Below are 55,186 nucleotides of genomic sequence, written 5' to 3'. Positions count from 1 at the left end.
GTGGCCGTGATGGGCGATTACCTCAGGAGGTGGACTGCTTCGGCGGCCCAGTAGGTGAGGATGGTGTCGGCGCCGGCTCGGCGGATGGAGGTGAGGGTTTCGAGGATGGCGCGGTCGCGGTCGATCCAGCCGTTGGCGGCGGCGGCCTCGACCATCGCGTACTCGCCGGAGATGTTGTACGCGGCAACCGGGACGTCCACGTGGTCGCGGACCTGGCGGATGATGTCCAGGTAGGCGAGGGCCGGCTTCACCATCACGATGTCGGCGCCTTCGGCCACGTCGAGGTCGACCTCGCGGAGGGCCTCGCGGGCGTTCGCGTTGTCCTGCTGGTACGTCTTGCGGTCGCCCTGGAGCGACGAGCCGACGGCCTCACGGAACGGACCGAAGAAGGCCGACGCGTACTTCACGGCGTACGCCAGGATCACCGTGTCCTGGAAGCCGGCCGCGTCCAGCGCCGTACGGACCACCCCGACCTGCCCGTCCATCATCCCGGACGGCCCCACCACATGCGCGCCGGCGGAGGCCTGGGCGACGCCCATGTCGGCGTAGATCGCGAGCGTCGCGTCGTTGTCGACGCGACCGGACGAGTCCAGTACGCCGCAGTGCCCGTGCGAGGTGAACTCGTCCAGGCACAGGTCCGACATCACGAGCAGCGCGTCGCCGACCTCGCTGACCGCGTCCCGGATCGCGACGTTGAGGATGCCGTCCGGGTCCAGCGCGCCGGAGCCGGTCTCATCCTTCGACGTCGGTACGCCGAACAGCATGACGCCACCGAGTCCGAGCTGGGCCGCCTCGGCGACCGCCTTGCGGGCGGTGTCGCGGGTGTGCTGGTACACGCCCGGCATCGACTTGATCGCGATCGGCTCGCGGGCGTCTTCCCGGATGAACATCGGCAGGATCAGCTGCCGCGGTTCCAGGGTGGTCTCCGCGACCAGCCTGCGCATCGCCGCCGACGACCGAAGCCGCCGCGGCCTGACCTCCGGGAAACCAGGCACTGATCAGCTCTTCCTGCGGGAGCCCGAGCGGCGCTCGGACGGGCGGGTGACCGGTTCACCGGCCTCGATCATGGTGTCACGGCGGTCGGCGCCGAAGCGAGCGAGGGCGTCGGCCAGTTCCTCGGCGGACGGGGTGTCGGCCATCGCGTCGACCCGCAGGCCGTGCTCCTCGGCGGTCTTCAGGGTGGCCGGGCCGATCACCGCGATCACCGTGGACGCGTGCGGCTTGCCGGCGATGCCGACCAGGTTGCGCACCGTCGAGGACGAGGTGAACACGACCGCGTCGAACTTGCCGGACTTGATCGCCTCGCGGGTCGGCGCGGGCGGCGGGGCGGCCCGGACGGTCCGGTACGCCGTCACGTCGTCGACCTCCCAGCCGAGGTCGGTCAGGCCGGCGACCAGGGTCTCGGTGGCGATGTCGGCCCGCGGCAGGAACACCCGGTTGATCGGGTCCAGCACCTCGTCGAACGGCGGCCAGTCCTCGACCAGGCCGGCCGCGGACTGCTCACCGGACGGGACCAGGTCCGGGCGGATGCCCCAGGCGCCGATCGCCTCGGCGGTCTTGTCGCCGACCGCGGCGATCTTCAGCCCGGAGAACGCCCGCGCGTCCAGGCCGTACTCGTCGAACTTCTCCCGGACCGCCTTGACCGCGTTGACCGAGGTGAACGCGACCCACTCGTAGCGGCCCTCGACCAGGCCGCGGATCGCCTTGTCCATCTGCTGCGGGTTGCGCGGCGGCTCGACCGAGATGGTCGGGACCTCTTCCGGCATCGCGCCGTACCGCCGGAGCCGGTCCATCAGCGGGCCGGCCTGGTCCTTGGTGCGCGGCACCAGGATCCGCCAGCCGAACAGCGGCTTGGTCTCGAACCAGGACAGCGCCTCGCGCTGCTCGACCACGGCGCCGACCACGACGACGGCCTCGCCGGTCACCTTGGCTGCGCGCAGGTCGGCGACGATCGTCTCGAGGGTGCCGACCACGCTGGTCTGCAGGGTCGTCGTACCGCCGACGGTCACCGCGACCGGCGTGCCGGCGTCGAAGCCCGCCTCGATCAGCGCGGCGACGGTCTCCTTGAGTACGTCGGTCGCGTTCAGCAGCACGAGCGTCTGCTTGGGGTGCAGCCGGCTGAGGTCGAGCTTGGCCTCGGCCAAGTCGAGGACGGTGACCTCACGGTCGCCCTTCATGGTCAGCGGGATCCCGGCGTACGTCGGGACGGCGCTGACCTCGCTGACACCCGGGATGATGTTGAACCCGATGCCCGCCTTCCGGCACGCGGCCGCCTCCTCGGCGCCGCTGGAGAAGGTGAACGGGTCACCGGTCAGCAGGCGTACGACGTTCGCCGCGGACTTGGCCGTCTTCACCACCAGTCGTGCCCGGGCGGCGACCTTCAGCGCCCGGCTGCCCTCTGCGCCGGACCCGTCGACCACCTCGACACCCGGCCTGCAGAAGGCCAGGAAGGCGTCGTGCTCGGGGCCCTCGACCACGACGGCGTCGGCGTTCGCCAGGACGTCGCGGCCGGCCAGCGTCAGCAGGGCGGGGTCGCCCGGCCCGACACCGACGAACGTGACATGGCCGAGTGGTCTGGTCTGCTTGACCGTGCTGGTGGCGGCAGCCTTCGCCGGCACTTTCTGAGGCGTCCTGGATGCCGCGGTGGCTGCTGTCTTCGCGCTGCTCACGTCTGCCTTCGCCCTCGTCCTCGTCCTGCTGCTCGTCTTGTGCGCCGTGTCATGCGACGCCCTCGTCGTCGTGCCCCGTGCCGGTGTCATGTCTGCTCCAGCAACTCGTTCGCCAGCGCCTTGCCCAGTGACACCGGGTCGTCCACCGGCCCGTTGGCCGACAACCGCCGTACGCCGTCCTCCTGGCCGAGCGCCCCCCGCAGCCACAGCTCCGGGCCGTCCTCGCCTTCGACCACTTCGGCGAGGGCGCCGACCGGAGCCGTGCACCCTGCCTCGAGAGTGGCAAGCATCTGCCGCTCCGCCGTCACCGCCGCCCGGGTGCCCGGGTCCTCCAGCGGCGCCAGCGCGGCCAGCACCTCGGTGTCGTCCGCCCGGCACTCGATGCCCAGGGCACCTTGTCCCGGAGCCGGCAGGACCTGGATCGGATCCAGCGTCTCGGTCACCTCGGCGAGCCGTCCCAACCGGGACAACCCTGCCCTTGCCAGCACCACCGCGTCCAATTTGCCATCGGCCACCATCCCGATCCGGGTGTCCACGTTGCCGCGGATCCCGGTGCACTCGAGGCCGAGGCCGAGCGCGTCGAGCTGGGCGACCCGGCGGGGTGAGCCGGTGCCGACGAGGGCGCCCTGCTGCAGCTCGCCGAGGGTCAGCCCGTCGCGGGCGACCAGCACGTCGCGCGGGTCCTCACGGACGGGTACGGCGCCGATCGCGAGACCCTCGACCGGTGCGGTCGGCAGGTCCTTCAGCGAGTGCACGGCGATGTCGATCTCGTTGGACAGCAAGGCGTCGCGCAGCGCGCTGACGAAGACGCCGGTGCCGCCGATCTGCTCCAGCGGCGCCCTGTTCACGTCGCCGGCGGTGACGATCGGGACCAGGTCGACCTCGTGCCCGAGCGCTCGCAGCTGGTCGGCCACCCAGGTCGCCTGCGCGGTCGCGAGGGCGGACCGCCGCGTGCCGAGCCGGATCATGCGCGGTCACCTCCGGTCGCGTCGGCGCGGGTGTTGCTGGTCTCTTCCGGGATCTTCGCGGCCGTGACCGCGTCGACGGTGGCCGGATCGAGCGCGAACAGCTCGCGGAGTGCTTCGGCGTACGTCGGTCCGCCTGGATCGGCCGCCAGCTCTTTCACCCGCACGGTCGGCGTGTGCAGCACCTTGTCGACCACCCGGCGAATGGTCCGGGCGACCTCCTGCCGCTGCGCGTCGTCCAGCCCGGGCAGCTTGCGCTCCAGCCGGGCCAGCTCGGAATCGACCAGCTCGGTCGCCATCGCCCGCAGCGCGACCACGGTCGGCGCGACCGATGCGGCCCGCCGGGTGGCCTCGAACGATCCCGTCTCCTCCGAGACGATCCGCCGTACGCCGTCGATGTCGTCCTCACTGCCGCCTGCCGTCCCGGCGAGGTCGGCCAGCGTGACGAGCGTGACCCCGGGGATCCGGGCCGCCTCGGGCGCAACGTCCCGTGGCAGCGCGACGTCCAGCACCCCGAACGGCCGCCCGTCAGTCGCGTTCCGGATCATTTCTTCGGTCAGTACAACGCCGCGCGCGCCGGTGCACGACACGACGAGGTCGGCCTCGGCCAGCGCCTCGGGGACGTTGGCCAGCTGGACCGCCGTCCCGCCGACCCGCTTGGCCAGCGCAACCGCGCGGTCGTAGTTGCGGTTGGCAATCGTCACGCTCGCGGCGCCGCCGTTGAGCAAGGTCTGCGCGGCCAGCGAGGCCATCGAGCCGGCGCCGACGATCAGCGCGCGACGGCCCTCGAAGCCGCCGACCGCGTCGAGGCCGGCCGAGACGACGGAGCGCCCGGCGGCGTCGATCCCGGTCTCGGTGCGGGCCCGCTTGCCGACCCGCAACGCGTGCTGGAGTACGGCGTTGAGCTCGGTGCCGACCGTCTCCAGGTCCTGGCCGACGCGCAGCGTGTCCTTCACCTGGCCGAGGATCTGGCTCTCGCCGACGATCATCGAGTCGAGGCCCACCGAGACCTGGAACAGGTGCGCGACGGCGCCTTCCTCGAAGTGCACGTAGAGGTGCTCGGCCAGGTCCAGCAGCGGTACGCCGGTGACGTCGGACAGGATCGCGGTCACCTCGTCCATGCCGGCGTGGAACCGGTCGACGGTCGCGTAGACCTCGGTCCGGTTGCAGGTGGCGAGGACCGCGGACTCGGAGACCGCCGGGGTGTGCTTGACGGCCAGGGCCAGCTTGGTCGCCGCGTCCGGGTCGAGCGCCACTCGCTCGAGGACGTTGATGTCAGCTGAGCGGTGGCTGATACCGACGACCAGGTAACTCATGCGCCGACACCTCCGCCCACACTCGGCAGATCGGTCAGACCGTTCATCGCTGGTAGCTCGGGCACCTCGGGGAGCGCCGCCTCTCCGGACTTTCGTTGTTCGTGGTACGCCAGGATCTGCAACTCGATCGAGAGGTCCACCTTGCGGATGTCGACGCCGTCGGGCACGGACAGCACGACGGGCGCGAAGTTCAGGATGCTGGTCACCCCGGCGGCGACCAGCCGGTCGCACACCTCCTGGGCGGGACCGGCAGGCGTGGTGATGACCCCGATCGAGACCCGGTCGGCCTTCACGATGTCCTCGATCTGGGCGAAGTCGCGGACCTCCATGTCGCCGACCCGCTCCCCGATCAGGTTCGGGTCGGCGTCCAGCAGCGCCACGATCCGGAACCCGCGGGTGCCGAACCCGGAGTAGTTGGCCAGCGCGTGCCCCAGGTTTCCGATCCCGACGATGACGACGGCCCAGTCCTGGGTGACGCCGATCTCGCGGGCGATCTGGTAGCGCAGGTACTCCACGTCGTACCCGACGCCGCGGGTGCCGTAGGAGCCCAGGTAGGACAGGTCCTTGCGGAGCTTGGCCGAGTTCACGCCGGCCGCGGTCGCCAGATCCTCGCTCGACGCGGTGGCGATCCCGCTGTCGGACAGCGCAGTGAGAGCCCGCAGGTAGACCGGCAAGCGCGCGACAGTCGCCTCGGGAATGCCGCGTTCGGTTCTCGTCGGCGGGCCGGGGCGACGGCTGCTGGCACGCGTCACAATTCTCCTGGGAACGGTTCTCCACGGCCGCGGTCTTGACGGCCGGCGGCTCTTCTTACTCTAGGAGCTTGTGAACGTGAGAACAAAATCGGCGAAGGCCGAGGTGACGGACAGCACTAAGAGGTGAGGGCCTTCCGGAGCCTGGCTGGGTCGACGCGCCAGAAGTCGTGCTGCTTGCCGTCGACGAACGTCACCGGGATCTGCTCGCCGTACTCCGTGAGCAACCGGTCATCCTGCGTGATGTCGATCTCGGACCAGTCGACGCCGAGCTCGGCGCAGACCGCCTGGACGATCGTCCGGGCGTCGTCACAGAGGTGACAGCCGGGCTTGCCGTAGAGCGTGACCCGGGTCATTTCCGCAGCCGGCCCTTCGCGACCTTGCCGGTGACCGAGTGCGGCAGGTGGTCGACCACCTCGATCTCGACCGGGCACTTGAACCGGGCCAGCCGGGTCTCGGCGTACTCCCGCACCGCGGCCGTGTCCACGCTCGCGCCGGTCTCCGGTACGACGAACGCCTTCACCGCCTCCCCGGTCTCCTCGGACGCTACGCCGATCACGGCGGCCTCGCGGACGCCGGAAGCGCCGACCAGGACCTCCTCGACCTCGCTCGGGAAGACGTTGAACCCGGACACGATGATCAGCTCACGCAACCGGTCCACCAGGAAGAGGTCGCCGTCGGCGTCCAGGTAGCCGACGTCGCCGGTGCGGTACCAGCCTTCCTCGTCCGGTCCGTCGACACCGTCCGGCCAGTAGCCGGAGAACAGGTTGGCGCCTCGGATCAGGATCTCGCCGGGATCGTCGCCCTCGACGTCCTCACCTTGTTCGTCGGCGATCCGAAGCTCGATGTTCGGCAGTGCGCGGCCGACCGAACCGGGCTTCGGGTCCTCCTCGCCAAGGGTCGTGGTGACCCCCGGGGAGGCCTCGGTCAGGCCGTACCCCTGGTGGACGAACTTGCCGGTCTCCTGCTCGAAGCGGTCGGCCAGCGCGCGGTCGAGAGTCGACGCGCCGGTGAGGACGACCTTGACCGTCTGCAGGGCGTCGTGGAGACCTGGCTGAGCCAGCAAGGCGTGCAGGGCCGGCGGGGCGAGTGGCAGCCGCGTCACGCCGTACCTGCTGATCAGGTCGAGGGTGTGGACCGAGTCGAAGCGCGGTTCGACGACGAGCGCCGCGCCGGTCGCGACGGCCCAGCCGAGAACGGCGTTCAGGCCGAAGGCGTGGAACATCGGCAGCACGCCGAGTACGACGTCGTCCGGGCCCATCCGGTCCTCGCCGAGGCCGGAAAGATTCTTCACGTTCGCGGCCAGCGCGCGGTGCGACAACATCGCCGCCCGCGGGTCACCACTCGTCCCGGACGTGTAGAGCAGGACCGCGAGGGTCTCCGGGTCGAGCTGCGGAAGTAACGGAGCGTCACCCTGGAGATCGCCGGCCCGGACCGTCCGGAGGCCCTGGACCTTGTCCGCGAGGTCTCCGTCGGCGATCGCCAGCCGGGCGCCGGAGTGCTCCACGACACCGCTGATCTCGGCCGCCGTCAACCCCGTGTTCAGCGGTACGGCGACCAGGCCTGCGCGGAGAATCCCCAGGTAGGACGTGACAAAGTCGATGCTGTTGGCCTGCAGCAGGATGACTCGGTACCCCGGCACCAGGCCGGCTGCGGCGAACCCCTGGGCAGCCCTGTCGACGGCGGCGTCGACCTCGCCCCAGGTCAGCCGCCGGTCGCCGTCGACCAGTGCGAGACGTTCGCCGTGACGTTGCGCTGTGTCACGAAGAACGTCCGCGAAGTTGAAGTTCACCAGGCGAGTCTGCCACGTTCACCCGGGCATGTTGCGCTCCCCCGGGCACAGTTCGAGACGGTGACGCGCAGTAGGCGACAGGCGAGGGTTCCGTGCCCTAAGGTCCTGCTTCATGGGTGGGGGTACGTCACGTGACCTCCGAGCCAGATCGATTCTGGCTGGGGAGGCCAGCGCGGCCGCGGCCGAGCTGGAAGCGGCACTGGAAACGCCGCAGGTTCCCGACGCGGCTGCGTTCTTCGATGTGGACAACACGATGCTGCAGGGCGCGTCGATGTTCCATCTGGCCCGCGGGCTGTACCGCCGTAAGTTCTTCACGACCGGCGAGATCGCGCAGAAATCCTTTGCACAGTTGAGGTTCCGGCTCCAGGGCGAGACTCCGGACTCGGTCGCGAACGCGCGGGCCGCGGCGCTGTCGTTCATTGCCGGCCACCGGGTGGCCGAGGTGCAGATCCTGGTCGAGGAGATCTTCGACGAGATCATGGCCGACCGGATCTGGCCGGGCACGCTCGCGCTGGCGCAGCAGCACCTCGACGCCGGCGAGCGGGTCTGGCTGGTGACAGCGGCTCCGGTCGAGGTCGCGAGACTGCTCGCCAGGCGGCTGGGACTGACCGGCGCGCTCGGAACGGTTGCAGCAGAGCGTGACGGGATATATACAGGTGAACTCGTGGGCGACATCCTCCATGGCCCGGCCAAGGCGGAGGCCGTCCGCGCGCTTGCGGCGCGCGAAGGGCTGAACCTGGCCTCCTGCGCGGCGTACTCGGACTCGGTGAACGACCTGCCGATGCTCGAGCTGGTGGGGAATCCATGCGCGATCAACCCCGACAGCAGGCTGCGCCGCCACGCGGAAGTCGCCGGCTGGCGCATTCGTGACTATCGGACCGGACGGAAGGCGGCACGCCTCGGACTGTTGACAGCGGGTGCTTCAGGCGTAACGCTCGGTGCTGTCTCAGCCGCTGTGGCCATCCGCGGATGTGTCAGAAGACGTGTCAGTTGAACGGGGAGAAATCTTGACGACGCCGGAGCCAAGCCCGGACGGGATGAGACGTGCAGAGCTCGTCGATCGCGCCCAGGCCGGGGACGTCGGTGCCTTCGGTGAGCTGTACGACGAGTACTCGCTCACCGTCTACCGCTACATCTACGCGCGGGTGTCGTCGTCGGCACTCGCCGAGGACCTGACCAGCGAGACGTTCGTCCGGGCGCTGCGCGCGCTGGACTCGTTCCGCTGGCAGGGCCGGGACTTCGGAGCCTGGCTGGTGACGATCGCCCGGAACCTCATCACCGACCACTACAAGTCCGGCCGGGTCCGGCTCGAGGTGGTCACGGACGAGATCGAGACGCACGACCGGCAGACCGAGGGGCCGGAGATCGACGTACTCGCCGCCGCCACCGCCGAGGTGCTGCGGGACGCGGTCGCGGCCTTGCCCGACGAGCAACGCGACTGCCTGACGATGCGATTCTTCGCCGGATTGTCGATCGCGGAAACGGCCAAGGCGCTGGAGAAGTCCGAAGGCGCCGTCAAGCAACTGCAACTGAGGGCCGTACGGCACTTGGCGAAGGTTATCCCCAAGGACTTGAGGTGAGGCGGATGACAACGAATGTCTTTCGTAACCCGTCAGGGAGTTTCCTCGTTTGCCTGATGAGGACCTGTCGGTGACCCCGACTGGCCATTGAGGAGAACGAGAACTCATGAGTGACCTACACAGGGCTCGAGCGCGCGCGGAGGCATTCGCGCACGCCGTCGATCACGGGCCCCGTCACTCTTCGCGACTGAGCGATGACCCCGAGCTGATGGAAGCTGTGGAACTGGTCGGACGGCTGAGGACCGCCGGCGCAGTGGCACCGCGACCGGAGTTCAGTGCCGAGCTGCGGCACCGCCTGATGGAGCAGGCGGCGGCCCGCGCGGCAACGACGACTCCGACGATGGTGCGCAGCTCTCCGGACGACTCGGACGACCCGCCGGGCAGCGAGGACGTGGACGCGTCCGTGACAGCTATCCGCCATCGTCACGGCCGGCGCATCCGGCTCGTGGCCAGTACCGCCGCGCTGGTCCTGCTCGGAGGCGGCATCGGTTCTGCCGCCGCCGCTCAGCAGGCGATGCCCGGTGACACCTTGTACGGGATGAAGCGCAGCATCGAGAACGTCTCCACCAACGTCAGCGTCGGGGACGACTCCCGGGGCCGGCGCGATCTCGAGCACGCGATGACCCGACTGTCCGAAGTTCGCGCGCTGGCCGAGAACGGCGGCGACGTGGGCACGATCAACGCCACCCTCGACGACTTCTCGGCACAGTCCCGCAAGGGAGTGTCCCGGCTGGTCGCGTCGTACCAGCAGGACGGGGACGCCGGTTCGATCACGGCGGTCACGCAGTTCATCACCAGCGCCCGCCAGGCTCTTGTCGAACTCGCACCGAAACTGCCGCCGGAATCGCTGAAGTCCGCCGTCGAGGCACTCGCCACCATCGAGCAGCTGGCCGGGCACACCACGGCCGCCTGCCCGAAGTGCGAGGCGCCGAAGCCGGCCAAGGGCGGCAACCAGCCGGCCGCACCCAACACCGGAACCGTCACCGAGCCGAACGACCCCGGCAACGGCGGGGCGAGCAGCAAGGCGTCCACCAAGCCGTCGACGGGTGCGAGCACCGCGCCGAGCGCGACGCCGAGCCAGCAGCTGCCGAACACGACGATCGTCCAGGAGTCCAACACTCCGCCGACGAGCCTGAAGACCCCGCCGAACCCGTCGGCGTCCTCCACTCCGACGTCGACGCCGACCGTCGTACCGACCATCCCCACCCCGGGCGCAACCCAGTGGCCCTGGCCGTTCCCGACGCTGCTCCCATCCACCCCGATCATCAACATCCCCGGCGTCATCGAGACCCTCTTCCCCCCGTGGAAGTAGGTCCCTGACCCCAGCAGAAGCCCGGCGCACCCGCGCCGGGCTTCTCGCTTCCCACCTCACGCGGACTCCTCGCTTCCCACCGCACCGCGCCGCCCCGGCCGCGTTCGCAGCCCACGCGGCCGCGTCCGAGGGGATATCCGGCTCTCCTGTCTGATGTGTGAGTCGGCTGCGTGCCCCCAGTTCGCCACCCAGGGCGGTCGAGCGCACCGCACCCCATGCCACCCCGACCACCCGCGAACGGATCCCGATGCCGCGGACCGCCAGGCCATCACAATCACCACCCACCGCCCGGCACCCCGCCTGGCACCGCCGACACCAGCCGAATGTGATGGCCCGGCGGTCCGCCCCTCGACGCGCACAAACCCAACAACCCAGCGATGCGCGCCCGCCCCCCACCGCCCCCCCCGGCCCACACATCCGTCACAAGAGCCGGATATCCGCTCGAAGTTGGGGTTCTCTGCTCGTGTAACAGGGGAGAACCCAGCACGGCATGGGATATCCCCTCGAACGCCGTGGGGTCGGCGGGGCGCCGGGGTCGCCGCGGGGGCGGTGGGTGTGGCGGGGGATGGGTGTGGCCGGGGGGGCGATGGGGTCGGCCGGTGGGCGGTGGGTGCGGCGCGGGGGCGATGGGTCGGCGCGGGGGCGGTGGGATCGTCGGGGGCCGCAGGGTGGCGGGGGCCGCAGGGTGGCGGAGGGCTGTGGGGTTGGCAGGGATCGGCGGGGGCGCCGCGGGGCGGTGAGGTCGGCCGGGGGGATGGGGGCGGCGGGCCGGGCGCGTTAGAAGAAGACGCTGCGGCGTTGCATTAGGAGGGTGTAGAGGGTCTGCTGGATGGTTTCGCGGACCTGGTCGGTGACGTTGAAGACCAGCATCGGGTCGTCGGCGGCGCCGTCGGGGAAGTCGTCGGTGCGGATCGGCTCGCCGAACTCGATCAGCCACTTGGACGGCAGCGGGATCAGCCCGAGCGGCCCGAGCAGCGGGAAGAACGGCGTGATCGGGATGTACGGAACGCCCAGCAGCCGCGCCAGCGACGCGATGTTGCCGACCAGCGGATAGATCTCCTCGGCGCCGACGATCGAGCACGGCACGATCGGCACCCCGGTCCGCATCGCCGCGCTGACGAACCCGCCCCGGCCGAACCGCTGCAGCTTGTACCGCTCGCTGAACGGCTTCCCGATCCCCTTGAACCCTTCCGGCCACACGCCGACCAGGTCGCCGCGCCCGAGCAACCGCTCGGCGTCGTCGTTGCTCGCCAGCGTGGCCCCGCCCTTGCGGGCCAGCTCACCGACGAACGGCGTCTGGAACACGAGGTCCGCGGCCAGTGTCCGCAGCGGCCGGTGCGCGTGGTCCGCGACGATCAGCTGGGTGACGAGCCCGTCCAGTGGCATCGTCCCGGAGTGGTTCGCCACGATCAGCGCGCCGCCCTCGGACGGGATGTTCTCCACCCCGCGCACGTCGACCCGGAACCACTTCTCCGCCATCGGCCGCAGCAGCGGCAGCAGCACCTGGTCGGTCAGGTCGGCGTCGTACCCGAACTCGTCGACCTCGTAGGTCCCGCTCAGCCGCCGGCGCAGGAACGCCAGCCACTCCGCGACCCGGCGCTCGCCTTCGTCGCCGAACAACTCGCGCACCACTCGCTCGAGCCCGGCGAAGTCCAACGCCGCCGGGGCTTCGAGCACCGGGATGTCCTCGGCGTCCGGCACGACACCGACCGGCTCGGGCGGCGCCTCCGGAGCCTTGGCGCGGGCGGGCTTCCTCCTCCGCTTCGAGGACGAGCCGGCGAGCGCGCGGGCTGCCGCGGAGGGCGTCGTACGGCGGCCACTGCCGCGGCCCGGTCGCCCGCCGGTACCGATCGGGATCACCTCGGCGTCAGCCACGCAGCGCTCCCAACCCGGCGCCGAGAAGGTGGGCCGCCTGCGACACCGCGCCCGGCCGCAGCGAAGCGCGGAAGTCGTCGAAGGCCCCGGCCGTCGTGTAGGCGGGCTCGAACCCGAACTCGGTCCGCATCCGCGTCGTGTCCACGGCCCGGCCGTAGGTCAGGAAGGTGATCTGGTCGGGCGAGAAGTCCGCGAGCCGCGCGCGCCGTACGGCGGCCGCCGTGCTGGACGCGGTGAACGAGGGCAGCCGCAGGGCCGGCCGGCCGAGTCGCCGGATCGCCTGGGACAGCGCGAGGATCCCGTCGCCGGCCAGGTTGAAGGTGCCGGGCAGGTCGTTGACGGTGGCGTGATGGATCGCCGCGACACCGTCGTCCTCGTGCAGGAACTGGAGGCGTGCGTCGTACCCGAAAACCGTCGGCACCACGGGCATCGAGAAGTACCGGGTGATCGGGGAGTCGGTCCTGGGACCGATCCAGTTCGCCATCCGGAGCGTGGAGACGCAGACGTCGGGGCGGCGCCGGGCGAACCCGCGCACGTACCCCTCGACCTCGACCGCGTCCTTGCTGAGGCCGGTCTGGTGGATCGCCCGCGGCGCCATCTCCTCGGTGAACATGGCGGGGTCGCGTGGACCCGCGCCGTACACCGTGGTGGACGACTTCACCACCAGCTTGGCCACGCCGGGCGCCTTCTGGCAGGCGGCGAGCAGCTGCATGGTGCCGATGACGTTGATCTCCTTCATCGACGACCGGCCGCCGGCGCTGCCCGGGGTGGCCACGACGCCGGTGTGGACGACCGTGTCGACGTCCTCGGCGGCGATCACCTTGGCGATCACGGGGTTGCGGATGTCGGCCCGGACGAACCGGACCCGGCCCAGCTCGGCCCGTGGCGGCACCACATCCACGCCGAGCACCGTGCCGATCGACGGGTCGTCGGCCAGCCTGCGGGCACAGCGAGCGCCGGCGTCTCGCGAGACGCCGGTCACCATCACCACCTGTGCCACGAGAGACCCCCAGCCAGACAGCAACCCCACACTGCACCGCGCCGCCGGGTGCCGGCGCGGTAGGAACTGCTTACTTGCCGAGCTTGCGGCGCTGAACCCGCGTCTTCTTCAGCAGCTTGCGGTGCTTCTTCTTCGCCATCCGCTTACGGCGCTTCTTGATAACCGAACCCACAGTGGACCTTCCAAACCTAAAGAGAACGTCGGCAAAGCTTACCCGTAGGTCGTCTGCTCAACCTAAAGCAGGGAGCTGGGTAGGCTGAAAGCTCGACCTGGGGAGGCTGGAATGAGGGCTCGGTACGACGGCCTGGCCGACTGGTACGAGGAGCGTTTCGTCGCCGGCGCGGAGACCCACCAACCGGGTCTGCTCGACCTCCTCGGCCCTGGATCCGGGCCCTGCCTGGACATCGGATGCGGCACCGGGCGCAACTTCGAGACCATCCGCGCGACTGGCCGGGAGGTCGTCGGGGTGGATTTCTCGACCGACCAGCTCCGGATGGCCCGGACCCGCACCGACGGCCCGCTGATCGTCGCCGACGACGGCAGCCGGCTGGTTCACCCGAGCTACCGCACGCCCGGGTGGGCGTAGGAGTCGCCCTGGTGGGCCGAGGACGGCATCCGCCGCCGGGTCGGGATGCGCCACATCCCGCTCGCCGAGTATCTCAACGCGTTCCTCGGCACCGGCCTCGTCCTCGAGCACTTCGAGGAACCCGGCGGCTTCGAGGTCCCGCACGCGTTGGCGGTTCGCGCGCGGCGGGGTTAGGCGGCTTTGCGGACCGGGAGCTGGATCGGGTCGGTGAGGACGGCCAGGTGTGGGCCGATGGCGGTGCGGGTGGTCGCGGTGGTCCGGTCGGACGTGGTGCTCGCGTAGGCGGCCGGGGTGAAGGCGACGGCGGCGAGGCCCAGGCTGACAATGGTGCCGGCGGCAACGGTCTTGACGATCTTGGTGCGCATCGGGTGCTCCTGGAAGGTCCGGGGCCGGGACTCGTTCCCGGCGATGACTAAATCCTGGTCGCCCGTACTGCAACGGCCCTGTGAGCATCCTGGGAGCTTCCTGGGAACGACGGTACGCTCGACGACATGGCCTATCTGGTGTTCGTCGGCGGGCTGGCCGTCGTACTGGCCGGCCTGACCTGGTTCGCGAAATGGGCCAAGCGCAGTGGTCACGGCTCGGGGGTTGCAGGCGCGTTGGCCGCGCACGACGAGGCCTACCGGACCACAGCACACCAGTCCCACCACGAGCTGCGCGTCGCCGCCGAGCGCAAGTCCGAGACAGGCTCGCCAGACGACTACAGGTAGTCCGCGATCGGGCCGAGGGTGAGGAGGCCTGAGCCGGCGGACAGCTCTGCGGCTGCTGGGGTCAGGGCGGCGCGGGCTCGGGCCAGCAGTTGTACGTCGTCGCGCTCTCGGGCAGCGTGGACGGTCAGGCACCACAGGGTCTCGAGCAGCAGGCCTGGTGGCGACTCGGGGATGTCATGGGTCGGGCGGACCCACGGGCTGTAAGGGCCGTAGTCGAGGTCGGGGACGGGCAGGCCGTGGCGCAGGTGATGGCATGCGAGGGCTAGGGGTAGCAGGCCTTGCTGGAGGCCAGGCATGCCGGCGCCGTCGAGCAGGTCTGCTGCCTTGCGGTAGGCGGGCTCCGTGTCCTCGCGCATGGCGCGGTACCAGGTGGTGAAGACGCCGACCAGTGGAAGCTCGTGCCTGGCCGCCAAGGCGTCGGCGGCTGCTGCATGGTGGTCGGCTGACGGGAAGTCGTCGAGGGCGCTACGTGACTGCAGGCGGATCAGATGGCCGAGGACCTCATACATGAACAGCCCGTGCCGCGCCGACAAGTCCACCAGCTCCACACCGATGGCATCACGTTGAGGTGCAAGGCCAGCGCGATGGCAGGTCTGCATCCAGACAGCGTTGAGTACAAAGGCGAGTAGCGCCGGATCGTCAAGCCCGCGGGCGATTTCCTCGGCCTCACGCGCCGCGTCCGCTGCACGTGGTGCACGCGATCCACGCGACTCCAGCGCGATCGTCGCAAGGAGGCGTGCTCGCGCAGCCGGGTGTTCCTGCGTCCGCAGGGCTCGCTCCGCCGCGGCAACGATCGCGGCCGCCTGGGCCTCGTCGTCCGACCGCGTCCAGATCGCAGGTACGTCGTACGCGCCGATGACGCTCGCGGTCAGGTCGGGATCGCCGAGCTCCTCGGCTGCAGTGACGGCGGCGAGCCGGTGGCGGCGGGCGGCCTCTAGTCCGCCGCCTCCGGTGACTGCCAGGTTGCGCAGCAATCCCACCGTCGACTCCAGCCGCACCCGTGCGCCCGCTCCCACAGTGCGGTCGTACGCCGCGGCCGCCTCCTCCCACACCCGCCCTGCCGACGCAGGCGCCAAGTGGTCGGCCTGGTTGAGGATGTCGGTCTCCAAGCGGTTCAACGCCGTACCTGGATCGACACCGAGCTGGTCGACCAGCATCGAGCGAGCGCGCCGCAGTACGGCGAGAGCATCGCCCTGACGACCAGTGCGGTAGAGCGCGAGCGCCAGCAGCCGCCATGCCTCTTCGCGCCACGGGTGCTCGGTCACATGAGCGTCCAAATCGGGCACTGCCTCGGCGGCAAGGCCGAGCGCTAGCTGCAACTCCGCCTGCCGTTCGACGGCTCGCAGTCGCAGCTCAGTGAGCCGCGCGCGCTCTGCCTGTGCCCAGTCCTCGTCCGCGAAGTCGGCGTACGCCGGACCGCGCCACAACGCCAACGCCTGCTGCAGTTCGGGCAGTGTGCCGCCTGCCGCCTTCTCGAAGCGCCACGCGTCGACAGCGTCCGTTCGCAACGCATAGCCAGGCCCTTCGGTCACCAGCAGGCGTGCCGGCGTACGTGGCGCTCTGTCCGGTTCAAGCGCACGACGCAGCGAGGCGACAAAGGTCCGTACTGCGCTCAGCGCGCCGTCAGGCGGGTCGAGCCACAGATCGTCCACCAGACGAGTCGCCGGTACGACGCGGCCGCGGGCAACGATCAGTCGGGCCAGCACCGCCCGGTGCCGCGGGCCTTTCAGGTCGACCGGCTGCCCGTCGTCGTCCCAGGCCATCACCGCCCCGAGCACCCCGAACTCCACCCGCCCACGGTACTCATCCAACACTCATCTGCGTCCAGGAGGCTGACCGTCATGAAGATCAAAGGATTCGACTACCACCGCGTCCCGGCCGCCGACGGGGTTGCGCTGAACGTCGCGGTCGGCGGCTCCGGTACGCCGATCGTGCTGCTGCACGGGTTCCCGCAGACCCATCTGATGTGGCGTCACGTGGCCGCCGACCTGGCCGCGGATCACACCGTCATCTGCCCGGACCTGCGGGGGTACGGCGCCAGCGACAAGCCGGCCGACGACTACGCCAAGCGGACGATGGCGGCCGACATCGTCGCGGTGGCACGCGAACTCGGGCACTTAACGTTCGCCCTGGCTGGTCACGACCGAGGCGCGCTGGTCGCGTTCCGGGCCGGTCTCGACCATCCGGACGTCATCACGCACCTGATGTGCCTCGACGTACTGCCGACCCTAGACATGTGGGACGTCATGCGCGGGACCAGCGCCGCCGTTGGCTTTCACCTGTACTTGATGGCGCAACCGCCCGGCCTGGCCGAGACGATGATCGCCGCCAGCGCGGACGCGTTCTTCGGCCACTTCCTGACGCTCTGGGCGAAGGACGACTCCGCGATCCCCGCCGACGTCCGTGCGGCGTACCTGGCTGCGTGTCGCGCCGCCGTCCCGTCGATCGTGGCCGACTATCGCGCCTCGGCGACCGTCGATGTCGACCACGACCAGGCTGATCTTGCCGCTGGCAACAAGTTGCGGATGCCACTGACCGTGATCCAGCAGGACTGGGGCGCGGCGCTGGGCTTCGATGCCGCCGGCCGGTGGCGAGCCTGGTCGGACGACCTAGACCACCAGACGACGTCAGCCGGCCATTTCATGGCCGAGGAGTCCCCAGCCGAAATCACCACTGCAATCCGAGCACTCCTGAAACGCTGACGTAGCGAGGCGGCCGGTCCCTAAGGATCCGGCCGCCTCGCGTCTCGTGGTTATCCGGCTTGAAAGTAGGCGCCTTTGAGGTAGTCGTGCACGGCGTCCTCCGACACCCGGAACGAACGACCCACCCGCACCGCGGGCAGCTCACCGGAGTGCACCAACCGGTACACCGTCATCTTGGACACGCGCATGGCCGTGGCGACTTCCGCCACGGTCAGGAACTTCACCTCGGCGAGCGGCTGCTCACCACCGGACTTCTTTGATGCCATTGCGCACCGCACTTCCAGCACGGATCGTGCGCCGGCTTCCCCTCCGGCACCTCCGTCCGTGCATGCAACGAGCGTAGTGGCTGTTGGTACGAATGGGAAAGAGGGGGACTCCTGTGACTCGACCGGGGCGGTCGGGCGGGGAAGGTTTTTCAGTAGGTGGGATCCAGACCGAGCAACGGGAAGCTGATGTCGCGGGTCGCCTTGATCGAGCGATCCAGCCAGGTGTCCGGGTTGTAACCGGTCGACCAGTCGGAGTACGCCGCGTCCCGGCCGTCCGTCATCCGCAGCGGCGCGACTCGCGCGAACCGCGCCTGGATGTCCTCCCGCCATGACTCCGGCACCGGCGTCGACGGGTCGATCGGGTTGCCCGCGACGATCGCGAGCAGGTGGCTCCAGGCCCGCGGCACGACGTCGAAGATCGCGTACCCGCCACCGCCAGTGGCGACCCACTTGCCGCCCGCGACCTCATGCGCGAGGTCATGCAGCGCCAGGTACGCCGCCCGCTGGCCGTCGACCGTCTTGGTCAAGTGGGCCAGCGGGTCCTCCACGTGGGAGTCGCACCCGTGCTGCGTCACCAGCACCGACGGCTGGAACGTACGCACCACCTGCGGCACGATCGCGTGGAACGCCCGCAACCAGCCGGCATCCCCGGTCCCCGGTGGCAGTGGGATGTTGACCGACGTACCCTCCGCGTTCGGCCCGCCCGTCTCCGCTGCACTCCCGGTGCCAGGGAACAGCGTGGTGGGCGACTCGTGCAGGCTCACCGTCAGCACGCGCGGGTCGTCGTAGAACACGGTCTGTACGCCGTCCCCGTGGTGTACGTCGACATCGACGTACGCGACCCGCTCGGCGCCGTGGTCGAGCAGCCACTGGATCGCGATGGCAGGGTCGTTGTAGACGCAGAAGCCGCTCGCAGCGGCAGGCATTGCGTGGTGCAGGCCGCCGGAGATGTTGGCGGCGTGCAGTACGTCGCCCTCCCAGACAGCCCGGGCCGCCTCGACGGACGCGCCGACCACGTGCGCGGACGCGTCGTGCATGTCGGCGAAGCAGTACGTGTCCTCGGTGCCGAGGCCGTGGTCCGGATCGGGCTCGTCCGGGTCCTCGCCCGCGCGTTTGACCGCGGCGATGTACTCGGCGGTGTGCACGGTCCCGATCAGCGCATCGTCGGCGACCGGCGCCGGTACGACCTTCAGTTGGTCGAGGACGCCGAGCGCGCGGGCCAGGCGGACCGTCAGGTCCACCCGGATCGGACTCATCGGGTGACCATGGCCGAAGTCGTACGCCGTCAAACCGTCGTCGAAGACCAGCATCGCCTCACCACTCATGTCCCCGACCTTAGCCGTCAGCGCTGTGGTACGGGTTTCCCGAACCTGGCGTTGAGCCGGTAAGCGCCACCGCGGGCATGGAAGACCGACATCGCCAGCACACCGGCCAGGGCGGCGACCAGGGCCGTCGCCAGGTGCTCGCCGGGATGCGCCCACCAGGCCAGCAGTCCGGCGATGACGAACGCTCCCACGCCGCCGACCGCGTTGCGGACCGGCGAATTGCCGGTCAGGTTCGGGTACTCCCGGGCGGTGATGCCGAGGACGAAGTGCGGAATCCCGTTCGTCCCCATCAGCCCGGCCAGGAAGCTCAGCACGAGTGCCTGCGTCATGGTCCACCTCATTTCGGTCTACGTGTGTTGACTGAAATCTAGGCGGCGATCGGCGACTGAGTCAACATGCGTAGACTGAACGGCGTGACGACTCGGGCCGCGCAGCGGCGGCAGACGGAGGAGCGGATCCTGGCGGCGGCCCGCCGGTTGTTCGGCGAGCACGGGTACGAACGGACCACGATCCGCGGGATCGCCGAGGCGGCGGGCAGTGACGCCGGGCTGGTGATGCGGTACTTCGGGTCCAAGGAGAAGCTGTTCGCCCAGGCCGCGTCGATCCCCCCGGACGGGCCGATCGAGGGCGCGCCGGACGAGATCGCCGGGCAACTCGCGGCCGGGTTGGCGGCGAAGCTGGCCGAGGAGCCGGCGGCCGCGCTGGCGGCGATGCGGGCGATGTTCAGCCACCCCGAGGCCGCGGCCGAGGTGCGGGCGGCAATGACGGCCCAGCAGCGTCAGGTCGCCGATCAGTTGCCAGGCGAGGACGCCGTACTGCGCTCCGGAGTCATCGGCGCGCTGATCCTCGGCCTGGTGATCGGTCGCCACCTGGTCAAACTCGAAGGCCTCGACGCCACGCCCGAAGCCCTCCTCGAGCTCGCCACCCCGCTCCTGACCCAACTAGCCGAAGGCTGAGCCACAGCAGCCGCACCTCGCGAGGGTTGCCCGGTCGGCCTCGGCCAGCCGGCGTACCTCCACGGTCTTGCGACCGTCCTCACCCGCCGGCTGCGGCGGCTCGAACCGTTCTCCGCGGCGGCGCGGTGCGGAAGCAGGCGGCGCGGCACCCCTCCAAGGTCGCGCCGGCCACTTCCGCAGGGATCGGTCCAGGCGAACGGTCTATCGCTGCCGGACTGCAAGGTGTTACAGGATTTGCAGGATGCTGCAAATCACGCTCTGTTGCGGTTGCAGAGGGCTACGACGGGCGGTCTAGTCCTGTATTCTGCTCACTTTGCCCAGGCGGCTGCAAGTTGTTGCAACGTTTGAGCATCGGACTTGCGCTGAGTAGCCGTGAGGCCGCACAGTTCCGTCCCGTGAGGAAGTCCGTGAGCTCGATGAGACCCAATCGACGGCAAATCTTCACGGCGGGGGCTGCAGTGGCTGCCTCGACCGTGGCCGTCTCCACAGTGACCGCTACCGAGGCGTCCGCAGTCGACAGCGGGCCGTACGGCTCCGGCGTACTCGGGTCCTGGGCCGGGTCGACCAAAGCCATCTCGACGGCGACGCAGATCCAGCGCACCCGCGAGACCAACGGGGTCTACATGTTCGGCGACAGCATCTCCGTCCAGGACGGGAAGTCGCTGGCAATCCGGCTGCTGGGCCGGGACGGCAGCCAGCTGGCCGTGCACAACTGGTCCAGCCGGCCCACGTCCGGCGCGGTCGACGCGTTGCAGCAGTGGGCGGCGACGTACGGACTGCCGCGCCGGATCCTGATGGCGAGCGGGTCGAACGACATCTTCGACCCGCCGAAGTTCGCGGCGCAGGTCGACCGGGCGATGAGCATCGTCGGCTCGACCCGCACGCTGTACTGGGTCAACATGCAGGTCGTGCGCAAGTCGGTCACCGCGACGATGCAGCTCGCCGACCAGCGCAACAGCTCGTGGCTCAACATGCAGCTGTACGACGCCCAGGAGAAGTACCCGAACCTGCACATCATCCGCTGGGCCGAGTGGCTCTGGGTGAAGCCGTACCGGCTGCTCAACTACCTCCGCGACGGTGTCCACCCGACGGTCCCGCTCGGCCAGGACGCCCGCAACGAGCTGATCGTCCAGGCGCTCACGCAGCGTTGAATTCCTTCCCCCACCGCCCCGGTCGATGAGCTACCCTGATGCTGTGAACACGAACTTGCAGCTGTGGTGGGCCGCCTAGGGCGGTCACCCAAGCGTGTGTTCACACGCATCCATGAGGCCGCCTCGCCGAGGCGGCCTCTTTCATGTCCTCGGTGGGGCCCACACACCGAAGGGCACGACAATGACATCGCTATCCGGCATCACCCCGTCCGGCCGCCTGACGCTGGGCAACCACCTCGGCGCCCTGCGCCGGTTCACCGACCCCGACGGGTTCTACTTCGTCGCGAACCTGCACGCAATGACGACCAAGCACGATCCCCGAAGACTCGCCGCGCTGACGCGGGAGTTCGCCACCCTGATGCTCGCGGCGGGCGTCCCCGACGGCACCGTGTTCGTCCAGTCCGACGTACCCGCGCACGCGCAACTCGCCTACCTGCTGGAATGCACGTCGTACGTCGGCGAGCTGTCCCGGATGATCCAGTACAAGGAGAAGGGCAAGGGCCGGCCGATGACCCGCGCCTCGCTGTTCACCTATCCGTGCCTGATGGCGGCCGACATCCTGCTGTACGGCACGAAGCAGGTCCCGGTCGGCGGTGACCAGGACCAGCACGTCGAGCTCGCCCGGGACGTCGCGATCCGCTTCAACCGCGAGTACGGCGAGACGTTCGTCGTACCGCAGCTGGCCAAGGCGGTCCTGGCGACCCGGGTCAAGGACCTGGCGAACCCGACCACCAAGATGAGCAAGTCCGACAGCGACGACGCGATCGGCACGATCCGGCTGCTCGACCCGCCGGACGTGATCCGGCGGCAGATCATGCGAGCGGTGACGGACTCCGAGAACGAGGTCCGGCACGACGAGGCGGCCAAGCCGGGTGTCACCAACCTGCTCGAGATCCTGGCTGCCTGCACCGACGGCGATCCGGTCGCGCTGGCGGCGTCGTACTCGTCGTACGGCGCCCTCAAGCAGGACGTCGCGGACGCCGTGCTGGCCGTCATCGAGCCGCTGCAGAAGGAGTACGCGCGGCTGGCGACCGATCCGGGGGCGATCGACCACCTGCTCGCTCAGGGCTGCGATCGGGCGATCGAGGCGAGCACCCCGCGACTCCAGGCGGCGGTGCGTGCGATGGGGCTGACCGGGGCGGCCCCGGCGGAGGCGGGTTTGGCAGGATCGGCGCCATGAAGATTCGCGCCGCCACCTTCAACATCCGCAACTCGTCCGCCCCGGACGGCGACAACGCCTGGCCGGTACGGCGGGATGCGGCAGTGGCGGCGATCGAGCAGCTGGACGCGGACGTGGTCGGGTTGCAGGAAGTGCTGCCGGACCAGCTCGAGTACCTGCGCTGGCGGTTCTCGCGGTACGAGATCGTCGGCGTGGGCCGGGACGACGGGATGAGCGCCGGCGAGCACTCCGTCGTCCTGGTCCGGCCGGGTGACTGGCGTGTGGAGAAGCACGAGACCCGGTGGCTGTCCGACGACCCGGGGACGCCGGGTTCGGTCGGCTGGGACGCGGACCTGACCCGGATCGCGACGCTGGTCTGGTTGCGGCACCGGAACGGCACCACGATCGGTGTCGCGAACACGCACTACGACCACGCCGGCGAGGTCGCGCAACTGCAGTCGTCGCGGCTGATCGCCCGTTGGGTCGCCGGTTCGCTGCCGTGGATCGTGATGGGCGACCTGAACGCGACCCCGGACTCGCCGCCGCTCAAGGCGTTGACGAGCGCCGGGCTGCGGAACGCCGTACCGATCGAGGCCGGTGGGAGCTGGCACGACTTCACCGGCGCCGAGGACGGCGACCGCATCGACCACATCCTCGTCACCGGGAGCTGGAAGGTGGTCGACGCGACCGTGTCCCACGTCCGCCCGGGCGGCCGGCTGCCGAGCGATCACTGGCCGGTCGTCGCGACGCTAGAGCTTGGCTAGCACCTCTTCCCGCAGACGCTCGAGGGCTTCGAAGCGACGGTTGCCGGTGCCGAGGAAGGAGTCCGGGACGAGCAGTTCGTCGATCCCGGCGGCCGGGTACTGCGCGACCGTGTCGAGCACCTCCTGCGCCGACCCCATGATCACGTGGCCGCCCCGGCTCTCGAGTCGCTCCTTGCGCTCGATCGCCTCGGTGTCCCCCCGGTACGACGACCTCCAGCATCGTCTGCGCGGACCGCCGTACCGACTTCGGATCGCGGCCGATCTTCTCGCAGTGCCTGGCGAACACCTCGCCCTTGTGCGCGGCCAGCTTGGGGTTGCCCCAGTGGTTCACGATCCCCGCCAGCAACGCCAGGCACTCGTTGACGGGAACCGACAGGTCGTCCCCGTTCTGCATGAAATGATCCGCTACCCAAACACCGTGCCACCCGGTCCGCTCGGCGTACTCAGCTCCTTCGAGCACTTCCCCCCAAGTCCTGGACGCCGCAGGCCACAAAGAAAAGTCCATGCGGCGACCCTACGGTCAGACGATGTGCCAGCGGATGAGGAATGCGCCTACGGACAGGGTCAGGTAGGTGAGGACGAGGAGGGTGCCGATGCCGGGGCGGGGACGGTGGCGGCGGGGCGGATGGTTGGCCGCTTCGGCGCGAATGGCTTCGATGACTGCGCCGACGTACGCGGTGCGGTCCTTGGGGATGCCGTTGATCTCGCTCTCGTCCGGGCCGCGGACCAGGACGACGTTGTCGTCGCCGACCTCGATACGGTCGACGTCCTGCCAGGAGACGCTGCGGATCAGCATGCTGGTGCGCGCCTTCAGGCCGGTCGGGGTCAGCATCACCCGGTACAGCACCACACCGCCGGCCACCCGGACGACGGAGGCGCCGATAATCGTGAGCAGGCCGACCGCGAGCATGTCGCGGGCGCCCATCCACAGCCAGGAGTTCAGCGCCGGCACAGCGATGAACGGCGTGACGAACAACGCCCACGCCCACCAAGGAGCCGGGTCCAGCGGCACCCGCCACGGCAGCTCCGGCACGCGTACGGCGCCTTGCTCTGGGGCTCGCTCCGGGGCTTGCTCGGAGGCGACCTGCTCCGGGGCGACCGGCGTGGGGGCAGCGCTGAGGTGCTCGGGGCTCTCCTGCTCCGAACGATTACTCATGGGCGGGACCATAGTCGACTCATCCCTTGAACACGGCAGGAAACTGCGGCGCCAACAATAACGCCAGCTGTACCGCAGGTGTTATTCGGCGGCGAGCGCGCGGGAGCGGTTGCGGGCTGCCTCGATCGCGGAGAGGAACGCCGCGCGGACCTTGTGGTCCTCCAGTTCGCGTACGGCGGCTGCCGTCGTACCACCCGGGGACGTCACGCGCTCGCGGAGCACGGTCGGGTGCTCACCGGTCTCCCGCAGCAGCTTCGCGGAACCGACCACGGTCTGTACGACGAGCTCGGTCGCGGTGCCGCGCGGCAGGCCCATGTGGACGCCGGCCTCGATCATCGCCTCGACCACGAAGAACAGGTACGCCGGACCCGACCCGGAGATCGCGGTCACCGCGTCCTGCTGCTTCTCCGGCACCCGCAGAACCCGGCCGGTCGCGGCCAGCAGGCTCTCCGCCAGCTCCAGGTGGCTCTCGTCGCAGTGCGCGCCGCGGGAGATCGCCGCCATCCCCTCGTCGACCAGCGCCGGCGTGTTCGGCATCACCCGGACCACGGCGACACCCTCCGGCAGCCGCGACTCGATGAACCCGGTGGTGACACCGGCCGCCATCGACACCACGGTCTGCGACGCGTCGACCGCCGGGGCGATCTCGCTGAGCAGGTCCGACATGTCCTGCGGCTTCACCACCAGCACCAGCGTCTCCGCCTTGGCGGCCGCGTCCACGTTGGACACGACGTCCACGCCGTACCGCTCCCGCAACTCGGCGGCCCGCTCCTCCCGGCGCTCGGTGATCAGGAGCTCCTCCGGTCGCCGCCCAGCCCGAATCAGCCCGGACAGCAACGTCTCCCCCATCACCCCGGCCCCAAGAATGGCCACCTTGCTAGTCATACCCTCAGCCTACTTATCCCCGCCGTCGGAGCCCCGAGCCCCGCCCACCAGCCGGACGAGCTCCCCCACGCGCCCACTACGCGCGCTCCTACGTCGCGCGCTCCCACCCACCCTCTAGCGCGCGGCTACCGCCGCTCACCCGACAGCACCGTGGTCCTGCCGACCGTGATCCGTCAACGCAACCACATCGCGACGCAAGACACCACGGGTTCCGACGCACCGACGTACGTCACCTGCTACTCCGGCTGTCCCGTGTGCGCGGCTGCCGCTCCCGTCAAACGACCGTTGCCTCGGCCAACGGTCAGCACTCCCACAGACCCAGTTGGTTGATGGGTGGATGGCGGAGGGTTGGGGCTACTTCTTGCTGATGAGGGAGCGGGCGAAGAACTGGAGGTTGGCGGGGCGCTCGGCGAGACGTCGTACCAGGTAGCCGTACCAGTCCTCGCCGTACGGGATGTAGACGCGGACGGTGTGGCCCTGGGAGACCAGGCGGAGCTGCTCCTCAGGGCGGATGCCGAAGAGCATCTGGTACTCGTAGCTGCCGGGGCGGCGGTTGGCGCGGTCGGCGAGGGAGCCGGCGATCGCGATCAGGCGCGGGTCGTGCGAGGCGATCATCGGGTAGCCGGCGCCGTTCATCAGGATCTTCGTTGCCCGGACGTACGCCTTGTCCACGGCGCGCTTGTCCTGGAACGCGACCGACTCCGGCTCCTTGTACGCGCCCTTGCACAGCCGGACCCGGGAGCCCGCGTGCGCGAGGTCGCGGCAGTCGGCCTCGGTACGGCGCAAGTAGGCCTGCAGCACCGCACCCGTCTCCGGGAAGTCCTGGCGGAGCTCGCGCAGGATGCCCAGCGTGGAGTCGGTGGTGGTGTGATCCTCCATGTCCAGCGTGACCGTCGTACCGGCGTTGCGGGCCGCGAGGCAGATGTTCCGCGCGTTCTCCAGCGCGATCTTCTCGCCCTCACCGGGCAGCGCCTGCCCGACCGCGGACAGCTTGACGGAGACCTCGGCGTTCTTCGTCAGGCCGACGTCCGACAGTTGCCGGAGCAGCTCGACGTACGCCTCGACGGTCGCGGTCGCGGCAGCCAGGTCGGTGACGTCCTCACCGAGGTGGTCCAGCGTGACGTTCAGGCCGTTGCTGACCAGCTTCTCGGTGGCCAGCACGGCCTCCGGAGCGGTCTCGCCGGCCACGAACCGCGCAACGATGCCACTGGACACCGGCAGCGACGAAACGGCCTTCTTGATCTGGGGGCTGCGGGACATGCCCAGCAGTACTCGCCGAAGCACTACGTGTTCCTCCTCATCAACCCACCCGGCCCCAATTGCCAGTGGTGTCAGCAGGTTACGCGCCTGAATCCAACCCGCCCTAATCCTGTGTCCAGCACCACACCACCACCCCCACTGGTCCGATTACACCCCGTACCCACACCCCCACAAAAGCCCCCACGCCCCACGAGAGCCCCCACGCGTCCTGCTCCGCCCGCTCGTACGGCACGTGCTACGCCTGGCGCTCCCACCCACCCCCCTTCGCGCGGCTACCGCCACTCCTTCAACCGCACCGCGATCCCGCCGCCCGCAATCCGTCGACGCGCGCCGCTCCGCGTGCTCCTACGTCGCCCGCCCGCGACCCCGCTGCAATCCCCGTCAGCCGGAAGACCTATCGGACCTCCTCAATCAGGTCGACCGCTTCATCCTCCAGTACTTACCTCGCAACGTCGCAAGAAAGTCGTAGCGGACTCCCGCTCCATCTTGTGAGAAGCGACGGCTCGACGCACTTTCAGTGACCGGCGGCTTTTCGGCTCTGTTCGGCGCGTTCTTTGCGGATTCGCTTGAGCCGTTCGTTCACGGTTGCGGGGTCCTCGTCCTCGCTAAGGTCCACGGACGTGTCGGCGATTGCCTGGTACTGACGTTGGCGGCGGGCTTCGCGGTACGCCAGGAGGTCGCACAGCAGGATCTTTCGTCGGTTGCCGATTCGCTCGCAGGCGAGCTCGCCGGCGTCAATGAGGCGGATCACCGTCGGCCGGCTGACCCCGAGAAGATCGGCGGCTTGCTGGGTCGTGAGCTTCGGCATCGTCGGCGAGATCGTGACTGCCTTGCCCGCCGCCAATGCGGCCACCGCTTGCACCAGGACCTTGTGGAGCGCTTCGGGGAGCTCGATCCGGTCATGTTCCTCGGCGCCGACGAGCAGGTATCGCGCCTGGAGTCGCCCGCGCCTCATGGTTTGGTGGGCGTCCAGGAAACTGGCGACCGACGCCAGCTGCTCCTGCTCATCGGGCAGGTAGGTCTGCGACTCGAGGAACTCGGCAGTCATGGGCCCTCCGTGAGCGAACGTTGCGAACGTGGTTTCGGAACGTTCGAATATGGCTGCATGGGCTGGGGCAATCAAACAAGCTCTGCTCAACCGGTGCGGGTTCAACAAGTCCAGTTCTCATGCCGTCCGCCCGTTGCCAGATGCAACCTCCGCTGGTGGGCCGACACCAAGACCTCGAGTAGGCGACCCAACCACCTGGAAGTGGAAGGAGCGGCGGTAGTCGCGCAAGAAGGGTTGGAAGCGCCCGGCGTAGCGGACGGCGTAGGAGCGGGCGTGGCGGGGCGCGTGGGTTGGATCGGGTGGCGTGCAACCTGGTGGGTCGGGGCTTCCGTCTTGAGGGGGAGTTGGAGAGTGGAGGAACCAGATGGCGGAGCGGGACCGGGAGTTCGTCGAGTTCGTCGAGGCGGCGGGTGCGTCGTTGCGGCGGACGGCTTACCTGGTGAGCGGGGATCGGCACCGGGCGGACGACATCGTTCAGGACGCGCTCTACAAGCTGTACCTGGCTTGGCCGAAGGTGCGGCGGACGGGGAACCCGTTCGCGTACGCCCGCCGGATGGTGGTCAACGTGGCGCACGACGGGAAGCGGCGGCCGTGGCGGCGCGAGGTTTCGATCGCCGACGTACCTGACCGGGTGGAGCGGGACGACTTCGCCACCGGGTACGCCGAGCGGAACGAAGTACTCGAGGCACTGCGCGGGCTGGCGCCGCGGCAGCGGGCGTGTGTGGTGCTGCGGTACTACGAGGACCTGTCCGTCGAGCAGACCGCGGAGATCCTGGGGTGCTCGGAGGGCACGGTGAAGAGCCAGGCGGCGCGCGGCCTCGACACTCTCCGCAAGGCGATCGACCTGGCGCGGCGGACGAGCCGGGCGTTGTGAAGGAGAGCGAGATGGATGACGTACGCGAGGTCCGCGCGGAACTGCAGAGGCTGGCCGAGGCGGCGGCGCTCGAGCCGTTCGACACCGACGGGCTGCTGGCCCGGGGTCGTCGCGGGCGGCGGCGCCGTACGGTGCTGGCCGCAGGCGCGGCGATCAGTGGCGTGGCCGTGGTCGCGCTTGTCGTGAGTCTGATCCCGGGTGGCAGCGTGGCCGACAAGGAGCCGGGGTTTGCCGGCGATCAGAAGCAGAATTCCCAGTTCGAGGCGGTGCCGGGGATCGAGCGCGGGGAGGCGGCCGCCGGGCAGACGATCACGAAGGAAGAGGCGGTACGGCGCTGTGCTCTGCGCTACCCGGACCACAAGCAGGCGCTGCAGGCAGCAGGCTCGGTGAAGGCCGGGAGCACGGCGATGTACGCGTTCGAGATGGGTGCGAGGTTCGCGGCGTGCACGATCCCCGGCGGCGACAAGCCGAAGGCGGAGCTGGTCGCGGCGGCCGAGAAGGAACCGTTGCCGACGACCGCTGCCGGCCAGCTGCGGAACTGCTCGGTGCAGCTGTGGGTCGACCTGACCGGGTGGCGCGTGATGGCGGCGGATCAGTCGGCGCGACTCGGTACGACGGCGCTCGTCGCGATCTCGCCGTCCGGGAAGAAAGCGGTCGCGTGTGAACTCGCACCGCGTACGGCCGGTGAGCCCATGCCGGGGGCGACCCCGTTCCTGACGTTGAACGCGCTCGGGGACAAGGACCCGGTGCTCACGCCTGGCAAGGGCGCCAAGCACGCTGAGCTGTTCGTGGCGAGCGGCGGGGGTGGGGGGCACTGCCCCGGGACACCGTGCACGAAGCAGTACAACTACACCGGCTGGGGACGGGTGTCGTCGACGGCGACCAAGGTCCGGCTCGAACTGGGACCGGGTCCGACCCACGACGTCGAGGTCGTCGACGGGTGGTTCGCCTTCACGTGGTTGAGCCCCGGCCCGGCGACCAAGGTGTCGGCGCCGAAACTTACGGCGTACGACAAGGCGGGGAAGGTCGTGAAGGTCATCCGATGAGGGTGGAGGCCGTCATGAACAGGCCGAGGCCCAACGCAAGCACAGCCGCGCCAGCCCCCTTCGGCCGCTCACCCGGAGGGGGCCCACCCGGCCACCCCCGCCCATGCGGATCAGTCCAAACCTGCTGGTTGGGGTCGGGCGACGGGCTGTGGCTCATGAGACTCCCCACTGGATTCACAAGTAGCCCCATGAATACCAGCCCCACCGGTCCACCCGAGCCAGCTCCGGTTGCGTGGGGGATTCAAGCGGTGCGGCGGCGGAGGGTGGCGGCTCCTAGGCCTAGGGCGGCGAGGATGAAGGCTATTACCACCAGGGCGTCCGCGCCGGCGCCCGCGCCGAAGCCGTTGCCTTGGGCAACTCCGGTGACGGCGTCGACGGCGTAGGACAGCGGCAGTACGTCGCTGATCGCGTGCAAGACCGCAGGCAGTTGATCGCGCGGCACCAGCAACCCGCACAACAGGAGCTGCGGAATCATCACCGCCGGCATCATCTGCACCGCCTGAAACTCGGTCGCCGCAAACGCACTCGCAAACAACCCGAGCGCCGTACCGAGAACACCGTCGAGAACCGCAACAACACCCAACTGCCAAGCAGACCCGCGGATATCCAAATCCAGCGCATAAAGCGCAATCGAAACCACGACCACCGCCTGTACGACGGCAATCAGCGCAAACGCAACCGCATACCCCAGCAGGAAATCCAGCTTCCCCATCGGCATCGTGAAGAGTCGCGACAGCGTCCCCGTGGACCGTTCGCGCAACGTTGCGACCGACGTGACGACGAACATGATGATGGACGGGAACACCGCAAGCAGCGGCCCGCCGATTCGGTCGAACACCATCGGCGAATCGGTGAACATCCACCACATCAGGCTGACCAGCAATGCCGGCAGCACGATCAGCATGGCGACGGTGCGATGGTCGCGGCGAAGCTGCGCGAGGACCCGCGCGGCGACGGCCATGGTGACTCGGAGCGTCATCGCGCACCTGCCTTCCGTTCGATCAGGGTGAGAAACACCTGCTCGATGTCGTCGGTGCCAACCGAGTCGAGCAGCGCCTGTGGAGTGTCGTCGGCCAGCAGGTCGCCATCGCGCATCAACAGAAGGCGATCGCAGCGCGAGGCCTCGTCCATCACGTGACTCGAGACGAGCAACGTCGCTCCGTCATCCGCCAACGTGTGGAAGAGCTGCCACAGATCCCGCCGGAGCACAGGGTCCAACCCGACCGTCGGCTCGTCGAGGACCAGCAACTCGGGACTCCCCAGCAATGCCGCGGCAAGCGAGGCGCGCGACTGCTGCCCACCGGACAGCCGATCCACCCGCACATCAGCGTGCGAGCGCAGATCCACCGCATCGATCACGCGATCCACGTCATCGCTCGACACCCCGAGCACGGCGGCGTAGAAGCGCAGGTTCTCGGCGACGCTGAGATCGCCGTACACGCTGGGCTCCTGGGTCACGTACCCGATCCGCCCGCGCAGCTTGGGCGCGCCGGCAGGCTCACCGAGTACGGCGATGTCGCCGGTGACCTTGGCCTGGAGCCCGACGATGGCCCGGATCAGCGTGGTCTTGCCGCAGCCGGACGGACCGAGCAGCCCGGTCACCGTCCCGGTCCGGAGGTCGAACCCGACCCCGTGCAGGACCTCCCGGTCGCCGCGGACCACCACGACGTCCCGGCAACTCACCGCGTTTTTCATCATGTGATGAATTTAGCGCGCAACGAGACCCGGCCGCAAGGGGTCAGATCAGCGCGAACCCGGTGGCGTCGACCAGCGGCGCCAGGTCCGGGTCGCCGTACCGCTGCCGCATCGCGCCGAACGTGATGACCTTGTCCGCACCCCACCGAGCGACCACGGCCGCGTACGTGTCACCCGAGACGAACACCGGCGGAGTCCGCTTGCTGTGGAACTTGTCGGCGTACATGACGAGCTCCTCCTCCGGCGTACTGGGCACGTAGTCGCCCACCGGGATCGGCAGCCCCTGCCGCAGTACGTCGTCCCGCGTGATCCCAACGCCCGTGTGCCGGGAGCAGAAGCGACTCAGCTCATCCGGAAAGCCGAGCCCATGCAGGAGCGAGTGCCCCAGTACTGGGCGCGTGCGACCGATGCAACTCGCGGATCTCGCGATCCGACGGAATCTGCATCAGCCGGTCAGGTGCAGCTGCAGAACCGGCGCCAGCCGATCGATCAGGACGGCCAGGTCAGTGGACGCGACCGGCTCGAGACCGACCAGGTAACGAGCCATCGCGACCCCAATCAGCTGCGTGGCGACCATCGTGACGCGAAGCTGCGCGTCAGGTACGTCGAGGGCGCGCGAGACCGGCCCGATGATCATCTGGGTGATGCCCTCCCGCATGATCCGGGAGACCTCGTCGCTGGTCACCACGCTGCGGAAGATCGCCTTCATCCGCTGCTGCCCCTCGGCCGACTCCCAGACACCGAGGAACACGGTCGCGATCCGGCGACCGAGCTCCTCAGGTGGGCCGTCGAGGATCCGCGCGGCGATCTGCCGGGGGTCGACCGGGATCGCCATCGCCTCGATGAACAGCTCGTCCTTGCTGTCGAAGTAGTGGTGCACGAGCGCCGCGTCCACCCCGGCCTCGCGGGCGACGCCGCGGATCGACGTGCCGTTGAAACCCTTGTCCGCAAAGGACGCCCGGGCCGCGAGCAGGATCTCGCCACGGGTGTCCGGTCCCCCCGGCCGACGGCCCGGGCGTCCGTTGCCGGTGCCACGAGCGGCCGAAGCCTTGCCTCCGGTCGACGACCGGGTCATGTGGTGAGCTCCGAGATCTCCCCTTCCGGGGTGACGGCGAACGACGAGCGCCGGGACGTGCGGACGAAGTGCTTGCGGGTGAACTCGAGCGACTCGACCAGGTCGACCTCGCGCTCGGACCGGCTGGTCGCGCGGCGGGTGTTGATCTCGATGATGATGTGGCCGCGGAAGTCCTGGTTCGCCAGGCCGTTCAGCAGATCGGCGGCGCGCTGGGTGCCGCGACCGGGCACCAGGTGCTCGTCCTTGGCCGAGCCGGTGCCGTCGGTCAGGTGGATGTGGGTGAGGCTCTTGCCCATCGTCGCCGCGAGCTCGACGCAGTCCTGCTCGGCGGTCGACGAGTGCGACAGGTCGAGGGTGGTGTGCGCGTAGTCCTGCTCGGTCGGGTCCCAGCTCGGCGCGTACGCCTGCAGGCCCTTGCCGGGCGCACGCCACGGGTACATGTTTTCGACCGCGAAGATCACGCCGGTCTCTTCCTCGAGCCGCGCGATCCCCTCGACGAACCCGCGCGCGTAGTCGCGCTGCCAGCGGAACGGCGGGTGTACGACGACCACGTCCGAACCGAGCTCCTTCGCGGCCTCGGCGCTGCGCTCCAGCTTCCCCCACGGGTCGGTGCCCCAGACCCGCTGCGTGATCAGCAGGCAGGGCGCGTGAATCGCCAGCACCGGCAGCTGGTGATAGTCGACCAGCCGCTGGACCGCGTCGATCTGGGTGCTGAGTGGATCGATCCCGACCATCACCTCGACGCCGTCGTACCCGAGCCGGGCAGCCAGCTCGAACCCGCTCGCCGTCGACTCGGGGTAGACAGACGCGGTCGACAGGCCGATCCGGGCAGTCTTGCTGGTGCTCATCTGGTGCCTTCGCGGTGGTTCGTCAGGGGTGGTGCTTCATCGGGGTTGCAACTGGTCGAGCCGGGACAGGATGACACCCTCCCGCAGCGCCCACGGACAGACTTCGAGCGCGGGCAGGTCGAACAGGTCCATCACGGCGTCCGCGACCAGGGCCCCGGCGAGCAGCTGCGCCGACCGGCCGACCGAGACCCCGGGCAGCTCGGCCCGCTCGGCCGCCGACATCTTGGTCAGCTTCGGCATCCACTCGGCCAGGTCGTCCCGGCTCAGCGTCCGCGGCACGTACTGCCCCTCGTCCGACGGCGCCGCGCCGCAGATCCGGGCCAGCGACCGGAACGTCTTGCTGGTGGCGACCGAACGTTGCGGCTTGCCGGCCCGTAGCACGTCACCGGCCACCGCGGCCATCTCCATCCGGATCCGCTTGCGCAGCGCCCGGACCTCGTCCTTGTCCGGCGGGTCGTTGGTCAGCCCCTCGCGGGTCAGCCGGCCGGCGCCGAGCGGGGCCGACACCGCGACGGTCGGCTCCTCGTCGGACCCGGCCGCGATCTCCAGCGAGCCGCCTCCTATGTCGTACACCGCCAGGCGACCCGACGACCAGCCGAACCAGCGCCGTACGGCGAGGAACGTCAGCCGGGCCTCGTCCTCACCGGTCAGCACCTGCAGCTCGATCCCGGTCTCCTTGCGGACCCGGTCGAGCACCTTCTCGCCGTTCGGCGCCTCGCGCAGCGCCGAGGTGGCGAACGCGAGCACCGACTCGCAGCCCTTGTCCTCGGCGAGCTCGGACGCCTCCTTGACGAACGACACCAGCCCGTCGGAGCCCGAGTCGGCGATCTTGCCGTCCTTCTCCAGGTACTCGGCGAGCCGCAACTCGGTCTTGTGCGAGTACGCCGGCAGCGGCGCTGCACCACGGTGAGCGTCCACCACGAGCAGGTGGACGGTGTTGGATCCCACGTCGAGTACGCCGAGCCGCATACCCTCACGCTACTGGACCGGTGTACTTCGGGCCTTATCCGGAGTCGGCGTTCACGCTTACCCACCGAAGGCGCGTACGCTTTCCAGGTGCCTGAGGTTTCGCTCGATTTTCCCCGCGCCTGGGTCGAGTTCGTCGACCCCGAAGACCCCGACCAGGTCTTCCGCTGCGACCTGACCTGGCTGACGTCCAACTGGACCTGCATCTTCGGTGGTGGTTGCCGCGGCATCTACAAAGGCCGTCCGAACGACGGCTGCTGCACCCTCGGCGCGCACTTCTCCGACGAGGACGACGAGAAGCGGGTCAAGGGTTACGTCAAGGAGCTGACCAAGGAGGACTGGCAGTTCCGCAAGGAGGGCCGGAAGAACGGCTGGGTCGAGACCGACGACGACGGCGACCGCAAGACCCGGGTCTGGGACGGCGCCTGCATCTTCCTGAACCGGCCGGACTTCCCTGGTGGCGGCGGGTGCGCGCTGCACGGGCTGGCCCTGAAGAGGGGTGTGCACTTCGTCGAGACCAAGCCGGACGTCTGCTGGCAGCTCCCGATCCGCCGGACCTTCCGCGAGGTCGAGCGCCCGGACGGGACGTCGTACACGGAGGTCGGCATCGGTGAGTACGACCGGCGCGGCTGGGGGCCGGGCGGACACGACCTGGACTGGTACTGCACCGGAAACACCGAGGCCCACATCGGCGTCGAGGCTGTCTTCGAGTCCAGCAAGGTCGAGCTGCAGACACTGATGGGCCACAAGGCGTACGACGTGCTCGCCACCTACTGCCGTGAGTACCTGGAAGCCGGTCGGCTGCTGCCGCACCCGGCCTCTAAGTGATCTTGCCGTTCTCCACCAGCCAGCTGACGCCGGACAACGCGGCGTCCAGCGCGCTGTAGCGCGGGCGGAAGCCGAGTAGGCGCGCAGCCTTCTCCATCGAGCAGTGCGGGCTGTGCGCGATGTGGTCGTAGGTGGCCGCGGCGTCGTTCTCGGACACGGTCTGTCGCCACTCGCCCCAGGGCAGGAACGTCAGCCGCACCTCCTGACCGAACCAGGTGGCGACTCCTGCGGCGTACCCACGCAGTGTCATCGCGCCCTCCGCGACCGCGTGGAAGCTCTCGCCGACCGCGACCGAGCGGTTCCGCAGCGCGGCGAGGAACATGCCGGCCACGTCCGCGGCGTGCACGTGCTGGACTGTCTCCAGGCCGAGGTTCGGCAGCGCGAGCTCGTCGCCGTGGGCAAGCTTTTCGTACACGCCGAGGTCGAGGTTGCCCGCCGGGTTGATGGGCGTCCACCCGGGACCGCTGATGTGACCGGGGTGGATCAGCGTGGCCGGGAGCCCGTCGCGGCGCGCGCAGTCCAGCAGGTACCGCTCGATCGCCGCCTTCTGGATGCCGTAGTCGCCGAACGGCCGCCGCGGCGTGTCCTCCCGCGTCGGCACCAGCTCGCTCGGCCCATGCACCCAGACGGTGCCGCAGTGCAGCAGATGCTGGACCTTCCCACGCACAGCCTCGGCCAGCTGCCGTGCGCTGTCCTCGGTGAAGCAGATCAGGTCGATGACGACATCCGGCTGCAAGTCGGCGACACGGTCGCCGAACGTGCCAGCGGCATCCTCCGCAGCGCGGTCCACGGCGATCTGCTCGACTCGGTTCCAAGCACCGTCCGACTGGTACGGCGATCGCTCACCACGACTGAGTACGACGACCTCGTGCTCGAGCCGCACCAGCTCCGGCACGAGGTAGGTGCCGATGTGCCCGGTTCCGCCGACGACAACTGTGCGCATGGGTAGACCCTATCTGCGTGTCGCGACACCCCCAGGTCCGCGACTGTCGGTGATCGGGGCCAGAATGACTGGCATGCGTCTTGATCATCTTTCGTACGCCTGCGGGCCCGACGGGTGCGAGGCGACGCTCGAGCGGCTGTCCGCACAACTCGGCGCGGAGTTCGTCGACGGCGGGGTGCACCCGCGGTTCGGCACCGTGAACCACGTCCTCGCCTTGGAGAACGACCGCTACATCGAGGTGGTCGACGTCCTCGACCACCCGGCGTCGGACAAGGCGCCGTTCGGCCAGGCGGTGCGCGCCCGCAAGCAGTTGGGTGGCGGCTGGCTCGGCTGGGTGGTGGCGGTCCGCGACATGCAGCGGATGGAGCAGCGCCTCGGCCGGCACGCGGTGCCCGGCAACCGGCACCGGCCGGACGGGGTGAACCTGACCTGGCGGCAGATCGGCGTGAAGGGCCTGATCTCCGACCCGCAGCTGCCCTTCTTCGTGCACTGGGACGACCTGACCCAGCACCCGTCGGTCGGCGGCAAGGGCATCAAGCTGACCGCGCTGGAGATCGCCGGCGACCCGGTCCGGGTCACCGACTGGATCGGCCATCCGGCCGACCACCTGCTCGACGACCTCGAGGTCGACTGGCGTCCGAACGGTCAGCCCGGTCTCGTCTCCGCGGTCTTCGAGACTCCGAGCGGGACCGTCCGGCTGTAAAGCGCCGTACCTCTTGACCTGCCATCGTCGTTTGCCTAACGTACAACCAAATGGTTGTAGATGAGGCAGTCGTGGACCAGTTGCTGCATGCGCTGGCCGACACGACCCGGCGCGACATCGTGCGGCGCTGCCTGACCGGCGAGGCGTCGGTGTCGCGGCTGGCAGCGGCGTACCCGATGAGCTTCGCGGCCGTGCAGAAGCACGTCGCCGTACTGGAGCGCGCCGGGCTCGTCACCAAGCAACGCAGTGGCCGGGAGCAACTGGTGCGCACCGACAGGGACGCCGTACGGCGGGCTCGCGAGGCACTCGACCAGCTCGAGGCGACCTGGCGCGGCCGGGTCGACCGGATGTCCGAGCTGCTCACCGAAACAGAGGAGAACCGAGAAGATGAGCGTGACGAGCGTTGACAAGGACTTCGACGCCCTGACCCTGACCGTGGTCGCGGACTTCGACGCGCCGGCCGAGCGGGTCTGGGAGCTGTGGGCGGACCCGCGGCTGCTGGAGCGCTGGTGGGGACCGCCGACGCACCCGGCGACCGTGGTCGACCACGACCTGACCGCGGGCGGCGAGGTCGCGTACTACATGACCAGCCCCGAGGGCGAGAAGTACCGCGGCTGGTGGCGGTTCACGGCGGTGAACCCGAAGGAGTCGCTGGAGTTCCTCGACGGCTTCGCGGACGCCGACGGCAAGCCGGTCGACGACATGCCGGTCAACACGGTCCGGATGCAGCTCAGCCCGTACGGCGGTGGCACCCGGATGGAGCTGAAGTCGGTCTTCGACTCTCGCGAGCAGATGGATCAGCTGATCGGCATGGGCATGGCCGAGGGCCTGGAGCTGTCGATCGGCCAGATCGACGCACTGCTCGCTTAGTGGATGTTTTCGAGCTCTGCGAGTGAGGCCTCGAGGTGGATCAGGAGCCGCTGGAGGTGCGGGATGGTTCGGCGGCAGCCGATGAGGCCGAAGTGCAGGTGGTGGTCGTAGCTGGTCACGCTGATGTTGAGCGCCTGGCCGTTCAGCACGATCGAGGCCGGGTACATGCCGAGCAGGCGGGAGCGGTTCCAGTACAGCGGGCTCTCGGCCGGGCCGGGCACGTTGGAGATGACCAGGTTGTACGGCGGCGCCGTACGGTCGGCCACTCCCGGGAGCACGGCGGCCGGACCGGCGACGCTGAAGCCGAGGGCGCCGATCATCAGGTTCTGCAACGGAGTGAGGCCGGACAGCACGCCCTTGCCGTAGCTGGTCGACGCCATGATGCGGCGGATCCGCGCCTCCGGGTCCGCCTCGTCGGTGCCGAGGTCGGTGATCAGCGTGCTCAGCGAGTTGCCGCCGCCGGGTGCGTCGGAGCTGCCGCGCAACGACACCGGGACCATCGCGGTCAACGGCTTGTCCGGAAGGGCGTTCAGCTCGAGGAGGTAGTTGCGCAGGGCACCTGAACACATCGCCAGCATCACGTCGTTGAGCGTCGCCCCGGTGATCGCCCGCACCTTCTCCAAGCGCTCGATCGCCCACGACTGCGCCGCGAACCGCCGCGCCCCGGTGATCCCCTGGTTGAACACCGTCCGCGGCGCGGGGAAGGGGGTGGTCGCCTGCAGCAGGCTCCGCAAGCCGACCGGGGTCAGTCCGGCGAGGTCGGCCAGCAGACGGGCGGCACCACCCGCCGCATGAGCGGCGGAGCCCAGCGTCCGCCCCGGGATGCGGCCCACGGCGGCGAGCAACTCGGCGGGGCTCGGCAGTCCGGCCGAGCCGCCTCCGGCCGCAGCTTCGGCGGACAGTCCGTCGACAGCCGCCTCGGTTGAGCCGGCTCCTGCCGATCCGGCTGCCGCTCCCCGACCTACATCAGGGAGCGCGTAGGTGGCGGGCCTGCCCGTGCGGTCGGGGTCTGTGGTGAGGGTGTCCTGCATCCAGCGGAGGGCGGTGACGCCGTCGATCATCGAGTGGTGGATCTTGCTGTAGAGGGCGAAGCGGCGGCCCTCGACGTTCTCGATCAGATGCATCTCCCACAGCGGGCGGTGCCGGTCGAGGAGGGTGCCGTGCAGCCGGCTGGTGAGCTCGAACAGCTCCCGGTACCGGCCCGGCCGGGGCAGCGCCGACAGCCGCACGTGGTACTCGAGATCGATCTCGTCGTCCTGCTCCCACGACCAGTAGCCGAGGTCGAGCGGCCGGTTCCGCACCCGGCGGGCGAACAATGGGTTGACCGCCTGCGCCGCGACCATCTCGTGGTACAGCCGCGACACGTAGTCGCGCGACCCCTCCGGGAACACGTGATCCCGCCCGGCCCCCTCGGGCAGCTCGAACAGCATCAGCCCGCCGACGTGCATGGGCTGCTCACGACTCTCGCCGAGCAGGAACATCGCATCCAGCGGCCCCACCGCGGTCATGGGGCCTCCCGGCCTGGACTGAGGAACGGAGGGAGCGAAGCGACTGGAGAGACGAGGGAAGGCCGGGAGTTCCAGCCCCATGACCCGCCGCGCCGGAGGCGTGGCATCAGTACGGTCATCTGACCCTCCCGACCCTGGGTTCCTGACAACTCATCGTTGTCAGGTTGTCCCCAGGCCGTCTACCCCTGCTAACAGCGCTTACGGAGATTTGGTTATCCCCTCAGCAACTGCAGCAGCAGGTTTCAATCGAGCGGGCGGTAGTTGACGCCGAGGCGTTCGATGCGGGTGAGGTGGGGGCGGAGGCGGGTGAGGAAGTCGTCGTACGACGTCTTCGGCGAGCCCCAGGCGCGTTCGGCGAAGGCGGACAGCCGGGGCAGGAGCATGTAGCCGACCTGGTCGGGGCCTTCCATGTACTCGGTCCACACGTTGCACTGCGCGCCCACGATCCGGGCCTGCTCCTCGGCGTTGAGCCCGGCCGGGATCACCTCGAAGTCGTACACCTTCTCCAGCGGGATGAACCCACCGATCGCGAGCGGCTCCGTGGCCGCGTCACCCTGGTAGTAGTCGAAGTACACCGACTCGCACGGCGTCATCACGACCTCGTGACCCGCCTTCGCGGCCACCTCGCCGCGCTCGGCGCTGCGCCACGCCATGATCACCGCGTCCTTCGGGCAGTCGGTCTCGACCATCTCGTCCCAGCCGACCAGCCGCCGCCCCTCCTCGGCCAGCACCGACGCGACCTGCGCGGTGAACCAGCCCTGCAGCTGGCCCGCCTCGGACAGCCCCAGCTCAACCTGCCGCTTCTGCGCCGCCTCCGCCTCCCCCCACTGCACCGACGGGCACTCGTCGCCGCCCAGGTGGATGAACGGTCCCGGGAAGAGCTCCAGCACCTCCCGCAGCACGGTCCGGACGAACTCGACCGTCTCGTCGTTCACGTTCAGGACGTCGTCGCTGATCCCCCACACCTGCCGCACGCCGATCTGGTTCTCGGGGAAGTTCCCGAGCTCCGGGTACGCCGCGATCGCCGCCTGCATGTGACCCGGCAGGTCGATCTCCGGCACCACGGTGATCCCGCGGTCCGCGGCGTACGCGACGATCTCGCGCAGCTCGTCCTTGGTGTAGAACCCGCCGTGCCGCGTGCCGTCGTAGCTGAACTCGGTCTGGCCGTGCGACATCTTCCCGACTATCGTCTCCGGCCGCCAGGCACCGACCTCGGTCAGCTTCGGGTACGCCTCGATCTCGACCCGCCAGCCCTGGTCGTCGGTCAGGTGCAGGTGCAGCACGTTCAGCCGGTGCAGAGCGAGGACGTCGATGACCTTGAGCACGAACTCCTTCGGCATGAAGTGCCGCGCGACGTCCAGCATCGTGCCCCGCCACCCGAACCGCGGCGCATCCGCGACCCGCACCGCCGGCACCGCGATCTTCCCGTCCTCGACCGGTACGGCGGCATCCAGCAACTGCAGGTACGTCGTCTCCGCGTGCCGCAGCGCGTCCTCGGAGCCGGCCGACAACCGGGCGCCCTCCGCGGTCACGTCGATGCGGTACTCGGTCTCGCCGAGGTTCTCCACCACCGTCCGGACGGCTTCGGCGACCGGGTCCTCGGTGACCCATTGGCCTTCGGTGACGGTCAGCTCGCGCGGGGCAGGGACGATCGCGATGTCGGGCATCCGGACTCCAAGGGGGTGGAATTACGTCAAGAGGATCCTATAGTCGGGCTCCACCGCAGTCTATGTTCGGAAGTGCGTGCAACTCAGATACTGAGAACGCTGCCGAGCAACGGGAATCCGGCTGCCTTCCGGGTCAGGTTGATGAGAGGGTGACCTCGTGACCACCGACCAGAGACCCGCCGAGCTCCAGCGAACGACTCTGCGGGTGCTGGTGGCCAGCAACGCACTAGGCGGGGTCGCGACGGCCAGCGGGTTCGCCGTGGCCGGCCTGCTCGCGGAGAACGTCTCTGGCTCGACCTCGCTCGCCGGACTGGTCGCCACGTCGACCACACTGGGCGCTGCGCTGCTCGCCGTACCGCTGGCTCGGTTGGCTCGGTCGCGCGGGCGGCGGGTGTCACTGACGACGGGCTACTTCATCGCGTTCTCCGGTGCGGTACTCACCATCGTCGCCGCACAACTGGACTCGCTGGCGTTGCTGCTGTTCGCCGGTTGCCTGTTCGGCAGCGGCACGGCCTCCAACCTGCAGTCCCGGTACGCCGCCACGGACGCAGCGGACCCGGATCACATCGCACGTTCGCTGGCCTTGGTCGTCTGGGCCACGACGATCGGCGTGGTCGTCGGGCCCAACCTGACCGGCATCGGCGGCGAGGTCGGTACGTCGCTCGGCCTGCTGGCGCTGGCCGGTCCGTACATCTTCTCGGTGTTCGCGTTCGCCACCAGCACGCTCACGGTCTGGTTCGGCATGCGGCGACTGCAGCAGCTCACGCCGCGGCAGAAGCTGGAACGCCAGCCACTCGCGACGACCTTCCGTCAAGTCATCGCCATCCCCCACGCGCGGCTCGGCCTGCTGGCGATCGCAACCGCGCACGCGGTGATGGTCGGCGTGATGTCGATGACGTCGGTCCACCTCACGCACCACGGCGCGTCCCTGACCATCGTCGGCTTCGTGCTGAGCGGCCATGTCGCCGGCATGTTCGCTCTGTCCCCGCTGACCGGCTGGCTGGCCGACCGCCTCGGCCGGATCCCCACCATCGGCATCGGGCTCGGCATCCTGGCCATCGCGATGACGCTCGCGGCGCTGGCGCCGGACGACGCGCACGGCCTGACCGGAGTAGCGCTCTTCCTGCTCGGCCTCGGTTGGTCCGCCTGCCTGGTGGCCGGCTCCACGCTGCTGTCCCGGTCGGTCCCCGAGGACATCCGCACCTCGGCCCAGGGCATGTCCGACCTCACCATGGGCATCCTCGCCTCGATCGCCGGCACCGCCTCCGGCCCGATCCTCGCCTACTTCGGTTTCCACTGGCTCGCCGTCGTCTGCGGCCTCCTGCTCATCCCGGTCGCCCTGATGGCCGCCACCACCAAGCCAATGCCCCCAGCCACCGTCAGCTCCTGACGGACCGTCTCGGCGTACGACCCGGTGGAGTGCGCGGCTAGGGTCTAGCGGTGTGAGCATTGCGGACGGCGGGATCCCAAGCCCGAACATCTGGCACCACCCGAAGGTGTACGAGGTCGAGAACCAGGCGGTCGACCCGGACGGGGTGATCGAGCCGGCGATGCGGGCGATCCGGGACTGGGCCGGGGCGACCGTGCTCGACATCGGGTGCGGGACCGGGTTCCACCTGCCGATGTTCGCCGCGACCGCGGCCCGGGTGATCGGCGTCGAGCCGCACGGCGCTTTGGCCAAGGCGGCTCGCCGTCGGACCCGGGCGCTGACCAACGTCGAGGTCAAGCAGGGTACGGCGCAGCGCCTGCCGGTGCCGGACTCGTCGATCGACGTGATGCACGCCCGCTGGGCGTACTTCTTCGGACCGGGTTGCGAGCCGGGGCTGGCCGAGCTCGACCGGGTGATGCGGCGGGGCGGGACCGCGTTCGTGATCGACAACGACGGCAGCCGGTCGACGTTCGGGCGCTGGTTCAGTGCGGCGTACCCGACGATCAAACCGCCTGTGGTGGAACGGTTCTGGGCCGCCCGCGGCTGGCAGCGGACACAGCTGGACATGGGCTGGCGGTTCGAGAGCCGGGCCGACTTCGAGGCGGTGGTCCGGATCGAGTTCACTGCGGCCGACGCCGACAGGATCATCGCCGAGCACACCGGCGCCGAGGTCGACTACGCGATCAACCTGTGGAGCCGGGCCTTCTGAACATCTTCTGAAACGGCACGCGGCAACCCCTGCAAGGGGACCCTGGCCCCCAATAGGGTTGACGGACCACTCGACGGCTCATCTGGGGAGGCGCCAGCCAGGGATGGACGGACTGCTGCTCGAACGAATACCCGATCTGCCGGAACGAGTCCTGATCGAGGTCGGGGAGCAGCGAGCCCTGGTGATGCCCACTGCCGCCGCAGCCCGCCGCCTGGCCGACCTGGTGATCGGCCTGGAGGACCCGCCCACCGACGCAGTGGTCAAGACCGGCGGCGCGGTACGGCTGGTGCCTGCCGAAGGTGGACTGCTCCCCCACCTGACTGTGCTCGGCAACGTCGTACACGGGCACACCGTCACGCACCGGGTGACACGTCAGGCAGCAGAGGAGCACAGCCGGCTGACAGCTGAGTGGTGCGGCCTGGAAGACGTGCTGGACCGCTACCCGCACGAGATCACCCCAGGCCGTCGTCGACTGGCCGGTGTGGCCCGGGCCCTTCGCGCAGAGCCGCGAGTGATCGTGCTGGAGGACGCAAGCGGTCTGCCCACGTGGGGATCGCTGCTGGGTCTCAGATCCAACCCCGAGCTCGGCCGAGCCGCCATGCTGCTCATCACAACCGACCCGGAGCGTACGACGGGATTCGGCGATGCAGCGTAGTCGTCGGGCGTTCCTGGGCGCGGCGGCGACGCTGCTGGTCACAGGGTGCTCGAGTGACGTCCTCGGACTGCGTCGCAGCGTGCGGGTCGCGGTGAGCTGGAGCGGACAGGAACTGCGGGCATTCCATGACGTCCTCGACGGCATCGGCAGGCTGGACTACCCGGTCGAGGTCGTACCGCTCGGCGACGACATCTCCACGGCCTTCGGCGCACGCTCGACCCGTCGGCCGGACATCGTGATGCTGCCGCAGCCCGGTCTGGTCCCGCGCCATCTGCATGACCTCGAGCCGATCCCGGACGACGTCGACGACCGCGGCCGGGCCCGGCTCTGGGCGGAGTTGCTGGTGCACGACAGGACGACGTACGGCGTGCCGTTCAAGACGGCGCACAAGTCTGCGGTCTGGTATCGCCCATCGGTCTTCCGGAAGTTCGGTCTGGAACCGCCACGGCTCTGGTCCGAGTGGCTGGACGTCAACAGGTCGCTGTCGCTCGCCGGAGTGCGGCCGCTGTCGCTGGCTGCTGGTGATGGCTGGGTGCTCACCGACTTCTTCGAGAACGTCCTGCTGGGCATAGCGCCCAGCGTCTACGCAGCACTCGCGACGGCCGAGCGTCCGCACCCGTCGCACCAGCCGCAGATCGCTGCCGCCCTTCGCCTGCTGGGCACCATGTGGTCGGCTCGCGGCACTCTGGCCGGTGGAGTCGAACGGTCGCTCGTGCAGCAGTTCCCGGACGCAGTGGTCGAGGTCTTCGGGCACCGCAGAGCCGCCATGGTGCTAGCGTCCGATTTCGCCGAGCCCGTCGTACGCTCGTTCGCCGCAGACCCCGACGACGTCGGCCTTTTCACCTTCCCCGCCCTGTCCCCCGGCAGCGCGCCACCTGTCGTCGTCGGCGGGGACGTGATGGTGCTGCCGAAGCCAACCTCAGACGACGCCCTCGATCTGGTACGGCGCCTCGCCGCACCGACCGCTGTGGACCCGTGGGTCAAGGAGGGCGGGTTCCTGGTCGACGGACGGGACACCGGCTACTCCCCCGAGCTCACCCGGCTCGCCAAGCAGCTGTCGGAGTCCGGTGGACAACTGCAGTTCGACCTGTCCGACCGGCTGGGCCGACTCGGCGCCATCAACGGGCTGTGGCGAGTGCTCACCGACTTCCTGGTCCGGGTCGGTGACCACGGCAGTGAGTCCGTGCCTGCCGCAGTGGACGCGGCGATGACGGAACTGCGGAAGGTGGAGAGCTGATGGGCTTGCAGAGCAACGGCCTGTCGCTCGAAGTGGCCGGCCGCGAGGTGAGTGGTCGCCCGGTCGCAGGCAAGCCGCGGCGTCCGGCTGCGCCATACCTGCTGGGCTTGCCTGCGCTGTTGCTGAGCTGCCTGCTGCTCATCCCGATCGGGGTCACGGTGGTCGCCGCCTTCAAGACACCGAGCGGTTTCGGGCTCGGCAACTTCGCGGTGATGGGCGACCCCGAGGCATTGCGTGCCGTGGGCAACAGTCTTGCCTGGGTCGCGGTCGCGCTCGGTCTGGTGGTGGTCGGGTTCTTCCTCGCGCTGGTGAGCTACCGACTGCCCGAGGTGACGTCGTTCCTGCAGCCCGCGCTGGTGATCCCGTTCGCGGTGTCGGTGCTGGTGTCCGGGGCGACGTTCCGGCTGATCTTCGACCCGGCGCCCGAGCGCGGCACGCTGACCGCGGTCTGGACGAAGCTGTTCGGGTCGAGCCCGGTATGGCTCGGTCCGGGCCTGTTCTGGCTGGTCCTGGTGTCCGCCTTCGGCTGGACCTGGCTCGGGTACGTCGTCTCGCTGTTCCGGGCCGGCCTGGACGCCATCCCGGACGACGTGGGCCGCACGATCGCCGCGGAAGGTGTCACCGGCTGGCGGCGGCTGTTCGCGTTGGAGATCCCGCTGCTTCGGCCGATCACCGGTGTGGTCACGCTGACCCTCGTCATCGCGGCAGTCCGGGTGTTCGACCTGGTGCTGATCGTCGTACCCGGGCCGATGCAGCGCTCTGCCGACGTACTCGGCCTGAACTGGTGGCGTGCGACGACAACAGGCGACGACCCGGGTCGTACGGCGGCACTGGGCGTTGTGTTGTTCGCGATCGTGGCTGCGGTCGGTGTGGTCGGCGTACGCGGGCTGCGGCGGCGCAGGTGGGCGATGCCGGTGCAGGTGGTGCCGCCAGACCCCACAGTGGGTCGACCGAAGCCCAGCAAGCGAGTACGGCGGATCGGGTGGACTGCAGGTTTCGCAGTGAGCCTGGTGTGGATCCTGCCGGCGGTGGTGCTGGTTGCCACTGCATTGCACTCACCAGGCGAGGCAGGTCTGCGGGGCTGGTGGTCGCCGTCGGGGCTCGGGTTCTCCTCGTTCGCCGCTGCTGCGAACGTCGGGTTGTTCCGTGCGTTGCTGTCGACGCTTTTGATCGCCGGCGCGGCAACCGCCGTACTGCTGGTGATCGCCGTACCGACGGCGTATCTGGTCGCGTGGGGTGGGCTGCCGCAGTGGTTGGGGCGAGTGGTGACGTCGATGTTCGTCGTGCTGGCCGTGACGCCGGTGCAGATGTACGCCGCTCCGTTGCGCGATGCGATTGGTACTGCGGGTTTGGCCGGATCGCGGGTCGCGTTGGCCTTGGTACATGCGGCTGCCGGTCTGCCTTTCGCCGTACTGCTGCTGCGGTCCGCCTTCGCGTCTGCGCCACCTGCGTTGGTGTCTGAGGCATTGCAGGGGCCTGCGCGGCAGAGCTCCGTACTGGCGACTGTGCAGCGGACGTATCGGCCCGCGCTGGTTGCTGTGGCGGTGCTGGAGTTTGCCCTGGTGTGGAACGACTTCATCGTGGGCTTCTTGATCAGTGGCCCGGGTACGACGCCGTTGTCGCTGGTGCTGTGGGGTGAGGCGCGACAGTTCTCCGCGTCGGCGGGGACTGTCGCCGCTGCCGGTGTGGTGGCTTCCGTCGTACCCGTGGTGCTGATGCTGTCGAACTGGCAGCGGGTCGTGCGTGGGCTGACAGTCGGGGGCCGGCCGTGACGACGTCTGCGCCGAGTGCTCCGAAGGTCGAGGAGGAGCAGAGCCGACGGCGAGGTGGGTTCTTCAGTCGCAGTGCGCTCGCCTCCGGGCTGCTGACCGGACTGCTCGGCGACAGGCTGTCGGAGAGTCTCAACAGTGGTGGCTGGATCCGGGTCGCGGGATTCACCGTGGCCATCGCCTGCGCGCTGATCTGGGCGTACTACGACGTCCCGATCGCCTTGCGGGCGTACCGGAGATGGCGACGCGGCGGTGTGGTCGCCGTACCTGCTCCGGACCTGCACGCGGCGGCGGAGCAGGCAGAGTCGTGGATGTTCCAGCTCGGTTCGGGTGCTGCCGGGATGGCCGCCGCCGAGTGGTTCGCCCTGAACGAGCCGCGGCTGCGCGACCTGCTGGACACGGAGAAGGCGCGTGAAGAGACCGCTGACGACCTCGCTCGAATCTGTGACGCGCTGGAGGTCTGGTACCTGCGCAGGTACGAGCCGGCTCAACTGCTGGCGCTCAGTGACTTCCTGGCCGCGGTAGCGGACACGAGCGGCCGCCGCGACCTTGCGGAGCTGGCAGCCGCCCGTGCGGCGACGGCGTACCGGCTGATGGGTGACCTGGACAGTGCGACGACACGGCTCGGCATCTCGGACAACGTAGCTACCCACAGCCGTACGGCGGCCGCGCTGACTACTCGTCGTCAGGTGGAGCGGGCACTGCTGCACCTGGAACGGGCCGAGCAGTCGCCGGCCGGGAACGATCGGGACGAAGCCGTGCTGAACGCACGAGACCGGCTGGACGACGCACGGCTCAACCGACCGGGTCCAGACCTCGCTGCGGAGGTGGCGATCTCGATCAACCTCGCGATCGTGCACCTGTACCAGCAGGACCCGGAGAACGCGCTGGACCATCTCGGCACCGCGGCTGCTCGTGCCACTGCCGCCGGAGACATCAGCGGGCATGCACATGCGCTTGAACTGTATGGCGTCGCGGCCTGGATGCAACGCAGCCCGCACGAGGCCAAGCGGTGGTGGACGCACGCCGAGCACCTCTACGCGGAAATCGGCGAGCGCGAGGGACAGGCACGCTGTCTGCAGCATCTGGGATCTGCGGCGGTCGTCTCAAGTCAGCTCGAGGAAGGGCGGAAACTGCTCGAGCGGAGCGCGTCGCTGCGGCAGTCCGAGAGCGAGCTGTTGTCGACGTACCTCGAGGCTGCGCGGGAGACCCGGCAGCTGCCGGAGGTCGAACCCGATCCTCTTCCACGCTTCACCGGCGGGTGGATCCGCCGGCGTCTCACGCAGTTGCGCGACCACTTTCGCTGAGCCTGTGGACAGCCACTCGGGATTTGTCGGCAGCTTCGCCTAGGTTGTTCGGCATGGCGAAGGCAGCGGGGAGCACGAAAGGAAAACCGGCGTTCGCGTGCTCGGAGTGCGGGTGGACGTCGGCGCGCTGGATCGGGCGTTGTGGCGAGTGCCAGGCGTGGGGGACGGTCGCCGAGGTCGGCGCCCCCAAGGCCGCCCGGATCACCGCCGGCCCGGTGTCGTCACCCGCGATGCCGATCGCCAAGGTGTCCGCGATCGAGGCCGAGTCCCGCCCGACCGGGATCGGCGAGCTCGACCGGGTGCTCGGCGGCGGCGTCGTACCGGGTGCGGTGATCCTGCTCGCCGGTGAGCCCGGTGTCGGGAAGTCGACGCTGTTGCTCGAGGTTGCCGCGCAGTCGGCTCGGCGCGGTCAGCGGACGTTGTACGTGTCGGGTGAGGAGTCCGCTGCGCAGGTGCGGCTACGCGCCGGCCGGACCGATGCGCTGGTGGACGAGCTCTACCTCGCGGCCGAGACGGATCTGTCCGCGGTGGTCGGTCAGGTGGAGGCGGTCGAGCCGTCGTTCCTGGTGATCGACTCGGTGCAGACGATGGCGCATCCCGACGTGGAAGGCGCCCCTGGTGGGGTGACCCAGGTCCGTGAGGTGACGGGCGCGCTCGTGCGCCTGGCGAAGGAGCGGCACATCGCGGTCGTGCTGGTCGGGCACGTGACGAAGGACGGCGCGATCGCCGGTCCGCGGATGCTCGAGCACCTGGTCGATGTCGTGCTGGCCTTCGACGGCGACCGGCACTCCGGGTTCCGGATGGTCCGGGCGACCAAGAACCGGTTCGGCCCGTCGGACGAGGTCGGGTGCTTCGACATGGTCGACACCGGCATCGTCGAGGTGACGGACCCGACCGGCCTGTTCGTCTCCGAGCACGCCGAGCCCGTCGCGGGGACGTGCGTGACGGTGATGATGGAAGGCCGGCGGCCGCTGCTGGCCGAGGTGCAGGCGCTGGTCGGGCCGTCCGCCGCGCCGCAGCCACGCCGGACCACCTCGGGCCTGGAGTCGTCCCGGGTGTCGATGGTGCTCGCCGTGCTCGGGAACCGGGTCGGCCTGAAGCTGACCGACCAGGAGGTGTACGTCGCCACCGTCGGCGGCGTGAAGATCGGCGAACCGGTCGCGGACCTGTCGGTGGCGATCGCGGTCGCGTCGTCGGTGATGGACCGGCCGATCCACCCCGGCCTGATCGCGATCGGCGAGGTCGGCCTGGCCGGCGAGGTCCGCCGGGTCGGCGGGCTGGAGAAACGCCTCGCCGAAGCCGCCCGGCTGGGCTTCACCAAGGCGATCGTCCCGGCCGACGTCCCCAACCGCGGCAAGGACCTGAAACCCATGGACATGCAGGCCAAGTACGGCCTCCGGGTCTTCGCCGCCCCCGACCTCCCTTCCGCCCTGCTGGCCGCCGGCCTCACCTGACCGGCCTGTGTTTCCGGCCACACCCCACTGCTACCGGTGAGACGCGGGATCCACGGGCGTGCAGCGGGGAACGTACGCTGGGGTGGCCCCCGCCGGGTTCAGCGTGGAACCTGGACAGCTTGCCGGCCTGCCCGGATGACCGCAGGAGCCCTCAGATGACCGGATCCAGAGTTGTCGCGCTCGGCCACTACCAGCCCGAGCGAGTGCTCACCAACGCCGAGCTCGCCACCATGGTGGAGACCAACGACGAGTGGATCCAGAGCCGGGTGGGCATCCGCGAGCGCCGGATCGCGGCGCCGGACGAGCAGGTCGACGAGATGGCCTGGCGGGCCGCCGAGAAGGCCGTCGCGAACGCCGGCATCGACAAGGCCGAGATCGACTACGTCGTGGTCGCGACCTGTACGGCGATCGACCGTTCGCCGAACATCGCCGCCCGGGTCGCCGCCCGGCTCGGCCTCGGCAGCCCGGCCGCCATCGACGTGAACACGGCATGCTCCGGCTTCGCGCACGCGATCGCGACCGCCGACCACGCGATCCGCGCCGGCGCCGCCTCGAAGGCGCTCGTCATCGGCGTGGAGAAGCTCAGCGACTTCACCGACTGGACCGACCGCACCACCTGCGTGCTGATCGGCGACGGCGCCGGCGCGGCCGTGCTGGTCGCGAGCGAGGACCCGGAGATCGGCCCGGTGGTCTGGGGTTCGGTGCCGGAGATGTCGGACGCGGTCCGGATCGAAGGCCAGGACGCGAAGTTCGCCCAGGAGGGCCAGGCCGTCTTCCGCTGGACCACGACCCAGCTCCCGGTGATCGCCAAGCAGGTCTGCGAGAAGAGCGGGATCGCACCCGAGGACCTCGGCGGCGTCGTCCTGCACCAGGCCAACCTGCGCATCATCGAGCCGCTCGCGAAGCGGCTCGGCGCGGTCAACGCGGTGGTCGCCAAGGACGTGGTCGAGTCCGGCAACACCTCGGCCGCGAGCATCCCGATCGCGCTGTCGAAGCTGGTGGAACGCCGCGAGATCCCGAGCGGCGCGCCGGTGCTGCTGTTCGGATTCGGCGGCGGATTGTCGTACGCCGGCCAGGTCATCCGCTGTCCCTGACCGGGCAACCGTCGTCCCCACGGCGGTCCGATTCACGCGGGAGATCGGGTTGCACGGATCAGGTGCACGGGCGTTTGCACGCGCACGTGCAAAGGCATCCGATTCGCTGTCCGGCGACTGACCGGTAGCCGGGGACTAGCGCCCCACGACGTCGGGCGAACCGCATAGACTCAGTTTTCGTGGCCCCCAATTCCGACAAGAACAGCACCGACGCCCGGATGCGCGCGACCCTCGCGGCGGTCGCGCCCGGGACCGAACTGCGTGAAGGCCTGGAACGGATTCTGCGCGGTCGCACCGGCGCGCTGATCGTGCTCGGCCACGACAAGACCGTCGAGTCGATCTCCACCGGCGGGTTCGAGATCGACATCGAGTTCTCCGCGACCGGCCTGCGCGAGCTGAGCAAGATGGACGGCGCGATCATCGTCGACCGCGACGCCGCGCGGATGATCCGGGCCGCCGTGCACCTGATGCCGGACCCGTCGATCTTCACCGAGGAGACCGGCACCCGGCACCGCACCGCCGACCGGGTCGCCCGGCAGACCGGGTTCCCGGTGATCTCGGTGTCGCAGTCGATGCACATCATCGCGCTGTACGTCGACGACCAGCGCTACGTGCTGGAGGACTCCGGCGCGATCCTGTCCCGGGCCAACCAGGCGCTGGCGACCCTCGAGCGGTACAAGCTGCGCCTCGACGAGGTGTCCGGCACGCTGTCCGCGCTGGAGATCGAAGACCTGGTCACCGTTCGCGACGTGGCCGCGGTCGCCCAGCGGCTGGAGATGGTCCGCCGGATCGCCACCGAGATCGACGGGTACGTCGTCGAGCTCGGCACCGACGGCCGGCTGCTCACCCTGCAGCTCAACGAGCTCGTCGCCGGAGTCGCCGGCGAACGCGAGCTGGTCGTCCGCGACTACCTGCCGCCGGCCACCGGCCGCAAGGCGAAGACGGCCGACGACGTGCTGCTCGAGCTGGACGCGGTCAGCCCGACCGACCTGCTGGACATCGGCCAGGTCGCGCGGGCGCTGCAGCTCGGTGGGGCCGAGCAGCTGGACGCGGCCGTGACGCCGCGCGGCTACCGGCTGCTGGCCAAGGTGCCGCGCCTTCCAGGTGCGGTGATCGATCGCTTGATCGACCACTTCGGCCACCTGCAGAAGTTGCTTGCGGCAAGCATCGACGACCTGCAGACGGTCGAGGGCGTCGGCGAGAACCGGGCCCGCACGGTCCGCGAGGGCCTGTCCCGGCTGGCCGAGTCGAGCATCCTCGAACGCTACGTCTGACCCGGCCCCGGATCGCATCCGGCCTCGTCGGCACCTCCCACCCCCGGTTCGCAGCGCCGAGCCGGGGGTGACTTGTGTTCCGGGTCCGGCGCGAGCAATACTCCAGGTGGAACATTTCGCACGGAACAATCCGTACGGAGGATGATGGCTGAGCTGACCCCGCTGGCGATCTCGGTGCTGGCGCTGCTCAACGAGCGCCCGATGCACGCCTACGAGATGTACCAACTGTTGATCGCCCGGCAGAACGACCGGATCGTCAAGGTCAGGCCCGGCTCGCTCTACCACACGGTCGAGCGGCTGGCCGGCCAGAACTACGTCCGCGCGACCGGCACCGAACGCTCCGGCAACCGCCCCGAACGCACGACGTACGAGATCACTCCGGACGGCAACGAGGCGCTGCGCCGCCGGGTCGAGACCGGGCTGGAGACGTACGTCTACGAATATCCGCTGTTCCCGGTGGTACTGAGTGAAGCGCACAACCTCGACGTCGAGGACGCGCTGCTGCGGTTCCGCCGCCGGGTCGCCGACCTGGACGACCGGCTCGCCGAGCTGGACGAGGCGATCGCGACCGCCCGCGCCGAAGGGGTGCACGAGCCGTACTGGCTGGGCGGCGCCTACGTCCGGGCCCAGCTCGCCGCCGAGCGCGACTGGCTGGCCACCACCGTCGAACGGATCGAGAGCAAGGACCTGCCATGGGTACCCCGCAGCACGTGAGGCCGGAGGTCCGGCCGTGGCCGGCGCTCTGGGCGCTGGTGATCGGCTTCTTCATGATCCTGGTCGACTCGACCATCGTGTCGGTCGCGACCCCGGCGATCATGACCGAGCTGCGCACCAACGTCGGCAACGTGATCTGGGTGACCAGCGCCTACCTGCTGGCGTACGCCGTACCGCTGCTGGTGACCGGACGACTCGGCGACCGGATCGGGCCGAAGAAGGTCTACTTGACCGGCCTGGCGCTGTTCACCGCTGCGTCGGTGTGGTGCGGCCTGACGACGTCGATCGAGCTGCTGATCGTCGCCCGGGTCTTCCAGGGGCTCGGCGCGTCGATGATGACGCCGCAGACGATGGCGGTGATCACCCGGATCTTCCCGCCGGACCAGCGCGGCCGCGCGATGAGCCTGTGGGGCGCGACCGCCGGCGTGGCGACGCTGGTCGGCCCGATCCTCGGCGGCGTGCTGGTCGACAGGCTCGGCTGGGAGTGGATCTTCTTCCTGAACGCGCCGGTCGGCGTGATCGCCTTCGTGCTGGCCCTGCGACTGGTCCCGGACCTGCCGACCCACGAGCACAAGTTCGACCTGGTCGGCGTCGGGCTGAGCTCGGTCGGGCTGTTCCTGCTGGTGTTCGGCATCCAGGAGGGCCAGAAGTACGACTGGGGCACGATCAAGGGCCCGATCTCGGTCTGGTCGCTGATCATCGCCGGCCTGGTGGTGCTCGCGGCCTTCGTGGTCTGGCAGGCCCGCAACCGGGGTGAACCGCTGCTGCCGCTGGGCCTGTTCAAGGACCGGAACTTCTCCCTGGCGAACACCGCGATCACCACCGTCGGCTTCGCCATCACCGCGATGACGTTCCCGCTGATGCTGTACGCGCAGTCGGTGCGTGGCCTGAGCCCGACCAGGTCCGCGCTGCTGCTGGTTCCGATGGCCGTCATCACCGGCGCGCTGTCGCCGTTCGTCGGCAGGCTCACGGACCGGGCGCACCCGCGGTACCTGGCGAGCTTCGGCCTGCTGTGCTGCTCGGTCGCGCTGTTCTGGCTCAGCCAGGTCATCGAGCCCGATGTGCCGATCTGGCAACTGCTGCTGCCGATCGCGCTGCTCGGCGTGGCCAACGGCTTCATGTGGGCCCCGATCGGCAGTACGGCGACCAGGAACCTGCCACTGCATCAGGCCGGAGCCGGGGCGGGCGTCTACAACACGACACGTCAGGTCGGCGCCGTCCTCGGTAGTGCGGGCATCGCCGTACTGATGGAGTCGCGACTGGCGCACAACTTGCCTGCCAGTCCTGGCGGTGCCCCGGCCGGCGAGGGGATGGCAACGGGCGGAACGTTGCCCGAGCTGATGCATCAGGGCTTCAGCGACTCGATGGCGCAGTCGTTGATCCTGCCGGCTGTGGTGCTGCTGGTCGGGCTGGTCGCGGCGCTGATGTTCGTCAAGCCGACGCACCTGCAGCAGGCGCCGGCCGCCGGGTCAGACGACCTGGAAGGCTTGCGGAGCTGACGCACGGTCGTCGAAGACCGCCTTGACGACATAGGTTCCGGCCTTGGCGACCGGCTGACCGGGCAGGCAGCCGGGCCCGGACCGGCGGCCGTTCCAGGGCACCGTGACGGCCGACTGCTTGCCCTTGGCAACCACCAGGGTGGCGCGCTGGATCGTCTGCCCACAGTGCGTCGTGGTCCAGATCAGGTCGTTGCCCGAGGTAACGGTCACGGTCAGGGCGCCGGAGTCGATCGAGGCCTTGCACTCGTCCGAGATCGCCTCGAGGCGGACCACGAAGTTCAGCACCGAGCCGGACACGATCTTCCGGTTCGCCGGCACCGCCTCGACCCGTAGGTCGGAGCCTTCGCACTTGGTGTCGCGCGGCGGCGTCGTGGTGCCGCTGGTGGTCTTGGCCGGCTGCTCGGTCTTCTTCGTGGCCGGCGTGCCGCTGGGTGTCACCACCGGGGCGGTCGCCGGGTCCTGCTGCGGGCCGGACGCAGCCGTGTTCTTCGGCTCCTCGCCGCCGCCTCCGAACAGCCGGAGGACCAGGAAGAGCAGCAGCGCCAGGACAGCAAGTACCAGTCCCCGGCGGAACCAGTACACGCTGGCGGGCAGGTGCCCGACCGGACGGAGCAGGCTGCTCATGGCCTGCATCTTAGGATCGGCTTTGTGCTGGACCAGTCAGGCTCGCCGCTCAGGCCCACAGCTGCCGCGCCGCGCAGTCCCGCGGCTGCCGCGCTGCATGGGCCCGTTCTGCAGTGGTACGACGCCAACGCGCGCGTGCTGCCCTGGCGCGAGCCGGGGGCCGGTGCGTGGGCAGTGATGGTGAGCGAGTTCATGCTGCAGCAGACACCCGTCAACCGGGTGCTACCGGCGTACCGGAGCTGGCTGGAGCGGTGGCCGAAGCCGGCGGACCTGGCTGCAGAGCCGCCAGGTGAGGCTGTGCGGGCCTGGGACCGGCTCGGGTACCCCAGACGTGCCCTGCGGCTGCACGCGGCCGCTCAGGCGATTGTGGAGCGGCACGGTGGCGAAGTACCGGACGATCACGACGCACTGCTCGCTCTGCCCGGGGTGGGGACATACACGGCGGCTGCGATCGCGTCGTTCGCGTTCGGGCAGCGGCATGCGGTCGTGGACACCAACGTGCGTCGGGTGCTCGCGCGAGCCCTCACTGGGGTCGCGCAGCCGACCATCTCCCCCACTGCGGCTGACCAGCGGCTTGCGGTGAGCGCATTGCCCGCTGACGAGCCGACGGCAGCCCGCTGGGCGGTCGCATCGATGGAGCTGGGCGCACTGGTCTGCACGGCGCGTACGCCGAAGTGCGAGGACTGCCCGATTCGCGGGCGGTGTGCGTGGGTGCTTGCCGGGAGTCCGCCGTACGACGGGCCGCCTCGGCGGGGGCAGACGTACGAAGGCACCGATCGGCAGGTCCGCGGCCGGCTGCTCGCCGTACTGCGCGCCGCGACGGACGCCGTCCCCAAGCAAACCCTGGACGCCTGCTGGCCCGACCACTCCCAACGCGAACGCGCCCTGGACGGCCTAGTAGCCGACGGCCTGGTAGAACCCCTCCCCAACACCCACTACCGCCTACCCCGCTAAACCCGCCCTACGGGGCGAGTAGGCGCGTCGCCACTGGCCCCCTCCCCCGTGGTGCAGGAGGCGCTGAGGCTGGAGCCGGCTGCTGTTTTCATACCCCGCCGACGGGCGCCCCCCCGGCGCCCCTCGAACGGGTTTGTTTAAACCGGCGGCCCGGCCCCGGCAACCGCCGACCACGCGGGGGGTAAAATTATAAAATGTGCCCGGGGTGGGGTGTTTGT

At 69.6% G+C, this 55,186-nt stretch carries 59 protein-coding genes; 29 read left to right on the top strand and 30 right to left on the bottom strand.

Annotation, left to right across the window (positions count from 1 at the left end):
- Positions 1–17: 17 nt before the first annotated feature.
- The 7 genes from hemB to ACIBGM_RS44070 form a co-directional block, all read right to left on the bottom strand.
- Positions 18–995, bottom strand: coding sequence for a porphobilinogen synthase (hemB, locus tag ACIBGM_RS44100; RefSeq protein WP_360536839.1), 978 nt, complete (start codon positions 993–995; stop codon positions 18–20).
- Between the two features lie 3 nt (positions 996–998).
- Positions 999–2,759 (bottom strand): uroporphyrinogen-III synthase, encoded by a 1,761-nt coding sequence (locus ACIBGM_RS44095; RefSeq protein WP_396388962.1) that lies wholly within the window; start codon positions 2,757–2,759, stop codon positions 999–1,001.
- Positions 2,756–3,637, bottom strand: coding sequence for a hydroxymethylbilane synthase (hemC, locus tag ACIBGM_RS44090; RefSeq protein WP_360536835.1), 882 nt, complete (start codon positions 3,635–3,637; stop codon positions 2,756–2,758). Before hemC ends, ACIBGM_RS44095 begins: the two co-directional genes overlap by 4 nt.
- On the bottom strand, positions 3,634–4,950 hold the full coding sequence (locus ACIBGM_RS44085) for a glutamyl-tRNA reductase (protein WP_396388961.1): 1,317 nt from the start codon (positions 4,948–4,950) through the stop codon (positions 3,634–3,636). The genes hemC and ACIBGM_RS44085 overlap by 4 nt, the downstream gene beginning before the upstream one ends.
- Positions 4,947–5,702: a redox-sensing transcriptional repressor Rex gene (locus ACIBGM_RS44080; protein ID WP_360536831.1), complete on the bottom strand. Its 756-nt coding sequence runs from the start codon at positions 5,700–5,702 to the stop codon at positions 4,947–4,949. Before ACIBGM_RS44080 ends, ACIBGM_RS44085 begins: the two co-directional genes overlap by 4 nt.
- A 116-nt stretch (positions 5,703–5,818) precedes the next feature.
- Positions 5,819–6,055: a glutaredoxin family protein gene (locus tag ACIBGM_RS44075; protein ID WP_396388960.1), complete on the bottom strand. Its 237-nt coding sequence runs from the start codon at positions 6,053–6,055 to the stop codon at positions 5,819–5,821.
- Positions 6,052–7,491, bottom strand: coding sequence for a class I adenylate-forming enzyme family protein (locus ACIBGM_RS44070; RefSeq protein WP_396388959.1), 1,440 nt, complete (start codon positions 7,489–7,491; stop codon positions 6,052–6,054). Before ACIBGM_RS44070 ends, ACIBGM_RS44075 begins: the two co-directional genes overlap by 4 nt.
- A gap of 112 nt (positions 7,492–7,603) precedes the next feature.
- On the opposite strand from ACIBGM_RS44070, the gene ACIBGM_RS44065 reads away from it, so the two are divergent.
- The 3 genes from ACIBGM_RS44065 (at position 7,604) to ACIBGM_RS44055 (ending at position 10,383) form a co-directional block, all read left to right on the top strand.
- Positions 7,604–8,485 (top strand): HAD-IB family hydrolase, encoded by an 882-nt coding sequence (locus ACIBGM_RS44065; RefSeq protein WP_360536825.1) that lies wholly within the window; start codon positions 7,604–7,606, stop codon positions 8,483–8,485.
- Between the two features lie 43 nt (positions 8,486–8,528).
- Positions 8,529–9,071, top strand: a complete 543-nt coding sequence (locus ACIBGM_RS44060; RefSeq protein ID WP_360536823.1) for a sigma-70 family RNA polymerase sigma factor — start codon at positions 8,529–8,531, stop codon at positions 9,069–9,071.
- Positions 9,072–9,279: 208 nt separating this feature from the next.
- On the top strand, positions 9,280–10,383 hold the full coding sequence (locus ACIBGM_RS44055; protein ID WP_396388958.1) for a DUF5667 domain-containing protein: 1,104 nt from the start codon (positions 9,280–9,282) through the stop codon (positions 10,381–10,383).
- A gap of 777 nt (positions 10,384–11,160) precedes the next feature.
- On the opposite strand, the gene ACIBGM_RS44050 is transcribed toward ACIBGM_RS44055, so the two are convergent.
- The 3 genes from ACIBGM_RS44050 to ACIBGM_RS44040 all read right to left on the bottom strand — a co-directional run bounded on the left by ACIBGM_RS44050 (position 11,161) and on the right by ACIBGM_RS44040 (position 13,430).
- The gene (locus tag ACIBGM_RS44050; RefSeq protein WP_396388957.1) at positions 11,161–12,258 is read right to left on the bottom strand and encodes a lysophospholipid acyltransferase family protein; all 1,098 of its coding nucleotides are present in this window, start codon (positions 12,256–12,258) and stop codon (positions 11,161–11,163) included.
- Positions 12,251–13,258 carry an NAD-dependent epimerase/dehydratase family protein gene (locus ACIBGM_RS44045; protein ID WP_396388956.1) on the bottom strand — a complete coding sequence of 336 codons (1,008 nt, stop codon included), beginning with the start codon at positions 13,256–13,258 and terminating at the stop codon, positions 12,251–12,253. The genes ACIBGM_RS44050 and ACIBGM_RS44045 overlap by 8 nt, the downstream gene beginning before the upstream one ends.
- A 70-nt stretch (positions 13,259–13,328) precedes the next feature.
- Positions 13,329–13,430 carry a 30S ribosomal protein bS22 gene (locus ACIBGM_RS44040; RefSeq protein ID WP_008356322.1) on the bottom strand — a complete coding sequence of 34 codons (102 nt, stop codon included), beginning with the start codon at positions 13,428–13,430 and terminating at the stop codon, positions 13,329–13,331.
- Positions 13,431–13,541: 111 nt separating this feature from the next.
- Here ACIBGM_RS44040 and ACIBGM_RS44035 point away from each other — a divergent pair, with 111 nt between their 5' ends.
- Positions 13,542–13,844: a methyltransferase domain-containing protein gene (locus ACIBGM_RS44035; protein ID WP_396388955.1), complete on the top strand. Its 303-nt coding sequence runs from the start codon at positions 13,542–13,544 to the stop codon at positions 13,842–13,844.
- Between the two features lie 45 nt (positions 13,845–13,889).
- Complete coding sequence (locus tag ACIBGM_RS44030) at positions 13,890–14,018, top strand: hypothetical protein (RefSeq protein ID WP_396388954.1); 129 nt, start codon at positions 13,890–13,892, stop codon at positions 14,016–14,018.
- Here ACIBGM_RS44030 and ACIBGM_RS44025 read toward each other — a convergent pair.
- Complete coding sequence (locus ACIBGM_RS44025) at positions 14,015–14,209, bottom strand: hypothetical protein (protein ID WP_396388953.1); 195 nt, start codon at positions 14,207–14,209, stop codon at positions 14,015–14,017. The genes ACIBGM_RS44030 and ACIBGM_RS44025 overlap by 4 nt on opposite strands.
- Positions 14,210–14,335: 126 nt before the next feature.
- On the opposite strand from ACIBGM_RS44025, the gene ACIBGM_RS44020 reads away from it, so the two are divergent.
- A complete protein-coding gene (locus ACIBGM_RS44020) occupies positions 14,336–14,554 on the top strand; it encodes a hypothetical protein (RefSeq protein WP_396388952.1) in 219 nt (72 codons plus the stop codon).
- On the opposite strand, the gene ACIBGM_RS44015 is transcribed toward ACIBGM_RS44020, so the two are convergent.
- Positions 14,545–16,344, bottom strand: a complete 1,800-nt coding sequence (locus ACIBGM_RS44015) for a BTAD domain-containing putative transcriptional regulator (protein ID WP_396388951.1) — start codon at positions 16,342–16,344, stop codon at positions 14,545–14,547. The two genes, ACIBGM_RS44020 and ACIBGM_RS44015, sit on opposite strands and share 10 nt — an antisense overlap.
- A gap of 51 nt (positions 16,345–16,395) precedes the next feature.
- Between ACIBGM_RS44015 and ACIBGM_RS44010 the strand changes: the two genes are divergently transcribed.
- A complete protein-coding gene (locus tag ACIBGM_RS44010; RefSeq protein WP_396388950.1) occupies positions 16,396–17,256 on the top strand; it encodes an alpha/beta fold hydrolase in 861 nt (286 codons plus the stop codon).
- 50 nt (positions 17,257–17,306) lie between these two features.
- On the opposite strand, the gene ACIBGM_RS44005 is transcribed toward ACIBGM_RS44010, so the two are convergent.
- From ACIBGM_RS44005 to ACIBGM_RS43995, 3 genes are all read right to left on the bottom strand, one after another.
- On the bottom strand, positions 17,307–17,522 hold the full coding sequence (locus ACIBGM_RS44005; protein ID WP_132209923.1) for a helix-turn-helix domain-containing protein: 216 nt from the start codon (positions 17,520–17,522) through the stop codon (positions 17,307–17,309).
- A gap of 149 nt (positions 17,523–17,671) precedes the next feature.
- Positions 17,672–18,847 (bottom strand): acetoin utilization protein AcuC, encoded by a 1,176-nt coding sequence (locus ACIBGM_RS44000; RefSeq protein WP_360536295.1) that lies wholly within the window; start codon positions 18,845–18,847, stop codon positions 17,672–17,674.
- 17 nt (positions 18,848–18,864) lie between these two features.
- Positions 18,865–19,176 carry a hypothetical protein gene (locus ACIBGM_RS43995; protein ID WP_360536293.1) on the bottom strand — a complete coding sequence of 104 codons (312 nt, stop codon included), beginning with the start codon at positions 19,174–19,176 and terminating at the stop codon, positions 18,865–18,867.
- An 84-nt stretch (positions 19,177–19,260) separates the two neighbouring features.
- Here ACIBGM_RS43995 and ACIBGM_RS43990 point away from each other — a divergent pair, with 84 nt between their 5' ends.
- The 4 genes from ACIBGM_RS43990 (at position 19,261) to ACIBGM_RS43975 (ending at position 22,877) form a co-directional block, all read left to right on the top strand.
- Positions 19,261–19,803, top strand: coding sequence for a TetR family transcriptional regulator (locus ACIBGM_RS43990; protein WP_360536291.1), 543 nt, complete (start codon positions 19,261–19,263; stop codon positions 19,801–19,803).
- 458 nt (positions 19,804–20,261) lie between these two features.
- Complete coding sequence (locus tag ACIBGM_RS43985) at positions 20,262–20,954, top strand: hypothetical protein (RefSeq protein WP_360536289.1); 693 nt, start codon at positions 20,262–20,264, stop codon at positions 20,952–20,954.
- A gap of 181 nt (positions 20,955–21,135) precedes the next feature.
- On the top strand, positions 21,136–22,134 hold the full coding sequence (gene trpS, locus ACIBGM_RS43980; protein WP_360536287.1) for a tryptophan--tRNA ligase: 999 nt from the start codon (positions 21,136–21,138) through the stop codon (positions 22,132–22,134).
- On the top strand, positions 22,131–22,877 hold the full coding sequence (locus ACIBGM_RS43975) for an endonuclease/exonuclease/phosphatase family protein (RefSeq protein WP_396388949.1): 747 nt from the start codon (positions 22,131–22,133) through the stop codon (positions 22,875–22,877). The genes trpS and ACIBGM_RS43975 overlap by 4 nt, the downstream gene beginning before the upstream one ends.
- On the opposite strand, the gene ACIBGM_RS43970 is transcribed toward ACIBGM_RS43975, so the two are convergent.
- From ACIBGM_RS43970 to ACIBGM_RS43950, 5 genes are all read right to left on the bottom strand, one after another.
- On the bottom strand, positions 22,863–23,021 hold the full coding sequence (locus ACIBGM_RS43970) for a hypothetical protein (RefSeq protein ID WP_396388948.1): 159 nt from the start codon (positions 23,019–23,021) through the stop codon (positions 22,863–22,865). The two genes, ACIBGM_RS43975 and ACIBGM_RS43970, sit on opposite strands and share 15 nt — an antisense overlap.
- A gap of 376 nt (positions 23,022–23,397) precedes the next feature.
- Positions 23,398–24,033, bottom strand: coding sequence for a hypothetical protein (locus ACIBGM_RS43965; protein ID WP_396388947.1), 636 nt, complete (start codon positions 24,031–24,033; stop codon positions 23,398–23,400).
- A gap of 81 nt (positions 24,034–24,114) precedes the next feature.
- On the bottom strand, positions 24,115–24,918 hold the full coding sequence (gene proC / locus ACIBGM_RS43960) for a pyrroline-5-carboxylate reductase (protein WP_360536278.1): 804 nt from the start codon (positions 24,916–24,918) through the stop codon (positions 24,115–24,117).
- A 354-nt stretch (positions 24,919–25,272) separates the two neighbouring features.
- Positions 25,273–26,202, bottom strand: coding sequence for a proline dehydrogenase family protein (locus tag ACIBGM_RS43955; protein WP_396388946.1), 930 nt, complete (start codon positions 26,200–26,202; stop codon positions 25,273–25,275).
- Positions 26,203–26,692: 490 nt separating this feature from the next.
- Positions 26,693–27,226, bottom strand: coding sequence for a helix-turn-helix domain-containing protein (locus tag ACIBGM_RS43950; protein WP_396388945.1), 534 nt, complete (start codon positions 27,224–27,226; stop codon positions 26,693–26,695).
- 364 nt (positions 27,227–27,590) lie between these two features.
- On the opposite strand from ACIBGM_RS43950, the gene ACIBGM_RS43945 reads away from it, so the two are divergent.
- Positions 27,591–28,100, top strand: a complete 510-nt coding sequence (locus ACIBGM_RS43945) for a SigE family RNA polymerase sigma factor (protein WP_396388944.1) — start codon at positions 27,591–27,593, stop codon at positions 28,098–28,100.
- 11 nt (positions 28,101–28,111) lie between these two features.
- Positions 28,112–29,146, top strand: coding sequence for a hypothetical protein (locus tag ACIBGM_RS43940; protein ID WP_396388943.1), 1,035 nt, complete (start codon positions 28,112–28,114; stop codon positions 29,144–29,146).
- A 241-nt stretch (positions 29,147–29,387) separates the two neighbouring features.
- Here the strand turns inward: ACIBGM_RS43940 and ACIBGM_RS43935 are convergent, their stop codons facing one another.
- The 6 genes from ACIBGM_RS43935 to ACIBGM_RS43910 all read right to left on the bottom strand — a co-directional run bounded on the left by ACIBGM_RS43935 (position 29,388) and on the right by ACIBGM_RS43910 (position 33,733).
- A complete protein-coding gene (locus ACIBGM_RS43935; protein ID WP_396388942.1) occupies positions 29,388–30,125 on the bottom strand; it encodes an ABC transporter permease in 738 nt (245 codons plus the stop codon).
- Positions 30,122–30,844, bottom strand: coding sequence for an ABC transporter ATP-binding protein (locus tag ACIBGM_RS43930; RefSeq protein WP_360536266.1), 723 nt, complete (start codon positions 30,842–30,844; stop codon positions 30,122–30,124). Before ACIBGM_RS43930 ends, ACIBGM_RS43935 begins: the two co-directional genes overlap by 4 nt.
- 40 nt (positions 30,845–30,884) lie before the next feature.
- The gene (locus ACIBGM_RS43925; RefSeq protein ID WP_360536264.1) at positions 30,885–31,109 is read right to left on the bottom strand and encodes a hypothetical protein; all 225 of its coding nucleotides are present in this window, start codon (positions 31,107–31,109) and stop codon (positions 30,885–30,887) included.
- Positions 31,110–31,286: 177 nt separating this feature from the next.
- Positions 31,287–31,916, bottom strand: a complete 630-nt coding sequence (locus ACIBGM_RS43920) for a TetR family transcriptional regulator (RefSeq protein WP_360536262.1) — start codon at positions 31,914–31,916, stop codon at positions 31,287–31,289.
- Positions 31,913–32,764 (bottom strand): sugar phosphate isomerase/epimerase family protein, encoded by an 852-nt coding sequence (locus ACIBGM_RS43915; RefSeq protein ID WP_360536260.1) that lies wholly within the window; start codon positions 32,762–32,764, stop codon positions 31,913–31,915. The genes ACIBGM_RS43920 and ACIBGM_RS43915 overlap by 4 nt, the downstream gene beginning before the upstream one ends.
- 36 nt (positions 32,765–32,800) lie before the next feature.
- Positions 32,801–33,733 carry a Ppx/GppA phosphatase family protein gene (locus tag ACIBGM_RS43910; protein WP_360536258.1) on the bottom strand — a complete coding sequence of 311 codons (933 nt, stop codon included), beginning with the start codon at positions 33,731–33,733 and terminating at the stop codon, positions 32,801–32,803.
- An 87-nt stretch (positions 33,734–33,820) separates the two neighbouring features.
- On the opposite strand from ACIBGM_RS43910, the gene ACIBGM_RS43905 reads away from it, so the two are divergent.
- Positions 33,821–34,558, top strand: coding sequence for a hypothetical protein (locus ACIBGM_RS43905; RefSeq protein WP_360536256.1), 738 nt, complete (start codon positions 33,821–33,823; stop codon positions 34,556–34,558).
- Here ACIBGM_RS43905 and ACIBGM_RS43900 read toward each other — a convergent pair.
- The gene (locus ACIBGM_RS43900) at positions 34,551–35,501 is read right to left on the bottom strand and encodes an NAD-dependent epimerase/dehydratase family protein (protein ID WP_396388941.1); all 951 of its coding nucleotides are present in this window, start codon (positions 35,499–35,501) and stop codon (positions 34,551–34,553) included. The two genes, ACIBGM_RS43905 and ACIBGM_RS43900, sit on opposite strands and share 8 nt — an antisense overlap.
- A 73-nt stretch (positions 35,502–35,574) precedes the next feature.
- Between ACIBGM_RS43900 and ACIBGM_RS43895 the strand changes: the two genes are divergently transcribed.
- From ACIBGM_RS43895 to ACIBGM_RS43885, 3 genes are read left to right on the top strand one after another with little or no spacing between them, the layout of a single operon-like run.
- Positions 35,575–36,204, top strand: coding sequence for a VOC family protein (locus ACIBGM_RS43895; RefSeq protein ID WP_360536252.1), 630 nt, complete (start codon positions 35,575–35,577; stop codon positions 36,202–36,204).
- Between the two features lie 50 nt (positions 36,205–36,254).
- Positions 36,255–36,611, top strand: coding sequence for an ArsR/SmtB family transcription factor (locus tag ACIBGM_RS43890; protein ID WP_396388940.1), 357 nt, complete (start codon positions 36,255–36,257; stop codon positions 36,609–36,611).
- Complete coding sequence (locus tag ACIBGM_RS43885) at positions 36,598–37,074, top strand: SRPBCC domain-containing protein (protein ID WP_360536248.1); 477 nt, start codon at positions 36,598–36,600, stop codon at positions 37,072–37,074. Before ACIBGM_RS43890 ends, ACIBGM_RS43885 begins: the two co-directional genes overlap by 14 nt.
- On the opposite strand, the gene ACIBGM_RS43880 is transcribed toward ACIBGM_RS43885, so the two are convergent.
- Positions 37,071–38,582, bottom strand: a complete 1,512-nt coding sequence (locus tag ACIBGM_RS43880) for a wax ester/triacylglycerol synthase family O-acyltransferase (protein ID WP_396388939.1) — start codon at positions 38,580–38,582, stop codon at positions 37,071–37,073. The genes ACIBGM_RS43885 and ACIBGM_RS43880 overlap by 4 nt on opposite strands.
- Positions 38,583–38,824: 242 nt before the next feature.
- The gene (locus ACIBGM_RS43875; protein WP_396388938.1) at positions 38,825–40,249 is read right to left on the bottom strand and encodes a beta-N-acetylhexosaminidase; all 1,425 of its coding nucleotides are present in this window, start codon (positions 40,247–40,249) and stop codon (positions 38,825–38,827) included.
- Between the two features lie 157 nt (positions 40,250–40,406).
- Between ACIBGM_RS43875 and ACIBGM_RS43870 the strand changes: the two genes are divergently transcribed.
- From ACIBGM_RS43870 to ACIBGM_RS43820, 11 genes are all read left to right on the top strand, one after another.
- Positions 40,407–41,639: an MFS transporter gene (locus tag ACIBGM_RS43870; RefSeq protein WP_396388937.1), complete on the top strand. Its 1,233-nt coding sequence runs from the start codon at positions 40,407–40,409 to the stop codon at positions 41,637–41,639.
- Between the two features lie 52 nt (positions 41,640–41,691).
- A complete protein-coding gene (locus tag ACIBGM_RS43865; protein ID WP_396388936.1) occupies positions 41,692–42,387 on the top strand; it encodes a class I SAM-dependent methyltransferase in 696 nt (231 codons plus the stop codon).
- A gap of 103 nt (positions 42,388–42,490) precedes the next feature.
- On the top strand, positions 42,491–43,042 hold the full coding sequence (locus ACIBGM_RS43860; protein WP_396388935.1) for a hypothetical protein: 552 nt from the start codon (positions 42,491–42,493) through the stop codon (positions 43,040–43,042).
- The gene (locus tag ACIBGM_RS43855) at positions 43,032–44,279 is read left to right on the top strand and encodes an ABC transporter substrate-binding protein (protein WP_396388934.1); all 1,248 of its coding nucleotides are present in this window, start codon (positions 43,032–43,034) and stop codon (positions 44,277–44,279) included. Before ACIBGM_RS43860 ends, ACIBGM_RS43855 begins: the two co-directional genes overlap by 11 nt.
- Positions 44,279–46,051: a sugar ABC transporter permease gene (locus ACIBGM_RS43850; protein ID WP_396388933.1), complete on the top strand. Its 1,773-nt coding sequence runs from the start codon at positions 44,279–44,281 to the stop codon at positions 46,049–46,051. The genes ACIBGM_RS43855 and ACIBGM_RS43850 overlap by 1 nt, the downstream gene beginning before the upstream one ends.
- On the top strand, positions 46,048–47,355 hold the full coding sequence (locus tag ACIBGM_RS43845) for a hypothetical protein (RefSeq protein ID WP_396388932.1): 1,308 nt from the start codon (positions 46,048–46,050) through the stop codon (positions 47,353–47,355). Before ACIBGM_RS43850 ends, ACIBGM_RS43845 begins: the two co-directional genes overlap by 4 nt.
- A 53-nt stretch (positions 47,356–47,408) precedes the next feature.
- The gene (gene radA / locus ACIBGM_RS43840; protein ID WP_396388931.1) at positions 47,409–48,809 is read left to right on the top strand and encodes a DNA repair protein RadA; all 1,401 of its coding nucleotides are present in this window, start codon (positions 47,409–47,411) and stop codon (positions 48,807–48,809) included.
- Positions 48,810–48,964: 155 nt separating this feature from the next.
- Positions 48,965–49,903: a beta-ketoacyl-ACP synthase III gene (locus ACIBGM_RS43835; protein WP_396388930.1), complete on the top strand. Its 939-nt coding sequence runs from the start codon at positions 48,965–48,967 to the stop codon at positions 49,901–49,903.
- A gap of 218 nt (positions 49,904–50,121) precedes the next feature.
- A complete protein-coding gene (gene disA, locus ACIBGM_RS43830; RefSeq protein WP_396388971.1) occupies positions 50,122–51,177 on the top strand; it encodes a DNA integrity scanning diadenylate cyclase DisA in 1,056 nt (351 codons plus the stop codon).
- A gap of 144 nt (positions 51,178–51,321) precedes the next feature.
- Positions 51,322–51,891, top strand: coding sequence for a PadR family transcriptional regulator (locus ACIBGM_RS43825; protein WP_396388929.1), 570 nt, complete (start codon positions 51,322–51,324; stop codon positions 51,889–51,891).
- A complete protein-coding gene (locus ACIBGM_RS43820) occupies positions 51,870–53,390 on the top strand; it encodes a DHA2 family efflux MFS transporter permease subunit (protein WP_396388928.1) in 1,521 nt (506 codons plus the stop codon). Before ACIBGM_RS43825 ends, ACIBGM_RS43820 begins: the two co-directional genes overlap by 22 nt.
- Here the strand turns inward: ACIBGM_RS43820 and ACIBGM_RS43815 are convergent.
- Positions 53,361–54,014 carry a hypothetical protein gene (locus ACIBGM_RS43815; RefSeq protein ID WP_396388927.1) on the bottom strand — a complete coding sequence of 218 codons (654 nt, stop codon included), beginning with the start codon at positions 54,012–54,014 and terminating at the stop codon, positions 53,361–53,363. The genes ACIBGM_RS43820 and ACIBGM_RS43815 overlap by 30 nt on opposite strands.
- A 93-nt stretch (positions 54,015–54,107) precedes the next feature.
- On the opposite strand from ACIBGM_RS43815, the gene ACIBGM_RS43810 reads away from it, so the two are divergent.
- Entirely contained in the window at positions 54,108–54,968 is an 861-nt protein-coding gene (locus ACIBGM_RS43810) for an A/G-specific adenine glycosylase (protein WP_360536297.1), read from the top strand.
- Positions 54,969–55,186: the final 218 nt, after the last annotated feature.

Origin of the sequence: Kribbella sp. NPDC050470 (assembly GCF_044458365.1) — a bacterium.
Taxonomy (GTDB): Bacteria; Actinomycetota; Actinomycetes; order Propionibacteriales; family Kribbellaceae; genus Kribbella.
The sequence above is the reverse complement of the archived record's forward strand: the minus strand, read 5'-3'. Positions and strand labels throughout refer to the sequence as shown.

Coding starts and splice junctions, on each gene's coding strand:
- ACIBGM_RS44095 (WP_396388962.1), bottom strand. CDS start 2,759: ATGACACCGGCACGGGGCACGACGACGAGGGCGTCGCATGACACGGCG.
- hemC (WP_360536835.1), bottom strand. CDS start 3,637: ATGATCCGGCTCGGCACGCGGCGGTCCGCCCTCGCGACCGCGCAGGCG.
- ACIBGM_RS44085 (WP_396388961.1), bottom strand. CDS start 4,950: ATGAGTTACCTGGTCGTCGGTATCAGCCACCGCTCAGCTGACATCAAC.
- ACIBGM_RS44075 (WP_396388960.1), bottom strand. CDS start 6,055: ATGACCCGGGTCACGCTCTACGGCAAGCCCGGCTGTCACCTCTGTGAC.
- ACIBGM_RS44065 (WP_360536825.1), top strand. CDS start 7,604: ATGGGTGGGGGTACGTCACGTGACCTCCGAGCCAGATCGATTCTGGCT.
- ACIBGM_RS44060 (WP_360536823.1), top strand. CDS start 8,529: ATGAGACGTGCAGAGCTCGTCGATCGCGCCCAGGCCGGGGACGTCGGT.
- ACIBGM_RS44055 (WP_396388958.1), top strand. CDS start 9,280: ATGGAAGCTGTGGAACTGGTCGGACGGCTGAGGACCGCCGGCGCAGTG.
- ACIBGM_RS44035 (WP_396388955.1), top strand. CDS start 13,542: ATGAGGGCTCGGTACGACGGCCTGGCCGACTGGTACGAGGAGCGTTTC.
- ACIBGM_RS44030 (WP_396388954.1), top strand. CDS start 13,890: ATGCGCCACATCCCGCTCGCCGAGTATCTCAACGCGTTCCTCGGCACC.
- ACIBGM_RS44025 (WP_396388953.1), bottom strand. CDS start 14,209: ATGCGCACCAAGATCGTCAAGACCGTTGCCGCCGGCACCATTGTCAGC.
- ACIBGM_RS44020 (WP_396388952.1), top strand. CDS start 14,336: ATGGCCTATCTGGTGTTCGTCGGCGGGCTGGCCGTCGTACTGGCCGGC.
- ACIBGM_RS44010 (WP_396388950.1), top strand. CDS start 16,396: ATGAAGATCAAAGGATTCGACTACCACCGCGTCCCGGCCGCCGACGGG.
- ACIBGM_RS44005 (WP_132209923.1), bottom strand. CDS start 17,522: ATGGCATCAAAGAAGTCCGGTGGTGAGCAGCCGCTCGCCGAGGTGAAG.
- ACIBGM_RS44000 (WP_360536295.1), bottom strand. CDS start 18,847: ATGAGTGGTGAGGCGATGCTGGTCTTCGACGACGGTTTGACGGCGTAC.
- ACIBGM_RS43995 (WP_360536293.1), bottom strand. CDS start 19,176: ATGACGCAGGCACTCGTGCTGAGCTTCCTGGCCGGGCTGATGGGGACG.
- trpS (WP_360536287.1), top strand. CDS start 21,136: ATGACATCGCTATCCGGCATCACCCCGTCCGGCCGCCTGACGCTGGGC.
- ACIBGM_RS43975 (WP_396388949.1), top strand. CDS start 22,131: ATGAAGATTCGCGCCGCCACCTTCAACATCCGCAACTCGTCCGCCCCG.
- ACIBGM_RS43965 (WP_396388947.1), bottom strand. CDS start 24,033: ATGAGTAATCGTTCGGAGCAGGAGAGCCCCGAGCACCTCAGCGCTGCC.
- proC (WP_360536278.1), bottom strand. CDS start 24,918: ATGACTAGCAAGGTGGCCATTCTTGGGGCCGGGGTGATGGGGGAGACG.
- ACIBGM_RS43950 (WP_396388945.1), bottom strand. CDS start 27,226: ATGACTGCCGAGTTCCTCGAGTCGCAGACCTACCTGCCCGATGAGCAG.
- ACIBGM_RS43945 (WP_396388944.1), top strand. CDS start 27,591: ATGGCGGAGCGGGACCGGGAGTTCGTCGAGTTCGTCGAGGCGGCGGGT.
- ACIBGM_RS43940 (WP_396388943.1), top strand. CDS start 28,112: ATGGATGACGTACGCGAGGTCCGCGCGGAACTGCAGAGGCTGGCCGAG.
- ACIBGM_RS43935 (WP_396388942.1), bottom strand. CDS start 30,125: ATGACGCTCCGAGTCACCATGGCCGTCGCCGCGCGGGTCCTCGCGCAG.
- ACIBGM_RS43930 (WP_360536266.1), bottom strand. CDS start 30,844: ATGATGAAAAACGCGGTGAGTTGCCGGGACGTCGTGGTGGTCCGCGGC.
- ACIBGM_RS43920 (WP_360536262.1), bottom strand. CDS start 31,916: ATGACCCGGTCGTCGACCGGAGGCAAGGCTTCGGCCGCTCGTGGCACC.
- ACIBGM_RS43915 (WP_360536260.1), bottom strand. CDS start 32,764: ATGAGCACCAGCAAGACTGCCCGGATCGGCCTGTCGACCGCGTCTGTC.
- ACIBGM_RS43910 (WP_360536258.1), bottom strand. CDS start 33,733: ATGCGGCTCGGCGTACTCGACGTGGGATCCAACACCGTCCACCTGCTC.
- ACIBGM_RS43900 (WP_396388941.1), bottom strand. CDS start 35,501: ATGCGCACAGTTGTCGTCGGCGGAACCGGGCACATCGGCACCTACCTC.
- ACIBGM_RS43895 (WP_360536252.1), top strand. CDS start 35,575: ATGCGTCTTGATCATCTTTCGTACGCCTGCGGGCCCGACGGGTGCGAG.
- ACIBGM_RS43890 (WP_396388940.1), top strand. CDS start 36,255: ATGGTTGTAGATGAGGCAGTCGTGGACCAGTTGCTGCATGCGCTGGCC.
- ACIBGM_RS43880 (WP_396388939.1), bottom strand. CDS start 38,582: ATGACCGCGGTGGGGCCGCTGGATGCGATGTTCCTGCTCGGCGAGAGT.
- ACIBGM_RS43875 (WP_396388938.1), bottom strand. CDS start 40,249: ATGCCCGACATCGCGATCGTCCCTGCCCCGCGCGAGCTGACCGTCACC.
- ACIBGM_RS43860 (WP_396388935.1), top strand. CDS start 42,491: ATGGACGGACTGCTGCTCGAACGAATACCCGATCTGCCGGAACGAGTC.
- ACIBGM_RS43855 (WP_396388934.1), top strand. CDS start 43,032: ATGCAGCGTAGTCGTCGGGCGTTCCTGGGCGCGGCGGCGACGCTGCTG.
- ACIBGM_RS43850 (WP_396388933.1), top strand. CDS start 44,279: ATGGGCTTGCAGAGCAACGGCCTGTCGCTCGAAGTGGCCGGCCGCGAG.
- radA (WP_396388931.1), top strand. CDS start 47,409: ATGGCGAAGGCAGCGGGGAGCACGAAAGGAAAACCGGCGTTCGCGTGC.
- ACIBGM_RS43835 (WP_396388930.1), top strand. CDS start 48,965: ATGACCGGATCCAGAGTTGTCGCGCTCGGCCACTACCAGCCCGAGCGA.
- disA (WP_396388971.1), top strand. CDS start 50,122: ATGCGCGCGACCCTCGCGGCGGTCGCGCCCGGGACCGAACTGCGTGAA.
- ACIBGM_RS43825 (WP_396388929.1), top strand. CDS start 51,322: ATGGCTGAGCTGACCCCGCTGGCGATCTCGGTGCTGGCGCTGCTCAAC.
- ACIBGM_RS43820 (WP_396388928.1), top strand. CDS start 51,870: ATGGGTACCCCGCAGCACGTGAGGCCGGAGGTCCGGCCGTGGCCGGCG.
- ACIBGM_RS43815 (WP_396388927.1), bottom strand. CDS start 54,014: ATGAGCAGCCTGCTCCGTCCGGTCGGGCACCTGCCCGCCAGCGTGTAC.